Here is a 46121-nt window from a genome sequence, read left to right as displayed (position 1 = left end):
ACGCCTGGGACGTAGTGGCAAAGCCGCCTGGTACGGAAACGCCGGCACCGGCGAGGTTACTGATCATCTCGCCCAGGGATGCGTTCTTGCCCCCTACGTGCTCCACATCATGGACGCCGAGCTTATCGAGGGAAACTACGTACTCTACCAAGGTGATCTCTCCACTAACTGTATTGGAAAAGCTCAGGACGCCGGCGAATCCCCTGTGGGACTGGCCGGGCGCTTGTGGCCTGGACCTGGAAAATAAGTGAGAATGCCGACGATGTCGTTCCGATGGCGTTCGGCAAACCGAACCTATCATATCCAAGAATCGTCACCAGCTTAAGGCCCATGGCGCAAATGAAACGATCTGCCTTCTTCATTTCCGACGGCACCGGCATCACCGCGGAGACCCTCGGACAAAGTCTCCTGGCTCAATTCGAGAACATTCCGTTCAACAAGTTCACCAGGCCGTACATCGACAGCGTCGAAAAGGCCCGGGTCATGGTCCAGCAGATCAACGCGGCGGCCGAGCGTGACGGCGTGCGCCCGATCATCTTCGACACCATCGTCAACCAGGACATCCGCGAGATCCTCGCCACCTCGAACGGCTTCATGATCGACATCTTCTCCACCTTCCTCGCCCCGCTGGAGCAGGAGCTGACCGCCCACTCGTCGTATTCCGTAGGGAAATCGCACTCGATCGGCGGCAACTCCAACTACATGGAGCGGATCGAGGCGGTGAACTTTGCGCTGGATAACGATGACGGGGCGCGGACGCACTACTACGACAAGGCGGACCTGATTCTGGTGGGGGTGTCGCGGTGTGGGAAGACGCCGACTTGTCTGTACATGGCTATGCAGTTTGGGATTCGGGCGGCGAATTACCCTCTGACCGAAGACGATATGGAGCGGCTGCAGCTGCCGGCGGCGTTGAAGAAGCATCAGAACAAGTTGTTTGGGTTGACGATTGATCCGGATCGGTTGACTGCTATTCGGCATGAGCGGAAGCCCAACAGTCGCTACGCGAGCTTTGCGCAGTGCGAGTTCGAGGTGCGGGAGGTGGAGAATCTGTTCCGGCGGGAGAATATTCCGCATATCAACTCCACGCATTTTTCGGTGGAGGAGATTTCGGCGAAGATTTTGGTGGAGAGGGGGGTGGAGCGGCGGTTTAAGTGATTGGCCGTGCGAGCGCAGCCTCTTGCCCTGCCCGCCTGGGCTGCGCTTTTCCAATCCAGATGCCGCTGCCGTCTTCTGTGTGAAATGCCATCGTGACCAGCAACAGATTTCTACTGTTGCTCATGGCCTCATCGCCGGCAACGCCGGCTCCCACAGAGTTCTGAGTAGGCCTCAGAATTTTGCCCGATCTGACCAAGTGCGGCCTGTGTTGCGATGAGCATGGATATCCACGCATCTTGAGCTCAAGCGAAGTTCCCGGACCGACGCCCCCTCCCCCGTAGGAGCGAGGCTTGCCCGCGAAGGACCGCGCTAGCGGTCCCAAAGCCATCCAGCACGAGCCACAGGCAGACGGCGAATCTAATTCTTCCGAGTGCTCCCACGCTGGCAGGTTCTATGACGGCCTACACGATCCACTGCAGACAACCCATTCCCCGACCTAAACGTGCCAACCGGACTTCTGCGCACCGCGAGATATGCAGCCACCTACGCAGCGTTCAACCCACTAAAGCCATCGCCCCCTCGCAGCCCTAAGTCAGCCGAAGAATCTGCATCCGACACAAGACCCTGTGGGAGCTGGCTTGCCAGCGATTGCAAAGGTTAATTCACCACCCCACTCACGGGCAAAACACCAATCCAGAAACCTCCTCAGCCCCCAGCAGAAGAGCCGAAGCTATCGCAACCCAGCAGCCCTACACCAGCCACAGAAACTGCATCCAACACAGCCCCTGTGGGAGCCTGGCTTGCCAGCGATTGCAATAGTGCCTTCACCACCACCCTCACAGACAGACCATCGCCTCAGCAACCAACGCAACCCAATGTGGGAGCGGGTTCACCCGCGAGTACGCCAGTACCTCCACCATCACCACCACGCCGAACCGCTGATCCGCGACAACGCAGTCCTCAATCCAAACCGCCAAAGAACTGAATGGCACATCACGGAGCTCAGCTATAAGCCAGACAGCGATCCAAGAGACAGTCCTGGAGCGCCCTCCTCCACCTCAAATCCCACCCAACTCTGCCAATTCAATAGCACCAAGCCATCGGCCACATTGAAACGTTTACCAATTTTCGCCACGATAGGAAATTTCCTACACAACTCAGCGAAAAAGGTCTGCGCTCGTGGCAATCAAAGCGGTATCCAAGGAAGAAAATGTACAGGCCAATAGCGATCAGCCTAAATCTCAATCCAATCCTGCCTGGACGACAGACGAGCTAATTCTTGCGCTTGATCTCTACCTGAAACATCGCAATTCGCTCCCCAACAAAGATCGCCCCGAAGTCCAGGCTCTCTCCCAACTGTTAGGGAAAATTGGTAAGACGCTTGGCCTTAACAAAGGAGGCAGCTTCCGCAACGAAAACGGCGTCTATATGAAGCTCGGTAACTTCCGACGATGGGACCCGGAATACGTCAAGGATGGGAAAAAAGGCCTCGCTAAAGGTAATAAAGGCGAGAAATTGGTATGGGATGAGTTCGCCGATTCACCTTCCAAACTCGCCGCCGCGGTAGCCGCAATTCGTGGCGCCGTTGAAAGCCCATCCCACGAAATCGACGCACTGGCTGGTTACGACGAACCGGAAATTGTCGAAGCGGAGGAAGGCAAGGTTCTGACCCGCCTCCACCGTTATAGAGAGCGCAGCCGCGCCTTGGTCGAAGCCAAAAAGAAAGACGTGCTGCAGAAGCAAGGGTGCCTACGGTGCGAAGCTTGCGGTTTCAACTTCGCCGAGGCGTACGGTCCAGATGGCGAAGGCATCATCGACGTTCATCACACTAAGCCCATTCACACGTTGAAACCCGATGCAAAGACAAAACTCGCTGAGCTTGCTGTCCTTTGTTCGAACTGCCATAGGGTCGTCCATTCCAAGCGCCCATGGCTGAGCGTGGAGCAGGTTCGGGAGTTAAGAAATAAGGCGCGAGATCAGTGCAACTAAATGCACGATTGATTTCAGCTCCGAAGTTTTTAATCAGAGCGCCGCTATATTCCAGCAGCTCAAAAATGGAGCCCCTTAATTCATGCCGTACACTTCAAAAGTAAAAACCCGCACATCTGCGGGTATCAAAACCCTTATTCACTCATCATCATATAACAACCCCAGAGTTGGAGTTCCTACAATGCTCGCTGAAACTAGAGACTCATTTTTGAATGACCCCACCATGAAGAGCTTTACAGGAATTTCCTGGCGGAACGCAGCCTGGATCTCATCAAGGACCTTTCCTGCTTCATCGCCCTTGTACAAATCAACTTTTATTTGACCATAAGTTGAGTGCTCTAGAATCAGCTTCCACTTATGATCGGTTGTATGCAATTTAATTACATGAAATGAATCGTCGATTCGGCGCTTGTCCGACATAGATCGAGTACGGCGATTGTAGAACTCGATATCCGTCCTCGTCAGAGTTGATTTGCCAAGCCTCAACAGCTCCGCATCATGTGCACCTTTAATTACAGACAGTGCCGACTGCGTAACTTCTTTGTTAATTTGCGCCAACTTTACATTACTCTCAACAACATCTTTGGCAAAATCTAAACGCTGTTTTTCAGCTGCAGTTTCGCCTGCAGTACGAATCTTGGAAACACCCAAGTAGGTTAGGCTCGCAATTACTGCAAGCCCCAGTATCGTGACAACTATTTCTGTTCCACTCATATGATTCATCGCCTGCTGCGCAATAACACTAAGCTGCTTCGCAAGATCACCCGATATATCAGAACTACCCTCTTTTACTTCGAAGGTCACGTCAAGCGCTTTCCGATTATCCTCGGTTAGGGATTTCGAAGTATCACTATTGGACACCAGAGCAAACGCTTTGTTCAGCGCACCCTGATACTCAACCAACCCCCTCATTACTCCAGCCGGGATGGTACTATGATATCTATCACCCTTAACATTTATATCAAGAGTCGGCCACCCCGAAAAAGAAATTAAAACTTTCTTACCCTTGAACTCATCAGCCCGTGCACGCTGCAGATAATCAATTGCCTGGGCTTCGGATGTAATTAATATTTTAAGCGGTGCCGGCTCGTCCATAAATATCACTACCGTGTCAATAACGGAGCAACCTTACCCTACTAGATGGCAAATCGCCATAAAAACCGGCTTGAGAGCCTGGGTTTCAGCATTCCTAGGTGACGTCGTTCCTCTTCAAACCATACCGATACGCAGAATGCTCACGAACCGTTGATCGTGCGATCGCGAATATCGTGCTCTGGAGGACTTTGCTCCGTAACCGCTCCATGACATCACTTCACAATCCCTTTCTGAACCCGGATGTTGTGCTCCCGACTTCCTTTTGTCGCCCGCAGCCATGATGTGATCCGACGTAAAAGTCGGAACATCTACCTCTACCTCAAGCCCGTCGACTTTGGAAACCCCATCGACGGATTGGCTGCTCTGCTCGAACTCGATATCAAGGTAGCGGCGTCGACCCAGTGCCTCTCATTCTCTTTGTGAGAGGGGTCTGTTTGGTTGGCCACGGATGGTGCCCCCCCTAAAAGTGGATGGGCACCATACCCCTCGATGGCAGGATCGAATGTATCTGTGGCCGACCGAATGCCTTACACCGGCACTGTTACCGGCGAAGCAGCGACCGCAAGCGCCAACAGCGCTTTGGTAATCCTCATGTTCAGCCGTGCGCTGTCGAGCATTTCCTTATGGCGGGCACCGGGCGGGTCGGGAAGGTAAGCAGAGTCAAGAATTGCTCTGTTGAGGTGTTCCGCAGCGCGCTTGATCGCTTCCTCATGGGAGAGACCAGGGCCGACGCAGAGAACAGGTGGTGGATCGGGGACGAGCTTTTTCATGGCGATTCTTCCTTTGTAATCGAATTTATCGCCACACATCGCTGCTATACGAAGGGTGGCGACTGTACGTGGGTAGCAGACCGAGACAAAGGAAAAACCCGGCGCGCGCAAAGGCGCCCACACGCACAGCCGCCATAGGAGGTTGCCAGTGGTTACCTTTGTTCGGACTGCTAATCCGGTCGTCGATTTTGCAACGACCAGCGAAGGCTAGCAGCGTTTCCAAGGAAGACAACCACCAAGCGGGGTCGGGAAGTATGCTTGGGAAATTGCCTACAAGAAAGTCAGACCCTAAGGAAGTTTTGAGGCGAAATGCAAAATTTTATGTTGATAAATACCTGCATTTACGGGTTGCGAGCACCTGCGTTGAGATTTACCTGACATCGCCGTTCCGCTTGCCAAAATCAACAACGATGATTTTCTGTTTGTGATTGCGGTAGAGGCTGCTGAAGGGCTAGGTTCTGTCTGAAAACAGGTGTCGCAGACACCGCATGACACAAGCCAGCGAGACCATCGCGCCATAACTTTTGCGAGCTTGTCGAAGCGAGTCACGATTCGGCGGTTCTCTTTCAGCCAGCCGAACATACGCGCGATCACATTACGTTGGCGGTATTTGGGGCGATCAAACAGGGGGGACAACCCTTTGCGCTTCATCGCGCGCAAAGGAATAACTGGTTGTATGCGATACCGGTTACTGTAGCGTCGTAGTGCATCAGCATCGTAACCCTTGTCGGCTAGAAACCAGCGGCAGCACTTGCTCGTCGGATACAGACATCGTCCAGCAATGGCTCTGCGTAGCTGATATCGCTGGCTTGACCACCAGAAAGCAGGAAGCGCAAAGGCACGCCGTTGGCGACGCAGAGCAAATGAATCTTGGTGGTGAGACCGCCTCGACTGCGGCCTAAAGCGTGATCTGCGGGTTCATCAAGCCCCCTTTTTTAACTGCACCTGATGAGGCGCGGGTGGCACGAACAGCTGTTGAATCGATCATCCAGGCCTACAGGTCGATGAGCCTTTGATCATTGAGCTTCAGATGCCAACGCTTGAGCATCTGCTCGAAGGTTCCCCGGTTTCGCCAAAGCCGGAAGCGGTGATAAACCGTTCGCCAAAGCCCAGAGCACTCGGGCATGTCGCGCCAGGGAGCACCGGAGCGTAGCAGCCACAGCACGCTATCGAGCATCAGGCGACCACTTGATCGCGGCCTGCCTCAGGTGTGGGTTGACGTGAACAGATCTGCGACCAGAATCCATGCTTCATCCGAAAGTTCGTAGCGCTTAGCCATCACAGGATTTCTTTCCATAGATGGCTGAAAACCATACAAAAATCTCAGCGTCCGCGGCACTGAAGTTCGGTTTCTCTCAATTTCATACAGAACCTAGAGGGCGCCAATTCTCAATTAGACCTACCCTCTTTTTTTAAAACCCTAAACTTCAGGCCTAAATCGCCAGACTTGACTTGAAGCTGAACATGAAAATTTTACGACAAAGAACCAATCTAAACGTCGCAATCACCGCCCAGACCACAATTAAGATAAAAACAAGAGCCAGGAGACTACATAACCCTCTCCTCAACCAACAACATTTTTTTCATTCTTCCTGGGATATTTAAGGCAAACCAAGTGACATCGCTAACATCAGCGCTTTTTCTATCCCTTGCAGTGACACCCAAATTAAACCTTCTTAGTTGCAGCGTGACTCGCTCACCTGAGCAATAATCTCTATCGTTGAACGATCCTTCACTTTGACTAAAATACTGGTTAATAGGCGCATCACCATGTGAAGCGGGTAAGCCACGTCCAGGATAGCGCGTACGATAACCCACATTGAGTTTGTTCATTAGATAAACATCTGCCATCAATCCTTCATTTCTGCTAAGCAGTATAGATAGACACAAGATCATAGCACTGTGCTCCTCAGCATCTCTCGGATCTCGTACAATAATCTTAAGCAAAAACTCATCAAGCACAACACGCAAAGGAACCCCATCAAACACATCGTGTGGTGAGCGTCCATTGAGAGTCGAAAACTTTGATAGCTCACTAGCATTTTTTACAGGACCAAAGCGAAGCCTCCAGCTTTCAACAACCTCCAACAACAATTCTCTGTTTGATTGCCGTGCCGCCTCATCCCTCTGGAGAACATTGGGTACCAACCATCCATTCGCAGGAACTCTTCGACTGCCTAGACCTACGATGTTCGGTCTAGTCGGCCTCAGCAAATCCGTCAATACAAAATCTCGACGCCATTCAGTTAATGGCTTTCCACGGTGCTTTACCAAAGCTGACCGAACAAACTCTTCGTGCTCAACATATTCAGTAAAAGCCAATTGAACACTTGGCTGCACAAATACTCGACACAAGCCAAGATATCTTTTTTTATAACCAAAAAAACGGGCGCGCTGCTGCAATGTGTCCGCGGCAGGAAGCCCGCCCAAAGGACGTGGCATGTATGTTACACAAAGCCCCTCAACTGTGTAGCCGCGGTCGAGTTTGGCCCCACCGACTAAGATCCAATACTTAGTCTCCTTCCAACTAATATTCTTCTCTGCATCCGGAGTGCCATTCACCTCAACAACCAAAAGCTCGTCAAATACGTCATCGATTAATGCCGCAATAAGGTCGGGCAATGACTTAAGATCAGGCTCAGAAGAGAGCAAGGATTCGTACTCGTCCGCAAAGAACTTTATAACAGCAGCGGGATTCTTCGGATATTGGCCCTCAACAAAACTTGTAATGCCTGCTTTCGCTTTGTCAACCCAAGCTTTATATTCTTTATGCGAAGAAGTTTTGAGCGCAGGATGCACCATCATTGAGCGGTTGCGGTCCTTTCCTGACATACCTTTTTCGCGAGTCAAGGAATGGTGCGCAGCTGCCAACAAGAAAAACCGAAGAGATTTTAGTAAACTTTTTGGCGGACCATTCAGAATATTATCTTTCCCCGGAACTTCCTCGGGTGGAATCTGAAATATTAAATTTCGATTATCCAAGAAAAATGACTTCCCACCAACATAAGCATCTCCGGGGGTAATAACCTCGGCAAACGAAGCATTCAAAAGATCAGCCTGAGCAATTAGCAAGTTAGCCTGAGGAGTTGCCGTATATTGCAAATAAGAATGATGTGGAAGCACAGCCCGTAAATTTAGAATTTTTTCATAAGTTGCACTTCTTTCGTCATCAAAAACGTGTAACTTACGATTTTTTGCTGCTTTTGTATTCAAACTCGCCTGATCACTCTCATCATCAATGATCAGAGCCGGTACGTCAGAAAGCTTCACTTTGCTTAATACATCTGCCAGTCGCTCTAAATGTCCGCCATGCTTTAATACTGTAATTAGCAATGACTTCTTTCCCGACTTCTTTACCCAAGCACCAATCCGAGTTTCAATTTTATTCAACGATGCTTTGGTAGGATTGGAAATATGAGACCAATCATCCCCCCCATCCTCGATACCTAAGTCTTTTCGAAGTCTATGTTCCGACTGATTTCTAAGGTTATTTTTCGTACCTGCTAAGACTATAACCAGGCCATACCCGTTATCGCGAGCAAGCGCGATAACAGTTTCAAAAGACATTGTCTTGCCACTTTGAACATATCCAACAACCAATCCTGTTTCCCGCCCTTCAGATTCCGACGGAGGGAGACAGCGACCAAGTATTCTTTGCGCCTCATGCAAAACCGAATCAACTCCTTGAGTTAAATCCTCATAACTTGGACCATTCGGATCCTGTGATTTGGCTCTAAGAAAATCCCTAGTAAACCCTTTCAACTCGGGAAGCCATCTTAGCGACGGAGTGATAGTTGAGAGAATTTCAACCGAAGTATTCATAGAACTCCTGTTCGCGCCATAGCGCCACGCATCAATTTATTAAAGTTAAAAAGAAACGTTTCGGGCGCCTCACCCGTTATATCCTGAGTTAGAACTAATGACACACAAACTGCAGTAGCTATCCTGAGATAAAGCTCAACATTCTCATTCCGCCCCCCTAAAAACTGGACCGAAAACGGATGAGCTAATGACAATTCTATGGTCAGCCCTCTGATACGGTCACTCTTATCGTCACCACTCTCATTCTTGGCAACCGACAGCCAATCTTCAGAGGAAGGATCTACTGTAAGTTTAAGTTGAATTATCCATTGGTTTTTGCCGTCATGGACCTCAACTTTTCTCTCAGAAGCACTTAACGGGTTAGCCGGGAGATTAGAAGGCAAGGGGTCGGGTTCGACTGGATTTAAACGCGCCTCAGTGATGTAAGGAGCCACATGATCTTCAATGTAGCTTACTACAGAACTAGTAGCAGCAGCGGCCTGCACCTCAATAGTTCTTCTATTAGGCGTACTACGATAAGATTCGGCTTGCAGCAAAAGATTCAAAGGTAGTGTTTCTAATTCTTGCTTGAGAAATTCAAGAAAAATGTCTTCATGCTCCTCCCAACGAAAACCATCCTTAGTGTGACTAACATCAAATCCCTCGAGGTGCAACTCCCCAAATAGCCGCTGATATGGATAACTGTTTGTTTGCTTAAATATCTGACTAGGACGATAAGACTCATCGTGGCTGCCCTCTATAAGCCTGTTCCTTCGAAATAGCGCGAAACCTGCTAACGGCGTAGAACCTACTTCTCTCAGTGCCGCAAATCCGGTTACACGCTGGCCCTCTCCAAAATCAAAAGAAATTTTCTTTTGCCAGGAAACTGCCTGTACACTTTCACCCTGAGAAGGCAATCCAGCGGAATTGTACGGTACAGCACTCAGAACTGCCGGAGAATTATACTCTAGTTTCTCCCCGTTAAAAATTAGCTCCAAACTGCCTTGCCGGATATACACCCGATATATACTCGCAAGATGAGCTTTAATTTTCCCGACAGTACGCCCCTGGGGAACATGATGTAAGCCCCACAAAGTCACCACGGTATAATGAACCCGTGCATCCTCCTGTCGCTCTAACGGACGGAGACTCTCCAACTTTCTATCAACAATATTTTGAACATCAAAATTTATCGTTCTTTCTACTACTTCATTTACAGCCTTCGTTCTGACAGACCAATTTTTCGCGAACCAGCACGCCGCACTTTTCATACCCATACCAAACTCGGAAAGTCCCGTACGGTCAGAAGGGGCTTGAGCAGTTCGGAAAGCTCTGGGAAAGTCGTCCCCAGCGATCCCAGCCGCATTGTCTTTTATCACGATGCGTCCAGGAGGAGCCACATCGATATCGATGTTTATCTTTAACTGAAAATCACACCCATGAATCGCCTCAAGGCTTTCCCTATTAGCCTCAAAGCTTTGTATTGCATTATCGATAAACTCCGCCATGGCAAACCATGCCTTATAGTTCAAGTGCTGGAGCACTGACAGCATTGTAACTTCTGGACGGATTCCTACCTCAACACTTCCCTGCGCATCCAAATTTACATGCCCCATTTTATTCAGCTCACTTCCTCAGCGCCCACTTCATGACAGAGAAAATCCCCGACTAAAGGCTTAGTTTCAATTAAAGCCCTTGCCACAGACTCGACGACAAATGAGTTGACTGCATTACCGAGAGCTTTAAAAGCTTGCGTCTGGCTTTCAGGGAGCTTCTTGAGCGCATCAAGACTTTGCAACCTAGCACATTCCCTTGGCGTCATATATCTCTGCTGCCAGCCGATTATAGGGACTTGAGTATCTGTCATTGCGATCAGGCTCGGAGCTGTAGTTCGCCGCTTAACACGGACACCAGACGCCCTGAATTGCAACACATAATCCCATATATTACGAGCCCCACCTTTAACGTTCCACTCAAACTTCTGCAAGCTTGAGGGAAACTTTAAAATACTGGGCAACCACGGATCAATCCACTCTTTATTCTCGAAATAAAACTGCCTATTAAGCCTAATAAAATCTTTCTTCCACTTCGGGAAGGTCAAATTTTCTGTCCTAGCATGACTTGGCAGAGCAGCCCATCTTTCATCTAGAGTTCGGAAGTTTCCAAGTTTACACCCATGGCTGCCCTTAAATCCTTTAAGGCCATCGAGACCATTCAGCTGCTTTAAAGCATAGGGAGTTGTTTCTTCAAATGGATATGAGGCCCCCCATTCCATTGACCACAATGGGAACCATGGCGGCTCCACCTCAACTGGACACCGCTTGAGGAAGTCATCCCAGACCTCAAGACAGTCGACTACCTGTGGTGAAAGTTTTTTTGCATCTGCAGGGTATTCGTCAAGAACAGTATCGATAGAAGTCGGCGAAGCGCTCTTTTCCGGCCATGAAAATTTCTCAAGCGAGTCTAGCGAGCCGACTATATATACTCGCTCACGGATTTGCGGTATTCCGAAATTATGCGGAGAAAGCTTATCAGCAGATATATGATAACCCAACCCGCTATCACCAAGGCCTAAAATCTCTTTAATTTTCTCCCACGTTCGGCCTTCGTCATGCTTTAAAAGGTTGGGGACGTTTTCAAGAATAAAAAATTGCGGCCGTTTTTCAGCAAGTATAGCTGCCACATTAAAAAACAGATCCCCCTGCTCCGTGCACTCAAAGCCTAACTGCTCCCCCGCCTTTGAAAAAGGCTGGCATGGAAAGCCTGCAGTTAAAACTTCGTGATCAGGAACAGTCTTTGGAGAGACCTTTGTAATATCCCCAGAAGGATACAAATTGAAATTTATCTTATATATATCGCGCAGGTGCTCTTTCCACTCAGCAGCGAACACGCACCTGCCGCCTAACCTGCCTAAGGCTAGATGAAACCCACCGAGGCCGGCAAAAAGATCTACGAAACGGAATGACTGCACTTGGTTCAAAGGCTCTGGCTCTCTGGTTTCCTTCAACAAAGGATTGCCATCGTCATTCGAACCGGTTAGACCGCATGCGTCTACCCGGATTGATCGTGGCATCCCAGCCGGACGTATGGTAACGCTTTAACGCTCAAAAATCCTTTGTGTCACCACTTGGCCATTCACTCCAGCGACACACCTGGCAGGACGTCGCTGAAGTTAGGCTCATACCGAGACCCGACGAGGGCTTTTCAGGCTACTCGCAAGGGGCTACAAGAACACGATCATCATCGCCAATGCAGGTTGCCCCAGCGGGTCAGTCAAGACGGCAAAACCGCCGACTGCCCACTAAGCGCCAAATCCACCAGCTCCCGGTTAGCAACCGCATACATAGCGTAGTCAGTCCCAGTAGCAGCCCGAAGGTCATCCAACATAGCCCGCCACCGCTCCACCATCACCCGATGCTGCTCCATCCACAGCGCCACCCTTGCATCCATATCCTCCGGCGCATCCGCCATCTGCAATACAGAAATCGTGATGGCCCGCTGCTGCAGATCAATATCATCCCGGAACGCTTCCCGGGCCAGCGCCTGCCAGTTGTTCTCCACCGGCAAATTGCTGATCTCCTGCAGATACCAGGTCAGATCCAGCGCACTGCCCACCGCGAAGAACGCCTTGGCCACCTGAGCCGGGTTCTGCCCGGTCACGTCAGACGCTTCGATAATCGGCAGCAAGGTGTACAGGTGCGTAGTCCCCGCGACCATCCGCGCCAGCAACTCCGGCACGCCAGCCTCTACAAAGCTCTGGTACCGGGTCTGCCACCGCTCACGGGTCGGGCCTTCCAGCAGTTCATCGAGCTTCAGGCCCAGGGCAGCAATCTGCGGCCCAAAGTGCGCGACATCGCGCCCGGCATCCTGCTCGTTGCGACGGCTGCGCAGGAACCAGCGGGTCGCCCGACGGCCCAGGCGCATCAGCTCGTCCATCAGGGTGAGCTGCACTTCCGCCGGCACCTGGTAGTCCAGCGCTTCGATCTGCCGGAACCAGTGCGGGAGGTGGAAGATGTCGCGCACGATGACGTAGGCGCCCGCCACGTTCGCCGGGCTCATGCCCGTGGACTCCTTGAGCCGCTGGACGAAGGTGATGCCCATGTTGTTGACCAGGTCGTTGGCGATCTGGGTGCTGACGATTTCGCGCTTCAGGCGGTGACGACGCATGGCGTCGGCGAACTTGTGCACCAGCGACGGCGGGAACGCTGTCTCCATGTCGCGGGTGAGGTAGTCGTCATCCGGGACCTGGGATTTGAGCAGCGCTTCCTTGAGGTCGATCTTGCTGTAGGAGATGAGGACCGAGAGCTCCGCGCGGCTGAGGCCCTGGTTGGCGGCGATGCGCTCGGCGAGTTGCTCTTCCGACGGGAGGAATTCGATCGCGCGATCAAGCTTGCCGCGGCTTTCGAGGTCGGCCATGAGGCGCTTGTATTCGGCAATGCGCTCCTTGGCACGACGCGCCGCGAGGGACAGGGCCTGGGTTTGCTTGTAGTTGTTGCCGAGGACGAGGCTGGAGACCTCTTCGGTCATGCTGCCGAGCAGCTGGTTGCGCTGCTTCTCGGTCATGTCGCCGGCCTGCACGACTTCGTTGAGCAGGATCTTGATGTTGACCTCGTGGTCGGAGCAGTCCACACCACCGGCGTTGTCGATGAAGTCGGTGTTGGTGGCGCCGCCATTGAGGCCGAATTCGACACGGCCGAGCTGGGTCATGCCGAGGTTGCCGCCCTCGCCCACTACCTTGCAGCGCAGTTCGTCACCGTTGACGCGCAGGGCGTCGTTGGCCTTGTCGCCGACGTCGGCGTGGCTTTCCTCGCTGGATTTGACGTAGGTGCCGATACCGCCGTTCCAGAGCAGGTCGACCGGGGCCTTGAGCAGCGCATTGAGCAGCTCGGTCGGGGTGAGTTTGTCGGCTTCGATGGCGAAGCGTTCTTTCATCTGAGGAGTGATGGCGATGCTTTTTGCGCTGCGCGGGAAGATGCCGCCGCCCTCGGACATGATGCTGCTGTCGTAGTCGCTCCAGGCCGAACGCGGGAGGTCGAACAGGCGCTTGCGCTCGGCGAAGCTGGTGGCCGGGTCCGGGTTGGGGTCGATGAAGATGTGCAGGTGGTTGAAGGCCGCGACCAGTTGCAGGGTCTCGGACATGAGCAGACCGTTGCCGAAGACATCGCCGGCCATGTCGCCGATGCCGACCACGGTGATGACGTCCTTCTGCACGTTGATGCCACGCTCGCGGAAGTGCCGCTGCACGCCGACCCAGGCGCCACGGGCAGTGATGCCCATTTTCTTGTGGTCGTAGCCGGCCGAGCCGCCCGAGGCGAAGGCGTCGCCGAGCCAGAAGCCGTAGTCGATGGCGATGCCGTTGGCGATGTCGGAGAAGGTGGCGGTGCCTTTGTCCGCGGCAACGACCAGGTACGGGTCGTCGTCGTCATGCCGGACGACGTTGGCCGGTGGCACGACGCCGCCGTCCTTGAGGTTGTCGGTGATGTCCAGCAGGCCGGAGATGAAGATGCGGTAGCAGGCGATGCCCTCGGCGGCGATGTCGTCGCGGCTGCCGCCCAGTGGCAGGCGTCGCGGCAGGAAGCCGCCCTTGGCGCCGACCGGGACGATGACCGAGTTCTTCACCTGCTGGGCTTTGACCAGGCCGAGGACTTCGGTGCGGAAGTCTTCCTCGCGGTCCGACCAGCGCAGGCCACCACGGGCAACGTTGCCGAAGCGCAGGTGCACGCCTTCGACACGCGGCGAGTAGACGAAGATTTCGAACTTCGGTACCGGCTTGGGCAGTTCCGGGATCAGCTTGGGGTTGAACTTGAAGCTGAAGTAGGACTTGTTCTGGCCGTTGGCGTCCGGCTGGTAGAAGTTGGTGCGCAGGGTGGCCTTGATCAGGTCCAGGTAGCGCCGCAGGATGCGGTCTTCGTTGAGCACCTGGACGTCGTCGAGGGCACTGAGGATGGCCTGTTCCAGACGCTGTTGCTTGTCTTCGAGGTCTTCGCTGGTGAGCTTGCGCGCCAGATAGAAGCGGGTCTTGAACAGCCGGGTCAGCTCGCGGGCGATGTCGGTGTGGTTGTTCAGGGTGCTGGCGATGTAGCCGAGGTCGAAGCCCAGGCGGATCTGCTTGAGGTAGCGGGCGTAGGCACGCAGCAGGGCGACGTCGCGCCATGGCAGGCCGGCGGTCAGCACCAGGCGGTTGAAGGCGTCGTTTTCCGCATCGCCGTTGACGATGTGGACGAAGGCGTCCTGCAGGGTGTCGTTGAGCTGCTGGATGTCGAGGTTGAGGCCTTCGCTGTAGGTGAAGGCGAAGTCATGGATCCAGAACTCGCGGCCATTGGTGTGGCGCAGGCGGTACGGGAACTCGCCGAGCACGCGCAGGCCGAGGTTTTCCAGGATCGGCAGGACGTCGGACAGGGCCAGCGGGGTGTCGGCGTGGTACAGCTTGCAGTGCAGGATGTGCTTACCGGACTGGGTCAGCGGCTGGTAGAAGCTCATCACCAGCGGCTTTTTCTCCGACAGGTTGAGCAGGTGCTGCATGTCGACCACCGCCGAGTGCGCGGCGAAACGCTCGCGGTAACCGGCCGGGAAGCCTTTCGGGAAGTCGGCGAGGACGTTGGTGCCCTGGGCTTCGCCGAAGGCTTCGACGGTGAGTGCGGCGTAGTCGTCCTGCCACGAGCGGCAGGCCTGGATCACTTCGTTTTCCAGCTGTTTCGGGTCGATATCGATGCGGTTCTTCGGATCGACGCGCAGGATCAGCTGCACGCGGGCCAGGACCGATTCGGAGAAGAAGGTCCAGAATTCGCAGTCGCTGGCCTTGAGGCGCTCCATCAGCACCTGCTGGATCTTCTGCCGGACTTCGGTGGAGTAGATGTCACGCGGGACATAGGCCAGGCAGTAGCAGAAGCGGCCGTACGGGTCCTTGCGCAGGAACACGCGGATCTTGTTGCGTTCCTGGATCTGGACGATGGACATCACGGTGTTGAACAGCTCGTCCACCGGGGTCTGGAACAGGTCGTCGCGGGGCAGCACTTCGAGGACCTGGGCCAGCTCCTTGCCCAGGTGCGCCTTGGCGTCGAAACCGGAACGGCGCTCGACTTCGGCAACCTTGTCGCGAATGTACGGGATCTGGTGGACACTTTCGCCATATACCGAGGAGGTGTAGAGGCCCATGAAGCGGCATTCCTTGATCACCTTGCCGTCGGCGTCGAGCTGGCGGATCGACACGTAGTCCGGGTAGGCCGGGCGGTGCACACGGCTCGGATGGGCGGCCTTGGCGAAGGACAGCAGCAGCGGCTCGTGCAGGTAGGCTACGGCGTAGTCTTCGATGCGCAGGTCTTCGGCGGTGAGGCCGGCGCGCAGCAGGCGGGTCAGGCCGAGGAAGGACTGCTCGTCATACACCAGCTGGCCGCCCTGGGCGTCGGCCTTGACCACGAATTCTTCATAACCGAGGAAGGTGAAGTGGTTGCCCACCAGCCATTCGAGGAAGCTCTTGACCTCGGACTTCTCGCCAGCGACCGCCGGGTACGGGGTCTGCTCGACCAGTTCCAGCAGCTCCTGGACCTTGGCCTTCATCGGCTCGAAGTCGGCCACGGCGACGCGCACTTCGGCCAGGACTTGGGTCAGTTCGTGGGTCAGTACGGAGAGTTCTGCGTTGTTGGCGCAGCGGTCGATCTCCAGGTACATCAGGGATTCTTGCAGCACGTCCTCGCCGTGGGTGCCCTTGGGCAGGATTTCCAGCAGTTCGCCGTCCTTGCCACGACGGGTGCTGAGCACGGTGGTCTGCAGGGTGTGGATGCTGTAGCCGCGGCGGTTCAGTTCGGTGCGGACGGAGTCGACGAGGAATGGCAGGTCATGGTGCAGGACTTCCACGGCGGTGTGGGTCGACTGCCAGCCATGACGCTCGTAATCGGGGTTGTAGACGTTGACCTTGGGCTGGGCGTGGTCAAAGCGCTCGATGATGCGCCAGGCAGAGAGGGTGCAGCCGACCAGGTCGGAGAGACGACGCTGGGTCAGCTCGTCCAGAGAGATGATGCCGAAGAATTGCTCGGCGAACAGCGCCACTTGTGGCAGTGCCTGTTCGCTGATGTGCTGCGCCAGGGCGGCTTTCAGTTGATGCTGGAAGTCGGCTTTGCTGGCTGCGGTGAAAAACGCCATCTGTGGTACTCCGCTTGGGCTTTGTTTTTGATTGAAACGTCGCGCGTGTCCGCTTTATCCCGCATCAACCATAGTCAATGTCGGGCGCGGCGGAGGGGAAATGCGAAAGAGCGAGTACAGGTTTGACCGGTCGGTCACACCAGGATGGGCATCTGCAAAAACCACTGTCTGTTGGAGCCGACTGCGTCTTTACGGGTGTCCATCGACAACGCAGCTTAACGACAGCCCACCCGCCCCTGCTTGCGGCGCTGCGACATATTCGGACATTGAGGTGCAGGCGGAGATTCATCCCATGGGCAAACGCTGGCACACTTGGGTTTCATTTCCTTGACCGAGCTGCACCATGCAACTGACCTCCGAGCTGATTTTCGGCAACGCCTGCGATGACGAAGAAGACAACCTTGCCACCCTCGGCAGCAACAATACCGATGGCCGTTTGTTCATCCTTTGCCGGTATCCGGAAGACGATGAAGTCGACCTGATGATCGAGAAAGAAGGCGACACGCTGCGGGATATCAAGGTGACCTTGAGCGCCAGCCGGCTGCTGATCGAGACGGCGCCGGGGGCGACGGATCTGTTTGGTGGGGATGATGTGCTGGAGATCGATATCGCTAATGCGCTGGGTGATGACCTGGATGAGATCGAGGCGGTGTTGAAGGTGATTCTGGATGGGGTCGGGACGCTGGTCTGCGAGCGCTGAACTGGGGGCATTGCTGGGAATTGGGGTGAGGCTGACGGCCCTATCGCTGGCAAGCCAGCTCCCACAGGGGCCGGGTACACCGCCGGATTTGGGGTGGGGCTGATGGCCTCATCGCCGGCAATGCCGGCTCCCACAGGGTTCTGGGTCAGCCGCAGAACTTGTGCCCGGCGCGGACCCTGTGGGAGCTGGCGTTGCCAGCGATGAGGCCCTCCCAGGCTCCGCATAACGTCTTGAATACCGTATTTGACACCAGAAACCCGCCCTCCCCCCGTAAAAGATTTCCCCCGTACCGTTAGTCGCCACCCCCCTGGATGGATTAAAGTATCAGCCCCTGTCCGGGCGCTTCACGCCGCCCCGGGCTTCACTCCAGGAACCGTCACGATGGAACACCGTGAAGCGCTGATCGCGCTGCGCACCTTTCTTTCCACCCAGATCCTCGGCCAGGAGAAACTGGTAGAGCGTCTGCTCATCGTGCTCCTGGCCGACGGCCATATGCTGGTCGAAGGCGCCCCCGGCCTGGCCAAGACCAAGGCCATCAAGGAACTGGCCGAAGGGATCGAGGCCCAGTTCCATCGCATCCAGTTCACCCCCGACCTGCTCCCGGCCGATATCACCGGCACCGAGATCTATCGCCCGGAAACCGGCAGCTTCGTGTTCCAGCAAGGCCCGATCTTCCATAACCTGGTGCTGGCCGACGAAATCAACCGCGCCCCGGCCAAGGTCCAGTCGGCATTGCTCGAAGCCATGGCCGAGCGCCAGGTCAGCGTCGGCCGCAGCACCTACGAGCTGTCGCCGCTGTTCCTGGTGATGGCGACCCAAAACCCGATCGAGCAGGAAGGCACCTACCCGCTGCCGGAAGCCCAGCTCGACCGCTTCCTGATGCATGTGAAGATCGGCTTCCCGGATGCCACCGTGGAGCGCCGCATCCTTTCCCAGGCCCGTGGCGAGGCGCTGAACGGCGAGACCAAGCCCGAGCGCCGGGTCAGCCAACAGGCGATCTTCGCCGCACGCAAGGAGATCCTCGGCCTGTACATGGCCGATGCGGTGGAGGAATACCTGGTGCAACTGGTCATGGCCACGCGCAACGGCGCCAAGTACGACGCCGAGCTGGGCGACTGGATCGCCTACGGCGCCAGCCCGCGCGGGTCCATTGCCCTGGACCGCTGCGCCCGCGCCCATGCCTGGCTGGCCGGGCGCGATTTCGTCAGCCCCGAGGATATCCAGGCGGTGCTGTTCGACGTGCTGCGCCACCGCATTATCCTGTCGTTCGAGGCCGAAGCGGCCGGGATCGACCAGGACCGGGTGATCCAGCGCATTCTCGACGTCGTCGCCGTCGCCTGAGCCCATGCCCAGTCAACTGTTGGCCGCCCCCGGCATCCGCATCAGCCTCACCGAGCTGATCGAGATGCGCCACCGGGTGCGCGAAGTCCGTCTGTTTTCCGCCCCCGGCCAGCGCAGCCCGCTGGTCGGCCTGCACCATTCGCGCCTGCGCGGGCGCGGCGTGGATTTCGACCAGGTGCGCGTGTACCAGGCCGGCGACGATGTGCGCAATATCGACTGGCGGGTGACCGCCCGCACCCAGGAGCCGCACACCAAGCTGTTCCATGAGGAACGCGAGCGGCCGATTTTTATCATGGTCGAGCAGAGCCGCCGGCTGTTCTTCGGCTCCGGATTGATGTTCAAGTCGGTGCTCGCCGCGCAAGCCGCCGCGCTGTTCGGCTGGGCGGCCCTGGGGCATAACGACCGCATCGGCGGGTTGGTGTTCGGCGACAACGAACACCACGAGATCAAGCCGCGCCGCAGCAAGCAAAGCCTGCTGCAACTGCTCAACCGCCTGGCCCGGGTCAACCAGTCACTGCACACCGAGGCCACGCCCCAGGGCGATAACCTCGGCACTGCGCTGCGCCGAGCCCGCGAGGTGCTGCGCCCGGGCAGCCTGGCGATCATCCTGTGCGACGAGCGCGCCCTGAATCCCGGCGTGGAACAGCAACTCAGCCTGCTGTCACGGCATTGCGACCTGCTCCTGCTGCCGTTGTCCGACCCGCTCGACCACGCCCTGCCCGCCGCCGGCCTGCTGCGTTTCGCCCAGCGTGGCGCGCAACTGGAGCTGGATACGCTGGACAGCAACCTGCGCCAGAGCTATCGCCAGCAGAGCGAGGCGCGTATCGAGCGCTGGGAAATGCTCGCGCAGAAACTGCGGGTGGTGCTGATGCCCCTGAGCACCCAGAGCGAAATGATCGAGCAACTGCGCGAATACCTCGACCCACAACGGGCAGGCAAGCCGCGATGAACCCTCTGGCGCAATTGCAACCGCTGATCGCCCCGCCGCCCGTCAGCGCCTGGCCACCGGCGCCGGGCTGGTGGGCACTCCTGCTGCTTGTACCGCTGCTCGGCTGGGGCCTCTGGCGCCTGCGTCACTGGCGTCCACGCAAACCCCCGGTGCCTCGCGCCGAACAGCCGCTGGACCCGATCCGCATCGCCGCCCTGGCCGAACTGGCGCAATTGCCCAAGCCCTACGACGGCGCTCCGGCCGGCGCCTGGCTGCAGCAGATCAACGCCCTGCTCAAGCGCCTGTGCCGCAACCATTACCCGGACAGCCACAGCCATACCCTCAATGGCCGCAAATGGCTGGCCTTTCTCGACAACCGCTGCCCCGCCGCCGGCCTGACCCGCTGGATGGTGCTGGTGGAAGGCACCTACAAGCCCGAATGCCGCCTCGACGACAAGGCCATCGCCGGCCTCAACCAGGCGGTCGAAACCTGGATCCGCAAGCATGTTTGAACTGGCCTGGCCGTGGGTCTTCGCCCTCTTGCCGCTGCCCTGGCTGGCGCGCCTGCTGCTGCCGGCGGCGGACAGCGGCGAGCCGGTGCTCAAGGTCAGTTTCCTCGATGAACTGGAAGGCCTGGCCGGCCGCCGCGCGCGCCTGAACCTGCCGACCCTGCGCCAACAGGCGCCGTTCATCCTGGTCTGGCTGCTTCTGCTGTGTGCCGCCGCCCGCCCGCAATGGCTCGGCGAGCCGCTACCGGTGGCCGCCAGCGGCCGCGACCTGCTGGTGGCCGTGGACGTGTCCGGCTCGATGGATTACCCGGACATGAGCTGGGACGGCGAGGACGTCAGCCGCCTGTCGCTGGTCAAGGACCTGCTCGGCGACTTCCTGCAGCAGCGCGAAGGCGACCGCGTCGGCCTGATCCTGTTCGGCAGCCAGGCCTATCTGCAGGCGCCGCTGACCTTCGACCGGCGCACCGTGCGCAACTTCCTCGATGACGCGCAGATCGGCATCGCCGGCAAGAACACCGCCATCGGCGACGCCATCGGCCTGGCGGTCAAGCGCCTGCGTTCGCGCCCGACCGACAGCCGTGTGCTGATCCTGGTCACCGACGGCGCCAACAACGGCGGGCAGATCCACCCGCTGACCGCTGCGCGCCTGGCCGCCCAGGAGAACATCCGCATCTACACCATCGGCATCGGCGCCAGCGCCGAGGAAAGCGGCACCGCCGGGCAGATCGGCCTCAATCCGAGCCTCGACCTCGACGAAGCCTCGCTGCGGGAGATCGCCCAGATCACCCATGGCGAGTATTTCCGTGCCCGCGATGGCGCCGAGCTCAAGGCTATCGGCGACACCCTCGACCTGCTCGAACCGGTGGAACAGCAACCGACCCAGGCGCGCACCGCCGAAGCCTTGTATGCCTGGCCCCTGGCCGCGGCGATGCTGTTGAGCATGGCCCTGGTGATCCGCGAGCGCTGGCCCGACCACCTGCTGCAACGCCTGCTTCAGCGCCTGTTGCGCCGCCCGGACTTCCTCCAGCCGCACCCGGAATGGCGTGAACGGCTGAAGCGCCTGCGTCTGCGGAGGCGTCGATGAGCGAGCTCTGGCCTCATTTCATGCGTCCGCTGTGGCTGCTGGTGCTGCCGGTGCTCGGCTGGCTGCTGTGGAAACTCTGGCACCGGCAGAAGCGCGCCGGACGCTGGCAGATGATCCTGCCGCCGGCCTTCCATGGCGTGTTGCTGGGTGGTGGCAGTGGTCACGACAGCAAGCTGCCGTGGGTCGCCCTCGGGCTGGCCTGGGTGCTTGGCGTGCTGGCACTGGTCGGGCCAAGCTGGGAACGCCTGGAGGAAACCCGCCAGCGCCCGGCTGATCCGCTGGTGATCCTGCTCGAACTGACCCCGGAAATGCTCGCCGAGGACACCCCGCCGACCCGTCTGGAACAGGCCCGGCGCAAGATCCTCGACCTGCTCGAACACCGCCGTGACAGCCAGACCGCCATCGTCGTCTACGCCGGCAGCGCCCACACCCTGGTACCGCTGTCGGACGACCTCGGTACCAGCCGCAACCTGCTGGAGGCGCTGGAGCCGGGGATCATGCCCCAGGCCGGACAACGTGCCGACCTGGCCGTGGGCAAGGCGCTCTCACTGCTCTCCCAAGGCGCTCTGGGCCAGGGCCGGCTACTGCTGATCGCCTCGTCGCTCACCGACGAAGAACGCCAGGGCATCGCCCAGGCCCTAGGCCGCAACGGGCCGCCATTGCTGATGCTCGGCGTCGGCAGCGCCGAGGGCGCACCGGTCAAGCAGGCCAATGGCGAACTGCTCAAGGACGCCGACGGCGCGATCTTCGTTCCGCGCCTCGACAGCAGCAGCCTCAAGCCCTTTATCAGCGACCTCGGCGGCCGCTACCGCCACGCGCGCATCGACGACCTCGACCTGCGCGGCCTGGGTCTGTTCGACAACCCCAAGGCGATGAGCAACGACGGCCAGACCGTGCAACTGGATACCTGGGCCGACCAGGGCTACTGGCTGCTCCTGCCGCTGCTGCTCCTGGCGGCCTGCGCCGGGCGGCGTGGCTGGTTGTTCTGCCTGCCGCTATTGTTCTGTCTGCCGCAGCCGTCCTATGCCTTCGAATTCAGCGAGCTGTGGCGGCGCCCCGACCAGCAGGGCCAGTACCTGCTGGAAAGAAAGCGTCCGGCGGAAGCGGCCAAGCACTTCCAGGACCCGCAATGGAAAGGCTGGGCCCTCTATGAGGCCGGCGACTATGCGGGCGCGGCCCGCCTGTTCGCCCTCGACGACAGCGCCACCGGCCACTACAACCGCGGCAACGCCCTGGCCCGCAGCGGCGAACTGGAAGCGGCGGTGGATGCCTATGAAGAGGCCCTGGAACGCCAGCCCGACCTGCAACCGGCGCTGACCAACAAGGCCCTGGTCGAGCAACTGCTGCAACAGCGCCAGCAGGAACAGACCCCGCCGGCGAAAGAGCCGGAGGAGGAACCGGAACAGCAGAACGGCCAGCAGATGCCGGGCGAAACCAGCGACAATCCGCAACAGAGCAACAACGAGAAGGAAACCGGTCAGCCCGGCGACGAGCCCCAGGAACAGCAGGAACAAGGCGAGGCTCAAGCGCCGCAGAATGCCGCCGGCGATGACGACGAAAGTACCACCCGGCCGCCCCAGCGCCCCACCGGCAGCAACCTCGACGCCGAACAGCGCCAGGCCCTGGAGCAATGGCTGCGGCAGATCCCGGACAACCCCGCGCAACTGCTGCGGCGCAAATTCTGGTACGAACAGCAACAACTTCAGGAAACCCATCGATGAGCCGCGTCTGCGCCTTCGTCTTCTGTCTTATCTTCGCCCTGCAGGCCCAGGCCCGGGAGCTGCACGCCAGTGTCGACCGCAGCCAGCTGAATACCGCGGAAACCCTGGAACTGACCCTTGAGGTCGGCGATGTCACGCAGTTCGGCAAGCCGGACCTGACGCCCCTGCAGGCGGATTTCGAGGTGCGTGGCACGCGCCAGCTCAACAGCCTCAATACCCTCGACGGACAGAACGAAGCCACCACGCGCTGGGTCGTAACCCTCATGCCACGCCGCGCCGGGACCCTGGAAATCCCGTCGCTGAGCCTTGGCGAGCTGCATAGCGAGCCGATCCAGTTGCAGGTCCAGGCCGCCGAGGACACCCCGGTGACCCTGCTCGCCCCGGTATTCATCGAGGCCAGCCTCGACCAGAGCAGCGTCTACGTGCAGGCCCAGGCCGTGCTGACCCTGCGCATCTACCACTCGGTGTCGCTGTACGACGACAGCAGCCTCAGCCCGCTGCAACTGGACGGGGTGAAGATCGAGCCGCTGGGCGAATCGCGCACCTACGAGAAGCTGATCAACGGCATCCGCCATGGCGTGATCGAGATGCGCTATGCCCTGTATCCGCAGCAGAGCGGCGAGGTGAAGGTGCCGTCGCTGACCTTCAGCGCCACCAGCGCGGGCGGCGACAGCGACAGCCCGAATGCCGCCGGCAACAGCCAGGTGCGGGTGATTTCCCGGGAACTGCCGTTGCAGGTCAAGCCGATCCCGGCCAGCTACCCGGCCGGTGCGCCCTGGCTGCCGGCGCGCAACCTGACGCTTGAGGAACACTGGAGCCCGGACCCGGCGCAGACCCCGGTGCAGATCGGCGACTCGCTGACCCGCAGCGTCACGCTCAAGGCCGAGGGGCTGTCCAGCACCCAGTTGACGCCGTTGCCGAGCAGTGAAATCGCCGGCTTGCGGCGTTATCCGGACCAGCCGCAACTGCGCAACCAGATCGACGAACGCGGGCTGGTCGGCAGCCGCGAGGAACGCGAGGCGCTGGTGCCGACCCACAGCGGCAACCTCGAGTTGCCGAGCCTGGAGGTGGTCTGGTGGAACACCCGCGAAGACCATCTGGAACACAGCAGCCTGCCGGCGCGCAGCCTCCAGGTGCAGGACAACCCGGCGCTGACCGCAGAAACGCCAGGTGCGACCTCAGGCCAGGGCAGCCAGCTGTTGTGGCCGTGGCAACTGAGTACGTTGGTTCTGGCGTTGACCACCCTGGCCGGTTTCGCCCTGTGGTGGCGGGCCCGTTCGCAGCCGGCGGTGGCCCGGGTGATTCCGGCGGGGCCGAGTCCGCGGACGCTGCTCGATGATCTGAAGCGGGCGTGCCTGGCCAATGATCCCCAGGCTACGCGCCAGGCCTTGGACGCCTGGGCACGCCAGCAGCCGCAGACCCTGGCGGAGATGGCGGCGCGCTTCGTGCCGCTGTCGGATGCGCTGGATGGGCTGAACAGCGCGCTGTACAGCGAGGCCGGGCAGTATTGGCAAGGTGAGGATCTGTGGAAGGCGATCAGTACCATTCCCGCTGCGGAACTCGCCCAGCCGACCCAAGGCGAGAACGGCAGCCTTCCGCCGCTTTATCCCAAGTAGTTTTCTGTTGTTCTTGAGGGCCCTATCGCTGGCAAGCCAGCTCCCACAGGGTCCGCGGCGCCAGCAATCCCTGTGGAGAGAATGGGAGCCTGCCGATGCTTGTCCCAAATAGTTTTCTGTTGTTCTTGAGGGCCCTATCGCTGGCAAGCCAGCTCCCACAGGGTCCGCGGCGCATGGGATCCCTGTGGGAGCTGGCTTGCCAGCGATAGGGCCCTCAAGAACACCACACATTCAGGTACCATTACCGGTTTTCCATCCTGCCCCCGTCACAGGACTATCCATGCGTCTGTTTCACACCTCCGACTGGCATCTGGGGCAAACCCTGCACGGCCAGGAGCGCGATTTCGAACATGCCTGCTTCCTCGACTGGCTGCTCGGCCAGCTCAAGCTGCGCACCCCCGATGCCCTGCTGATCGCCGGCGATATCTTCGACACCGTGAACCCGCCGGTGAAGGCCCAGGAACAGCTCTACAACTTTATCGTCAAGGCCCACGAGCAACAGCCGGCCCTGACCATCGTGATGATCGCCGGCAACCACGATTCCGGCTCGCGCATCGAACTCCCCGGCCCGCTGATGCGCAGCCTGCGCACCCACGCCCTCGGTCGCGTGCAGTGGCTCGACGAAGGCCAGCTGGACAGCGACCGCCTGCTCGTACCCCTGACCAACGCCAAGGGCAAGGTCGAGGCCTGGTGCCTGGCCCTGCCCTTCCTGCGCCCGGCGGAAGTCACCGGGCCGCACCTGGGCGAGGACTACCTGCGCGGCATCGGCCAGGTTCACGAGAAACTCATCGCCGCCGCCCTCGAGCGCCGCCAGCCGAAACAGGCGCTGGTCGCCATCAGCCACGCCCATATGGCCGGTGGCTCGGTCTCCGAGGACTCCGAGCGCAGCCTGATCATCGGCACCGCCGAAGCCCTGCCCGCCAGCCTGTTCGGCGAAGAAATCGCCTATGTCGCCCTCGGCCACCTGCACAAGCCGCAGAAGGTCAATGGCGAGGAACGCATCCGCTATTGCGGCTCGCCGCTGCCGCTGTCGTTCTCGGAGATCAAGTACCCGCACCAGATCCTCGAAGTGGAGCTCAAGGGCAACAAGCTGGTCAGCGTGGAAAGCCGCAGCGTGCCACGGGCCGTGGCCCTGCAACGGGTCGGCCCGGCGCCCTTGGCCGAGATTCTCGAAAGCCTCACCGAACTGCCGGTGGTCGACCTGCTCGACGACCCGCAGCGCCAGCCGTGGCTGGAAGTCCGCGTGCAACTGGACGAGCCGCAACCCGACCTGCGCCAGCAGCTTGAAGGCGCCCTGCAGGGCAAGGCCGTGCGCCTGGTGCGGATCAGCGCGGAATACGCCGGGCGTATTGGCGCCGATGGCGAGGAAGAAGAGCGCTTGGTGGAACTGGGCCAGCTCAAGCCCCAGGACCTGTTCGCCCGCGCCTGGGAACAGGCCTACGGCAGCGCCGCCGATGACGGCACCCTGGCCGATTTCGCCCTGCTGTTGCAGGAAGTCCAGCAACAGGAGGAACAGCCATGAAGATCCTCGCCATCCGCCTGAAGAACCTCGCCTCCCTGGCCGGGCCCTTCGAGATCGATTTCACCGCCGAACCCCTGGCCAGCGCCGGCCTGTTCGCCATCACCGGGCCGACCGGCGCGGGCAAGAGCACCCTGCTCGATGCCCTGTGCCTGGCCCTGTTCGGCTCGGTGCCGCGCCTGGAAAACATCGGCCGGGAGACCAAGGTCCCGGATGCCGACGGTGAAATTCTCACCAATGACCCGCGCACCCTGCTGCGCCGCGGCACCGGCAGTTGCTTTGCCGAGGTGGATTTCGTCGGTATCGACGGCCGCCGCTACCGCGCCCGCTGGGAAGCCAACCGCGCCCGCGACAAGGCCAACGGCAAGCTGCAAGGCAGCCGCCAGAGCCTGCACGACCTGGACAGCCAGCAACTGCTGAGCAACCAGAGCAAGCGCGAGTACGAGCAACTGATCGAATCGCGCCTGGGCCTCAACTTCGCCCAGTTCACCCGCGCGGTGATGCTGGCCCAGAGCGAGTTCAGCGCCTTCCTCAAGGCCGACGACAAGGAACGCAGCGAGCTGCTGGAAAAGCTCACCAACACGGCGATCTACAGCCAGCTGGGCCGGCGCGCCTTTGCCAAGGCCAAGGAAGCCGACGAAGCGTTGAAAGCCCTGCTCGGCGAAGCCAGCGGCGTGCTGCCAATGAGCGAAGAAGAACGCACGGCCCTCGATCAGCAACTGGTCGAGGCCCAGCAAGGCCTCAAGGCCGGACAGGCCCAGCAGCGCCAGCTCGAACAACAACGCACCTGGCTCAACGAACTGCTGGCCCTGCAAGACCAGCAGAAAGCCGCCGCCGAAGCCCTCGCCAGCGCCCGCCAGGACTGGGAAGGCCTCGCTGCCGAACGCCTGAACCTGACCCGCCTCGAACAACTGGCGCCACAGCGTCACCAGTTCGCCCGCCGTCAGGAAGTGCTCAACCAGCTCACTCCGCTGGCTGCCGCGCTGGAGCAGCAACGCCGCGAACAGGCGGAACTGGGCGAGCGCCAGCAGCGCCTGGAGCAGGAGCTTGGCGGCGCGAAAGAAGCGCTGACACAAGCCCTCGCCGCCCAGAGCGACAGCGCCCCGCACCTGCGCCAGGCCTTCGAGATCCAGCACAACCTGACCCGCCTGGATCAGGACCTGGCCCGCGAACGCGAGCAGAGCCAGCAGGCGCAACAGGCCTTCAACGAAGGTCAGAACCAGCTGAACGCCTTCGTTGAACACCAGCAGCGCCACGAACAGGCGCTCGCCAGCATTGCCGCGCAACTGGAGAGCAGTGCCGGCATGGCCGACCTGGGTGGCGCCTGGCAGATCTACCGCGGCCAGTTGCAGCAGGTGATGCTCACCGCCAACCGCCTCGGCAAGGGCCGCGAAGAACTCCCGGCCCTGCGCCAGACCGCCGAAGCCCGGGCCCAGGAATGCGCGCAGCTGCGCCAGTCCCTCGACCTGCTGTTCCAGGAAAGCGCGGCCGAGCCGCAAGCCCTGGCCGAACAGATCGGCCTGCTCGGCACCCTGCTGCAGGACAACCGCAAGCAGCAACGCGGCTTCGAGGACCTGGCCCGGCTGTGGAGCCGCCAGCAGGAAATCGAACAGCGCCTGAATGCCCTGCGTGAGCGCCAGACCACGGCCCAGCAGGAACGCCAGCAACTGATCGCCGCCGGCATGCAGGGCAAGCAGGAGCTGGAGCAGGCGCAACAGGCCCTGACCCTGACCCGCCAGCTACTGGAACGCCAGCGCCTGGCGCGCAATGCCAGCGTCGAAGAGCTGCGCACGCAATTGCAGGACGACCAGCCCTGCCCGGTCTGCGGCAGCCTTGAACACCCGTATCACCAGCCGGAAGCCCTGCTGGAAAACCTCGCCCGGCATGACGAAAGCGAGGAAGCCGCAGCGCAGAAGGTGGTCAGCGAGCTGACCGAGAAGCTCGACGAACTGCGCTCCCGCCTCGGCGGTGTCAACGGCCAGCTCAAGGAATACCTGCACCAGCAGGAACAACTGAATACCCAGCTCCAGGCCCTGGCCCCGGAACTGGAGGCCCAGGCCTTGTGGCCGCAACTGTCCGAACACGACAACGCCGCCCGCAGCCCGTGGCTGGACCTGCAACTGCGCCGTCTCAACGACGATATCGAGCGCGACCAGCAGCGCCAGCAAACCCTGCTGACCCTGCAACAGGACGCGTCCCGTCTTCAGCAGCAGTTGCAAGACGCCAACGAAGCCCACCGCCAGGCCACCCTGCAACTGAACCAGCAGCAGGACGGCCTGAATGCCGACCAGCAGCGTCTGGACCAGGACCTGGCGCAGTTCGAAACCCTGCTGCCGGCGGACATCTTCGCCGCCCTGCGGGAAACCCCGTCCGAGACCTTCCTCAGCCTCGACCAGCAGCTCAGCGCCCGCCTGCAACTGCTCGACCAGCAGAAGGACGAGCAGCAGGAACTGGCCGAACGCCTCAAGCAGCGCGAGAGCCTCGAAGGCAAGCAGCACGACCGCCAGCAGGCGCTGGAGCAACGCAACCAGCAGTTGGCGGCACTGGAAACCCAGCAACAGCAGGCCCGCGAAGCCCTGACCGCGCTGATCGGCGAGCATGCCGACGCCGATCACTGGCAGCGCGCCCTGGAGCAGGCAGTGGAACAGGCTCGTGCCAGCGAGGCCGGCCTCGGCCAGCAGATGCACGACGCCCGCACCCAGGCCGCCGCGATCGCCAGCGAACTCAAGGCCCGGGAAGAACAGCACCAGGCCCTGGAACAGGAACGCCAGCAACTGGATGCGGCCATCGGCCAATGGCACGAAGCCCATCCGGAGCTGGACGAACAGGGCCTCGACGCCCTGCTGGGCATGGACGACGAACAGGTCGCCCAGCTACGCCAGCGCCTGCAAGCGGCCGAGAAAGCCGTCGAGCAATCCAGCGTGCGGGTCCAGGAGCGTGACGAGCGCCTGCAGCAACACCAGAAGCAGCAGCTCACCGAACAAAGCGCCGAAGACCTGGACCAGGCCCTGCTCGCCAGCCAGCAGCAGCTCGACCAGCAGGAACACCAGTGCGCCGAACTGCGTGCGCAGCAGGCCGAGGACCAGCGCCGCCAGCAGGCCAGCCAGAGCCTCGCCGAACGCATCGCCCAGGCTCGCGCGGAATGGCAGCGCTGGGCGCGGCTGAGCGACCTGATCGGCTCGTCCAGCGGCGACACCTTCCGCAAGATTGCCCAGAGCTACAACCTCGACCTGCTGGTGCATCACGCCAACACCCAACTGCGCCAACTGGTGAAGCGCTATCGTCTGAAACGCGGCGGCAGCCAGCTCGGCCTGCTGGTGCTGGACACCGAGATGGGCGACGAACTGCGCTCGGTGCATTCGCTGTCCGGGGGCGAGACGTTCCTGGTGTCCCTGGCCCTGGCATTGGGCCTGGCGTCGATGGCGTCGAGCACCCTGCGGATCGAATCGCTGTTTATCGACGAAGGCTTCGGCAGCCTCGATCCGGAATCCCTGCAACTGGCCATGGACGCCCTCGACGGCCTGCAGGCCCAGGGGCGCAAGGTCGGGGTGATTTCCCATGTGCAGGAGATGCATGAGCGGATTGGCGTGCAGATCCAGGTGAGACGCCAGGGCAATGGCCTGAGCCACCTGGAGGTGGCGGGATGATCCTCTACTCGTTCCGCCGCTGCCCCTATGCCATGCGTGCGCGGCTGGCCCTGCGCTATGCCGGGGTGCCGGTACGGATCGAGGAAGTCAGCCTGAAGGCCAAGCCGGCGGAAATGCTGGCGCTGTCGCCCAAGGGCACGGTGCCGGTGTTGAGTGTCGAGGGGCGGGTGCTGGAGGAGAGCCTGGACATCATGCGCTGGGCGCTGGCGCAGGATGATCCGCAGGACTGGCTTCTACAGGGTGATCCGCAGATCGATGCGCTGATTGCGCGCAATGACAGCGAGTTCAAGGTTCACCTGAATCACTACAAGTATGCCGAGCGCTATCCGGAGCATTCCCGGGAGCATTATCGGCAGCAGGCGGAGGTGATTCTGGCGGATCTGGAGCGGTTGCTCAGCGAGCAGCCTTACCTGCTCGCCGACCACCCGAGCCTGGCCGATGCCGCCTTGCTGCCGTTTATCCGCCAGTTCGCCGGGGTCGAACCGCAGTGGTTCGCCGAGGCGCCCTATCCAAGGCTAAGGGCCTGGTTGCAGGGCTGGCTGGAATCGGAGCTGTTCAAGGCGATCATGGCCAAGTGATCTTCAGGGCCTCATCGCTGGCAAGCCAGCTCCCACAGGGATCGCATGCACCGCGGACCCTGTGGGAGCTGGCTTGCCAGCGATGAGGCCCTCAAGAGCAACAAAAAATTCAGTGCGAAGCCTTATGATCCAGCGCCGCATAGAAATTGGCACTCTGACGCAGATACTCAGTGGTGTAGCTCGGCGTCGCCGCCTTGCGCTGGTCGAGCTCGACATGGGCATTGGCCGCCTGCACCACGGAAGCGGAAATGGCGGATGCGGCGATTACGGGAAAGAGATTGAAATTCATCGGTCTGGCCTCGAAGTCGTTGAGTTGAGAAGCCGTCTGGCTTGGTTCAAAACTACGCCCCGAGACCCGCCGGGAAAAATTCATTGCAGCACTAACGATTATCGAGCACGTCGATAGTCAGTCGAGGAACTTCAGGTCCGACGGCGCCGGCTGCACGAACTGCTGCACCACCTCACCCAGCCTCCCGCTCGCAGGATCGCGACGGATCACCACGATTTCGTCGCTTTTCTGGTTGGCTACCAGTACGAACCCCTGCTCCGGATCCAGCGCGAATTCACGCGGGTGATCGCCTTCAACGGAACGCCGCTGCACCAGGGTCAGCCCGCCGTCGAGCGGATCGATGGCGAACACCACCAGTTCATTGGCCGTGCCACGATTGCTGACATACAGGAAACGCCCATCTGCCGAGGCATGCAGGGCACCCGCCGCCTTGGCTGCGGGATCCTTGCTGTCGGTCAGCGGCACCGTGGCGCGCAGGGTCAGATGGCCGTCCTGATGATCGAACACCGCCACCTCCGCGCTCATTTCCAGGGTCAGCCAGGCATGCCGGCCATCGGCGCTGAGGAGCAGATGCCGAGGTCCGCTACCGGGCGGAAGATCCACCGCATCGAACGCCTTGAGCGGTTCGGCCTGGTCCGGTTCGTAGCGATAGGCGAAGACCTTGTCCGCGCCCAGATCACTGGCAAACACAAAACGCCCATCCGGTGACGACACCAGCGAATGCACATGTGGCGTGGCCTGACGTTCAGGATTGACCTTGCTCGCGGCATGCCGCACCTGCTGCACCGGCTCGCCAAGACGGCCATCAGCCTGCACCGGCAACACGCTCAGGCTGCCGCCCTCGGTATTGGAACCACCATAGTTGGCGACGAACAGGAAACGCCCGTCCCGGCTCAGGCTGCTATGGGTCGGCTCGGCACCGCCGCTACCGACCTGATTCACCGCCGTAAGCACATGATGGGCATCCAGGCTGAACGCCGAGACCCGCCCCGCCGCTGCCTCGTTCACGGCAAACAGCCGGCGACCATCGGCAGACAAGGTCAGCCACGACGGATTACCCGCCTCCACCACCTGCAACGGCATGGCGTCGATACGGCCCTCGCTGAAGCGGTAGCGGTAGATCCCCTGGCTGGCGCCATCGGTATAGCTGCCTACCAGCAGTTCACGGGCGTGCACGCTCATGCTCATGCCGCTAGCGATCAGCAGGCTCAGCAGCGCCTTCTTCATACTCGTCGTCTTCATCGTCCTCCGGCGCACGCACGGCGCCCATGCACACCAGGCGGTGCTCGCCGCTGTCGCCGACGATCAGCCAGTCCTCGCCTTCGGCACGGGCAGCCTCGACCTGGGCCGCAGTAAAGGTCCAGCGCTTGAGCGCACGGCCATCCATGCACTCGGCGCGCAGGCCGCTGTCGTCATGGACGAAGTCGAAGCAGTGCAGGCCGTCGATCAGCAGCATGTCGCAGGTGTGCAGGGCTTGGGAAAGGGTGGTCATCGGGAAACAGCCATGGTCAGGGGAAAGGCCCGAATGATAGCCCAAATGCAGCGGGGGCCAGACGTTGTGACGTCCGGCCCCCGCTGTGGTTCCGCCGATGGATCAGTGGGCGAAGATCGAATTGCCCTTCTGCCCGGCGAGTTTCTCCGGCTTGATCAGGAAGCGCGCCAGGGCCGGCAGCAGCCACAGCGCACCGAACATGTTCCACAGGAGCATGAAGGTCAGCATCAGGCCCATGTCGGCCTGGAACTTGATGGCCGAGAAGATCCAGGTGCACACGCCGATCGCCAGGCACAGGCCGGTGAACAGTACCGCTTTACCGGTGGAACGCAGGGTCTGGTAATAGGCTTCCTGCAACGGCAGGCCGGCACGCAGGAAGCTTTCCAGACGGCTGTAGATGTAGATCCCGTAGTCCACGCCAATCCCCACGCCGAGGGCCACCACCGGCAGGGTGGCGACCTTGACGCCGATGCCCATGAAGGCCATCAGGGCGTTGCCCAGCACCGAGGTCAGCACCAGCGGCAGGACGATGCACAGGGTCGCGGCGAAGGAGCGGAAGGTGATCATGCACATCACTGCCACGCAGATGTACACCAGGATCAGGATGGTCAGCTCGGCCGACTTGATCACGTCGTTGGTGGCCGCCTCGATCCCGGCGTTGCCGGCGGCGAGGAGGAATTCCAGGCCTTCGCGGTTGTGTTCGTCGGCGAACAGCTTGACCGCCTTGACCACACCGTCGAGGGTCTCGGCCTTGTGGTCGTTGAGGAACACCAGCACCGGGGCCAGCGAGCAGTCGCCGTTGTACAGGCCGTCGGCGCGGGACACCGAGCTGTTCAGCACCTCAGGGTTGCGCGACAGGCTTTCCCATTTCAGGTTGCCCTCGTTCATGCCCTTGATCATCTGCTTGGACACGGTCACCAGGGAGATCGCCGACTGCACGCCGGGGGTGTTCTCCATGGTCCACATCAGCTCGTCGATCGGCGCCATGGTGGCGTAGGCCGAGCAGCCTTCGGTCGGGGTCTTGACCATGACCACCAGCACATCGGAACTGGTCGAGTAGTTGTTGATGATGAAGGCGTTGTCGTTGTTGTAGCGCGAGTCCGGACGCAGCTCCGGGGCGCCCTGGTCGAGGTCGCCGATCTTCAGGTTCTGGCTGTACCAGAGGCCGCCACCAAAGGCCAGCAGGGCCAGGACGATGGACACCGGCGCCACCTTGGCGCTGGCGAAGGACGACAGCAGGCGCCAGAACGGGTGCTCGCGGGTCGCGTCCTTCTTGCTGCGCTCGATGGCCTTCTTGCTGATGCCGACATAGGAAATCGCCACCGGCAGCAGGATCAGGTTGGTGAAGACGATCACCGCGACACCGATGGAGGCGCCGATGGCCAGCTCGCGGATTACCCCGATGTCGATGATCAGCAGGGTGATGAAGCCCACGGCGTCGGCGAGGATGGCGATCATCCCCGGCAGGAACAACTGGCGGAAGGTCCGTCGTGCCGCGGTCAGGGCGTTGTCGGCGTCACTGGACTGCAGGGCGATACCGTTGATCTTCTGCACCCCGTGGGAGATGCCGATGGCGAAGATCAGGAACGGCACCAGCATCGAATAGGGGTCGATACCGAAGCCCACCACATGCATCAGGCCCAGTTGCCAGACCACCGCCACCAGGGTGGTGATCAACACCGCGATGGTGCTGCGGATGCACCAGGTGAACCAGTACAGCAGGACCCAAGTGATCATGAACGCGATGGCGAAGAAGCCCACCACCATCATCAGCCCGTCGATCAGGTCGCCGACCTTCTTGGCGAAGCCGACGATATGGATCTTCACGTTGGGGTTCTGCGCCTGGTACTTGTCGCGGATCTTCTCTTCCAGCTGGTGGGAGAACTGCTGGTAGTCGAGCTTGATCTGCTTGCCCGGGTCCTGCGGGTCCGGGTAGGACTCCAGCAGCGGCACATCGACGATGCTCGACTTGAAGTTGTTCGCCACCAGGCGGCCGATCTGCCCGGACTTGAGCACGTTGTCGCGCAGGGTGTCGAGGCTCTGCTGCGAGCCGTTGTAGGTGTTGGGGATGACTTCGCCGCCGGAGAAGCCTTCCTCGGTCACCTCGGTCCAGCGTACCGCCGGGCTCCACAGCGACTTCAGCCCCGAGCGGTCGACGCCGGGAATGTAGAAGACCTCGTCATGGATCTGCCGCAGCGTTTCCATGTAGTCCTTGTCGAAGATATCGCCGTTGACCGCTTCCACCGAGATGCGCACGGTGTTGCCGAGGTTGGCCAGGTCATTGCGGTGCTCGAGCATGTTCTGGATGAACGGGTGCTCCAGCGGGATCATTTTTTCGAAGCTGGTGGACGGGCGGATCAGGGTGGCCTGCCAGAACAGGAACACGCTGACCAGCAGGCAGATGGCGATCACTGCCGGGCGGTTGTTGAAGATCAGGCGCTCGAGGGTGGTCGGCTTGTCCTGATGGTGCTGATTCATGCTGAACGGCTCCCGAACGGTCATGGTTGCGCCCTCTCGGCACCGGTGGCGGTGGCGTAGTGTGCGCCGCCCTGCCCCACCAGGATCAGATTGCCGTCGGACAGGCCGCTGGCTCCAGCCAGGGCCAGGCGGTCGGTACGGTTGAACACGCTGAAGGTCTGGCCATCGTCGCTGCTGCGCAGGACGCTGCCGCCATTGCCCACCAATACCAGACTGCCATCATCGAGAAGCGTAGCGCTTGCCAGGCCGAATTGAAGCGGGCCGCGGCTGGTTTGCAGGCTGACCGGCTGCCAGGTGCTGCCGAAGTCGCTGGAGCGGTACAGGTTGGCGCGCAAACCGTAGGCCAGCACGGTGTTGGGTTGCGCCGTGCCGATCACGCCGAAGAACGAGCCTTCATAGGGGCTTTCGAGTTTTTCCCAGGTCTGGCCGTCGTCGCTGGAGCGGAACATCGAGCCCTGCTCACCGACGATCATCAGGCCGGCGTCCTTGACCCGGGCGATGCCGTTCAGGTGCAGGCCGTCGGGGTTGTCGAGACGCTCGCCGACATCTTGCCAGTGCTGGCCGCCGTCGGTGGTTTCGAGCATGGCGCCGTAGGCACCGATGGCCAGGCCGTGCTGTGTGTTTTCGAACCAGACGTCGAGCAGGGGTGCTTCGCGGGAGAGGTCTTCGAACTGCTTGCTCCAGGTCGCTCCGCCGTCGCTGCTGGCGAGGATCTGCGCGTCATGGCCGACGGCCCAGCCGTGCTTGTCGTCGACGAAGGTGACGGCGGTAAGCAGTTGCCGGGTCGGCACCCTGGCCTGGGTCCAGGTGGCGCCCTGGTCGTCGGAGAAGAGGATATGACCGCGTTCGCCGACCATCACCAGGCGTGCGCCGGCCTTGGTCACGTCGAGCAGCAGGCCCTGGTCGGACTTGGCGGAGACGGTGGACCAGACCTCCGGCTCCGGCGAGGTGGCGGCCTCGAGGCTGTCGGCCCAGAAACCCATGGTCAGCAGCAGGCTCATGCTGGCTGCCAGTGCCCATGGCCGTGCGCGCAGCGTGCCGTGCTGCGCTGCTATAAGAGGCTCGGTCATCGATCTGTCCCCCGGTTCTTGTTATGTGGGTGATTCCAGATGCAGGTACTGCGAAAAGCGTGTTCCAGAGCCCTGCAATAGCTGATGGCCATCCTAATGGGGATTGCGAAGGGCTGACAACGAACGGGACGTTATCTTTTGTTATCGGAAGGAGGCAGGGGGAGTTTGATGGTGTGGCTGATGGCCCTATCGCTGGCAAGCCAGCTCCCACAGGTACAGCGCTGCTCTCAAGGACAGTGGTGAACCTGTGGGAGCTGGCTTGCCAGCGATAGGGCCCGGTCTGACGACCGGGCTTTTGGATCAGGCGAGGCTCTTGCTCACCACCTCGAATACATCGCTGGACAACTGCCCCGAATCGCGAATGCGCTGCAGCTCGCCCTTCATCAGCGCCTGCCGCGCCGCGTCGTACTTGCGCCAGCGGGTCAGCGGCGCCAGTTGCCGCGAGGCGATCTGCGGGTTGAGCGCATTGAGCTCGATGACGATATCCGCCAGGAAGCGATACCCCGAACCATCCGCCGCATGGAAGTTGACCAGGTTCTGCCCGGCAAACGCGCCGACCAGCGCCCGCACCTTGTTCGGGTTCTTCATGGTGAACGCCGGGTGCTCCATCAGCTTGCGCACCCGCGCCAGCCCGCCCGGCAGGGTGCTGCCGGCCTGGACGCTGAACCATTGGTCCATGACCAGCGGGTTGTCCTTGAAGTGCTCGGCGAAGGCTTCCAGCGCCTTGGCCCGCTCGGCCTCGAACGGCGAGTTGACCAGCACGGCCAGGGCCGTCAGGCGCTCGGTCATGTTGTCGCAACCGTCGAACTGCTCCAGCGTCGCCGCCAGCACCTCCGGCTTGCCACTGAGCATCAGGTACGACAGCACGATGTTCTGCAGGCCACGACGGGCGAAGTGCTCGGCCTCGGCAACGTACTCGGTCTTGCGCGAGATCTCGCGGTTGGCCTGGTAACGCGCCAGCAGGCCGTCGAACAGCTGGTCCGCCAGTTGCTTGCGGGCGAACTCGCGAGCGGTATGGATAGCATCGACATCGGCGACTTCGCTGATCTCGGTGAGGTAGGCCTCGCTCGGCAGCGAAAGCATCTCGGCGACCATGGCCTGGTCCAGGCTGTCATTGCCCAGCACGCTGCCCAGGGCCTTGACCAGACGCTGGTCGAGCACCAGTGGCTCGCCCTTCTGCTGCTGGCCGATCAGCTCCTGCAACACCTGCACCGACAGTTGCTGGCCGGCTTCCCAGCGGTTGAAACCGTCGCTGTCATGCTGCATGAGGAACATCAGTTGGTCGCGGTCATACGGGAACGACAGCTTGACCGGCGCACTGAAGCCACGCAGCAGCGACGGCAACGGTTTGGCAGCGATACCGACGAAGGTGAAGGTCTGCTCGGCTGCGGTCACCGACAGCACGCGGCTGGTGCCCACGGCAGCGTCCTCGCCTTGCAGGCGCAGCGGCAGGTCGTTGCCCTCGGCATCCAGCAGGCCCAGCTCGACCGGGATCACGAATGGCAGTTTCTCGACCTTGTCCGGGGTCTCCGGGCAGCTCTGGCGGAAGGTCAGACTGTAGGTCTGCGCGGCGGCGTCATACGCTTCGCTGACCGCCAGGCGCGGCGTGCCGGCCTGGCTGTACCAGCGCTTGAACTGGGTCAGGTCGACGCCATTGGCATCTTCCATGGCCTTGATGAAGTCGTCGCAGGTCACCGCCTGGCCGTCGTGACGCTCGAAGTACAGGTCGCTGCCCTTGCGGAAGCCGTCGGCCCCGAGCAGGGTGCGGACCATGCGCACCACTTCCGAACCCTTCTCGTAGACGGTCAGGGTGTAGAAGTTGGAGATCTCGATAAAGCTGTCCGGGCGCACCGCGTGGGCCATCGGGCCGGCATCTTCGGCGAACTGGTGGGTACGCAGGTAGGCGACGTCCTCGATGCGCTTGACCGTGCGCGAGTTCATGTCGGCGCTGAATTCGGCGTCGCGGAACACGGTGAAGCCTTCCTTGAGCGACAGCTGGAACCAGTCGCGGCAGGTCACGCGGTTGCCCGACCAGTTGTGGAAGTATTCGTGGGCGACCACCGCCTCGACCCGCTGGTGCGCGGCGTCGGTGGCGGTTTCGGCGCGGGCCAGCACGCAACTGGAGTTGAAGATGTTCAGGCCCTTGTTTTCCATGGCGCCCATGTTGAAGTCATTGACCGCGACGATCATGAAGATGTCCAGGTCGTACTCGCGGCCATAGACCTCTTCGTCCCAGCGCATGGACTTCTTCAGGCTGGTCATGGCGTGCTGGCACTTGTCGATGTTTTCCGGCTCGACATAGATGCGCAGGGTCACGTCACGCCCGGACTGGCGGGTGAACTTGTCTTCGACGCACCAGAGGTCGCCGGCCACCAGGGCGAACAGGTAGGCCGGCTTCTTGAACGGGTCTTCCCAGGTCGCCCAGTGCCGGCCATCTTCCTGCGGGCCGCTGCCCACCGGGTTGCCGTTGGAAAGCAGGACCGGGTAGCGGTGCTGTTCGGCAATCACGGTGGTGGTGAACGAACTCATCACGTCCGGACGGTCGAGGTAGTAGGTGATCTTGCGGAAGCCTTCGGCCTCGCACTGGGTGCAGTACATGCCGCTGGACTTGTACAGCCCTTCCAGCGCGGTGTTGCTTTCCGGGTGGATGCGCACGCTGGTGTCGAGGGTGAACTGCTCGCTCTTCGGCTGCACGGTCAGGTGGCTGTCGTCGAGCTGGTAGTCGCCGGCGGCCAGGGCCTGGTCGTCGAGGGCGACACTCAGCAGCTCAAGCTGCTGGCCGTCCAGCACCAGCGGCGGCAGGCCGGCGCCACGGGCCGGGTTGCGGCGCATGACCAGTTGCGCGTGGACCAGGGTGTGGTCCTCGAACAGCTCGAAGGTCAGGTGGGTTTCGTCGATCAGGTACTCAGGCGCCTGATAGTCCTTGAGGTAGATCACTTGCGGCTGTTCGGTGCGCATGTGGCGGGTCCTTTTTGCTGATTCACGGCTTACTGATGCACGGCCAGTTGATAGGCCGTGTACTTGCGAATATTGATCACGCCGGTATCGAAGATCAGGTACTGGCCCTTGATCCCCAGCAGCGTGCCTTCGGCCACCGGGTTCTTGTCCAGGTTGAAGCTGACGATCTTGCTCGGGTAGGCCTCGACCGGATAGCGGATTTCCAGGGGCTGGCCATCGGTCAGCGGCTGGATCGCCTGCAGGCCGAAACGCTCCTGCAAACCACGAATGCCGTCGCCGCAGCTGTCGAACAGCTGGTCGCGCATGGCCACCAGGTCCACCGCCTCGGCGTCGCCCTTGAGCAGCGCGCGCCAGTTGGTGCGGTCGGCCACCTGGCTGCGCAGCAGGTCTTCGACCAGGCCGGACTGCTGGCGGGTGGCGACCCGCAGGATCGGCAGGGCCTGGCTGGCGCCCTGGTCGAGCCAGCGGGTCGGCAACTGGCTGGCGCGGGTGATGCCGACCTTGATCCCCGAGGAGTTGGCCAGGTAGACCACATGGTCGGTCATGCAGAACTGCTCGCCCCAGGACGGCTCGCGGCAGGTGCCGGCGTCGTAATGGCAGCGCTCGGGGCTCATGATGCACACGTCGCACTGGGCCAGCTTGGTCATGCACGGGTAGCAGTAGCCCTGGCTGAAGCTGGTCTTGGTCTTGCGCCCGCAGTGGCTGCAATGGATGGCGCCCAGGTATTCCAGGCGCAGGGTCTGGCCGATCAGCGGGTTGACCGGTACTTCCAGTTCATCCAGGCGGAAAGCGTATTGCACGACCGGCGTCTCGAGACGCGCGGTCATCTTGCGAATGGAACCACGGCCGAGTTCGATCAATGGATCGCATCCGACTTGAACAGGATGTTCGGCACGGTGATGGACTTCGAGGCGCATTCCTGCGGGCCCATGTAGCCGGTGCGCTGGTCTTCCGGCAGGTTCTGCATCTCCCAGGCGATCACCGCCTGCAGGGACAGCTCGCGCTGTTCGGCAGTGAGCTTGCGCCCGTCCGCCCATTTACCGATTTCCACGGCCAGTTTCAGGCTCTCGTAGATTTCCGGTGTGATGTTTTCGATCATTTGCGCAAAAGTGGACATAGCGTCTCCCAAATCAAGCCGTCAGTTTACGCCGGGCCAGCGCCCCGCCCAAGAGTCCGCTCAAGCATCCGACCAACAGGCCGCCGACATGGGCGCCGTTGGCGATGGCGCCAAAACCGAGCACGGACATCACGCCGGTCAGGCACAGCACCAGCCAGGCCAGCATCATCACCAGCACGCCACGGGGCATGCGATACAGCGGATGGGGGGCCAGGCGCTGGTAGATCCACAGGTGCCCGAGCAAGCCGTAGAGCACGCCGGACAGGCCGCCGAACAGGGTCGGACCGCTGAACAGGTATTGCACGCCGTTGGACACCAGGGCGAACACCAGGGTCAGGCCGAGCAGGCTGAACGGGCCCTGGCGCCATTCGATGCGGCGGCCCAGCTCCCAGTACCACACGGCGTTCATGGCCAGGTGCAGCACGCTGAAGTGCAGGAGCATCGGGGTGAACAGGCGCCACCACTGGTTGGCCTGCAGGCTGGTGTCCAGCGGGATGAAGTAGATGTACTCACCGGCTACGCGGAAATCGAGAAAAGTCAGCCAGCGCATGGTCGCGAAGTTTTCGCCGAGGCTGGTGAGACCGGCGACGATCAGGCAGGCCAGGAGCACCAGGGCCGTCACCTTGCTGGTGCGCAACTGCTCGCCCAGGCCCGGGCGGAGCATGGCATCGGGCTGCGCGGTAAGGGGCAGGTCCTGGGTATCGGCGTCGCCTTCCGGGTGGGCCTCGTACAGGCGGCGGATTTCCTCGGCCCGCGCCTGCTCGACCCAGAGCACCTGCTCGCCGTGCTCCTCGGTGACCCGGTGCATCACCTGCAGGCGCCGCAGCAACTGGACGAAACCGCTGAGGTCGGCATTCAGCGGCAGTTGCAGGATGGGAACCACATTCATTGACTGGCCTCCGGCCGTTCCACATCGACCCAGACGAACTTGCGCGGGTCGATGCGCGTTTCATTGTCGAGCCGGTAGGCCACCAGCTTGCCGTACAACACCGCACTGTAGTCGAGGCAGGCCAGGTTGGCGCGGATCGGCGCCGGCTTGCCGCTGCGCCAGTAGTGCCCGACGAACAGCAGGGGCTCGTCCTCGGCATAGCGCAGCAGGGCGTTCTTCTGGGTGCGGCTGAGCGGCGCGCTGGCCACTTCCTCCGGGAGTGCATCGGGCTGGAACACGATATCGCCGTAGGTCTGCGGGTCTTCTTCCCAGAACTTGGTGCGGAAGAAGGCCCGGGTCAGGCCATCGCCACCGGTCAGGGTCAGGCCGTCCGGCAGGCGCATGTCGGTGCCGCGCAGCAGGCGGTTGCAGGCCAGGTGGGCGAAGGTGTCGGACTCGGCCGAGGCCTGGACGAAGGCCGGGTCGATGCGCCCGTCCGGGTACTGCTGGCGCAGCGTGTCGATCACCCGGCCGTCCCAGCAGGCATGCACCAGGCGGAAACGCCCGGCATCGACGAACAGCGGCAGTTGGTAGAACCAGCCGAGGAAGTCGTGCCAGTCGCCGGGGTGCTGCGCGAACTGGGTCAGGGTTTCGTCGATCAGCCGGGCGTGCCGCGGCGTGTGCTCGCGGACGAAGGTCTTGCCACTGCCGGGCGGTGCCGGGGTGGTCCAGCCGAGGGCGTTGTACTCGTGGTTGCCCATGATGCAGTGGGCCTGGCCGGCCTCGACCATGTCATGGACGATATGCAGGGCCTCGCGAATACGCGGGCCGCGGTCGATGATGTCGCCGAGGAACAGGGCCTGGCGCTGCGCATGCCGCCACACGCCGCCCTGGCGCTTGTAGCCGAGGGCGTCGAGCAGCCGTTCCAAGGTGTGGGCACAGCCGTGAACATCGCCGATCAGGTCGAAACTGCGCGCTGGATCGAGCATCAGTCGCCTCCACCACCCAGGCGGCTGCCCCAGCCGAGCTTGGTCCGGCAGACCTCGTAGTAGTTATGGTCCAGCGGATGGATCAGGCGCAGCTTCTGCGGCTTCTTGTTCACCGTGATGGTGTCGCCGGGGGCGCAGGTGAAGTGGTTCTGGCCGTCGCAGGAAACCTGCGGGTAGATGGTCATGTCCTGGGACACGACGATCTTCAGCTCGCTGTTGCCGTCGACCACGATCGGCCGGCCCGACAGGGTGTGCGGGTACATCGGCACGATGACGATGGCATCCAGCTTGGGGTGCATGATCGGCCCGCCGGCGGACAGGGCGTAGGCGGTGGAGCCGGTCGGGGTGGCGACGATCAGGCCGTCGGCCTTCTGGCTGCAGACGAACTGGCCGTCGATGTAGATCTCGAATTCGATCATCCGCGTCGACTTGCCCGGGTGCAGGACCACGTCGTTGAGGGCATCACCCTGGCCGATGGCCTCGCCGTGGCGGCGCACTTCGGCCTGAAGCAGGAAGCGGTTTTCCACCAGGTAATGGCCGTCGAGCACTTCGGCGACCTTCACTTCCAGCTCGTCAGGGCGGATATCGGTGAGGAAGCCCAGGCTGCCGCGGTTGATCCCCAGCACCGGGGTGTTGTGCCGGGCCAGGGCGCGGGCGGCGCCGAGCAGGCTGCCGTCGCCACCGACCACGATGACCAGGTCGCAGACCTCGCCCAGCAGCTTGCGCGAGGAGGTTTGCAGGCCATGGCCGGGCAGGACTTCGGCGATGGTGTCCTCGAGGATCACGTGCAGGTGCCGTTCCAGCAGGAATTTTTTCAGGCGGCGGATGGTATCGAGCACTTGCGAGCTGCCGAGGCGGCCGATGATACCGATATTGCGAAATTGCTCCATGGGGTTCCTGCTTGGGCTAACGACGGTCAAAAGTACGCACGGTCAAAGGCCCGATTATGGGCCAGTGCCCCGCCCTGCGGCAAACGGCGCGGGGTAAACAGGGCTATGCTCGCTGGATGAATCCCTTCGCCGACCTCCACGCCCTGCCCCGCCATCTGCGCCAGCCCGCAGTCCGCGACCTGGCCTGGGCGCTGCTGTCGCCGCCGATGCTGGCCCAGGCGCCGTGGCCGCAGCGCCATCCGCTGGCCGGCAGTGGCTGGGTGGACGACCCGCAGGCCCTGCGCGACTGGCTGCTGGCGCTGGATCGCGATCCGGCGCCGTTGCTCGACTGGCTGTCGTACCTGGCCAGCCGGCGTCTTGGCATGTACTACGAACGACTCTGGCAGTTCGCCCTGCAGCAGGCACCGGGGGTGGAGTTGCTGGCGTCCAATCTGCAGATCCGCCAGGGCGGGCATACCTTGGGCGAGCTGGATATCGTCCTGCGCGACCGCGACGGCGTGCATCATCTGGAACTGGCGATCAAGTTCTATCTCGGGCCGGAAAGTGGCGGCGGGATCGACCCGGCGCACTGGCTCGGACCCGGCTGTCATGACCGGCTGGGCCACAAGCTGGACCATCTGGCGGCGCACCAGTTGCCGATCTCGGCCCGCCCGGAAAGCCGCGAAGCGCTGGCCGGACTGGGGCTGGACCAGGTAGAGGCACGGCTGTGGCTCGGCGGTTACCTGCTTTATCCCTGGCATGTCGATGCCGACTCGCCCCAGGGTGTACATCCCCAACATTTTCGGGGGCACTGGCTACATCAGCGCGACTGGCCGGCGTTCCACGCGGCTCATCCAGAGGGTCGCTGGCAACTGCTGCCGCGCCAGGCCTGGCTCGGGCCGGCGCGGGTGGCGGCGGAGGATGTCTGGAGCGCACGCAAGTTGCAGGACTGGCTGACCGCCCTCGATCCACAGGCCCAGGCACAGTTGATGGTGCGCCTCGAACCGGGTGAAGACGGCGACTGGCTGGAGGCCGAACGGGCCTTTCTCGTCGCCGACCAGTGGCCGCACTTGACCCCGGCGGCTTGACCCGGTCTTTTTTCCGCGAACTCTCTGCCGTAATAGCGCTCAGCTATCTACCCTGTAGGGATGGCGCCGCCAAGAGCGCCCAATTCCGTGACCTGACGAGGACGTGTTCGTATGAGCCTGACCAATACCCGGGAGCGCTACGGCAGCCTGTCCGTGGCCCTGCACTGGCTGATGCTGGTGTTGCTGGCGGCGGTGTACGCCTGCATCGAGTTTCGCGGCATCTTTCCCAAGGACAGCCCGGAACGGGAACTGATGAAGACCCTGCACTTCATGCTCGGCCTGACCGTGTTCCTGCTGGTCTGGCTGCGCCTGTTCCTCAAGGTGACCCGGCCGACGCCGCGCATCGTCCCGGCCCCGCCGGCCTGGCAGATTGGCCTGTCGCACCTGGTGCACTGGGCCCTGTATGCCCTGATGATCGGCCTGCCGCTGGCCGGCTGGACCATTCTCAGCGCCGCCGACAAGCCGATTCCCTTCTACGGTTTCGAACTGCCGGCGCTGGTGCAGCCGGACAAGGACCTGGCCCGTGCGGTCAAGGGCTGGCATGAACTGGGCGCCACCATCGGCTACTGGCTGATCGGCCTGCATGCCGTGGCCGGGCTGTATCACCACTATGTGCGCAAGGACAACACCCTGGTGCGGATGCTGCCGGGCAAGGATTAAGCGAAACCGCGGCGGCCCTGGAGGCCGCCGGTGTGGACGAAGATCAGCCGGGTGCCTCGCTGGAAGCATCCGGCTTTTTCTTTCAGGGCCATGAGGGCCTTGCCGGTGTAGAGGGGCTCCAGCGGGATGCCGGACTCTTTTTCACACGCTTCGATGAAGGCCAGCAGTTCGGGGTCGGCCTTGGCGAAGCCGCCGCGGCTGGCTTCGTGGAGGTTATGGGAAAGCATTTGCTCCACGCCGTACCCCTGGGGCACTGCCATGGCCGCGTGCACCGGACGGGCGCCGGCCTCCGCCGCAATCAATCCCGCCGCAGTGGTGCCGGTGCCCGCGGCCAGCCACCAGGCGTCGTAGTCGTTCCAGCCGATAGTGTGCAATTGCGCCCGCGCCTGTTCGACGATCAGGGCACAGCCTTTCTTGCCCAATTCACCACCGCCGCCTTCGGGGATGCAGTGCCAGCCGGGGTACAGCGCTTGCCAGCGTTCCCAGAAACCGGGTTCGTTGCGCGCGCGGTAGCCGCCGTAGCCGAGCCAGTGCAGGTGCATGCCGAAGGCTTCGAGGTCGCGGGTGGTCGGGGTGTCCTGAGGGGTGCCGCGTAGAAGGCCGGCGGTCTTGAAGCCGAAACGCTGGCCGGCAGCGGCCAGGGCGTGGAGGTGGTTGGAATGGTTGCCACCGAGACTGATCAGACCGGGGGCCTGGTTTCGGCGGGCGAGGCGCAGGTGTTCGAGGAGCTTGAACCATTTGTTGCCGCTGACCAGGGGGTCGATCTGGTCGAGGCGGAGGATGGCCAGTTCGATACCGGCTTCGCTAAGCCAGGGAAAGGAGACGCGCTGTAGAGGCGCTTGAGGGAGATTGAGCATGCCGCAAATTCTACAGGCTACCGCTAACCCTGTGGGAGCTGGCTTGCCAGCGATTGCTGCAGTGAATTCACCATAGCTATCGCTGGCAAGCCAGCTCCCACAGGTTCGGTGTAAGCCTGGCCCTCTGTATTTAGAGTTCTGCCGCCAACCGCGACCCCTGGTTGATCGCCCGCTTGGCATCCAGCTCCGCCGCCACATCCGCGCCACCGATCAGGTGCACCGACTGCCCCGCCGCCACCAGCGCGTCCTGCAACTCGCGCAGCGGATCCTGCCCCGCGCAGATCACCACGTTATCCACCGCCAGCACCTGCGGCTCGCCCTCGCCGATCCGGATATGCAACCCGGCATCGTCGATCCCGAGGTACTCGACGCTGTTGAGCATCTGCACGCGCTTGTTCTTCAGCCCGGTACGGTGAATCCAGCCGGTGGTTTTGCCCAGGCCGTCGCCGACCTTGGTCTTCTTGCGCTGCAACAGGTACACCTCGCGCGCCGGCGCATGGGGCGCGGCCTTGACCCCGGCGACACCGCCACGGGCCTCCAGCGCCGTATCGATGCCCCATTCCTTCCAGAACGCCGCACGGTCCTGGCTGGTAGCAACCCCTTCATGCACGAGGAACTCGGAGACGTCGAAGCCGATCCCGCCCGCGCCCACCACCGCCACCTTCTGGCCTACCGGCTTGCGCGCCAGCAGCACGTCCAGGTAGGTCATGACCTTGGCATGCTCGATGCCCGGAATCGCCGGCAGACGCGGGACGATACCGGTGGCGAGGATGATCTCGTCATAGCCGCCGGCCGCCAGTTGCGCGGCATCGACGCGGGTGTTCAGGCAGACCTCGACACCGGTGGTCTGC

General features: G+C 61.3%; 34 protein-coding genes and 1 pseudogene (1 of these 35 running past the window's edge). 14 read left to right on the top strand and 21 right to left on the bottom strand.

Features of this window, described 5'->3' with window-relative positions:
- Positions 1-151, bottom strand: a 151-nt coding sequence (locus PSEMO_RS32950; RefSeq protein WP_144443582.1) for a PEP/pyruvate-binding domain-containing protein, incomplete at its 3' end; no start/stop codon positions are given.
- A 188-nt stretch (positions 152-339) separates the two neighbouring features.
- On the opposite strand from PSEMO_RS32950, the gene ppsR reads away from it, so the two are divergent.
- Both ppsR and PSEMO_RS16175 read left to right on the top strand, forming a co-directional pair.
- Complete coding sequence (ppsR, locus tag PSEMO_RS16180; RefSeq protein WP_075804000.1) at positions 340-1158, top strand: posphoenolpyruvate synthetase regulatory kinase/phosphorylase PpsR; 819 nt, start codon at positions 340-342, stop codon at positions 1156-1158.
- Between the two features lie 1119 nt (positions 1159-2277).
- Positions 2278-3087 carry an HNH endonuclease gene (locus tag PSEMO_RS16175; RefSeq protein WP_256721145.1) on the top strand — a complete coding sequence of 270 codons (810 nt, stop codon included), beginning with the start codon at positions 2278-2280 and terminating at the stop codon, positions 3085-3087.
- A gap of 138 nt (positions 3088-3225) precedes the next feature.
- Here PSEMO_RS16175 and PSEMO_RS16170 read toward each other — a convergent pair whose 3' ends face one another.
- From PSEMO_RS16170 to PSEMO_RS16135, 7 genes and pseudogenes are all read right to left on the bottom strand, one after another.
- Positions 3226-4182: a hypothetical protein gene (locus PSEMO_RS16170; RefSeq protein ID WP_144443581.1), complete on the bottom strand. Its 957-nt coding sequence runs from the start codon at positions 4180-4182 to the stop codon at positions 3226-3228.
- Positions 4183-4709: 527 nt separating this feature from the next.
- Positions 4710-4952, bottom strand: coding sequence for a hypothetical protein (locus tag PSEMO_RS16165; protein WP_075803975.1), 243 nt, complete (start codon positions 4950-4952; stop codon positions 4710-4712).
- A gap of 451 nt (positions 4953-5403) precedes the next feature.
- Positions 5404-6231 (bottom strand): annotated as a pseudogene (locus tag PSEMO_RS32270) (IS5 family transposase).
- 269 nt (positions 6232-6500) lie between these two features.
- Positions 6501-8774 (bottom strand): Z1 domain-containing protein, encoded by a 2274-nt coding sequence (locus tag PSEMO_RS16150; protein ID WP_075803974.1) that lies wholly within the window; start codon positions 8772-8774, stop codon positions 6501-6503.
- On the bottom strand, positions 8771-10306 hold the full coding sequence (locus PSEMO_RS16145) for an ATP-binding protein (protein ID WP_081430266.1): 1536 nt from the start codon (positions 10304-10306) through the stop codon (positions 8771-8773). Before PSEMO_RS16145 ends, PSEMO_RS16150 begins: the two co-directional genes overlap by 4 nt.
- Before the next feature lie 68 nt (positions 10307-10374).
- Complete coding sequence (dcm, locus tag PSEMO_RS16140; RefSeq protein WP_075803998.1) at positions 10375-11724, bottom strand: DNA (cytosine-5-)-methyltransferase; 1350 nt, start codon at positions 11722-11724, stop codon at positions 10375-10377.
- Positions 11725-12026: 302 nt separating this feature from the next.
- Positions 12027-16892, bottom strand: a complete 4866-nt coding sequence (locus PSEMO_RS16135) for an NAD-glutamate dehydrogenase (RefSeq protein WP_075803972.1) — start codon at positions 16890-16892, stop codon at positions 12027-12029.
- 343 nt (positions 16893-17235) lie between these two features.
- Between PSEMO_RS16135 and PSEMO_RS16130 the strand changes: the two genes are divergently transcribed.
- From PSEMO_RS16130 to PSEMO_RS16085, 10 genes are all read left to right on the top strand, one after another.
- Entirely contained in the window at positions 17236-17592 is a 357-nt protein-coding gene (locus PSEMO_RS16130; RefSeq protein WP_075803971.1) for a hypothetical protein, read from the top strand.
- A gap of 381 nt (positions 17593-17973) precedes the next feature.
- Positions 17974-18933: an AAA family ATPase gene (locus PSEMO_RS16125; RefSeq protein WP_075803970.1), complete on the top strand. Its 960-nt coding sequence runs from the start codon at positions 17974-17976 to the stop codon at positions 18931-18933.
- 4 nt (positions 18934-18937) lie between these two features.
- Entirely contained in the window at positions 18938-19882 is a 945-nt protein-coding gene (locus tag PSEMO_RS16120; RefSeq protein ID WP_075803969.1) for a DUF58 domain-containing protein, read from the top strand.
- Positions 19879-20373 (top strand): DUF4381 domain-containing protein, encoded by a 495-nt coding sequence (locus PSEMO_RS16115; RefSeq protein WP_075803968.1) that lies wholly within the window; start codon positions 19879-19881, stop codon positions 20371-20373. Before PSEMO_RS16120 ends, PSEMO_RS16115 begins: the two co-directional genes overlap by 4 nt.
- Complete coding sequence (locus tag PSEMO_RS16110) at positions 20366-21454, top strand: vWA domain-containing protein (protein ID WP_075803967.1); 1089 nt, start codon at positions 20366-20368, stop codon at positions 21452-21454. The genes PSEMO_RS16115 and PSEMO_RS16110 overlap by 8 nt, the downstream gene beginning before the upstream one ends.
- The gene (locus PSEMO_RS16105) at positions 21451-23175 is read left to right on the top strand and encodes a tetratricopeptide repeat protein (protein ID WP_075803966.1); all 1725 of its coding nucleotides are present in this window, start codon (positions 21451-21453) and stop codon (positions 23173-23175) included. The genes PSEMO_RS16110 and PSEMO_RS16105 overlap by 4 nt, the downstream gene beginning before the upstream one ends.
- Positions 23172-24791: a BatD family protein gene (locus PSEMO_RS16100; RefSeq protein WP_075803965.1), complete on the top strand. Its 1620-nt coding sequence runs from the start codon at positions 23172-23174 to the stop codon at positions 24789-24791. Before PSEMO_RS16105 ends, PSEMO_RS16100 begins: the two co-directional genes overlap by 4 nt.
- Before the next feature lie 280 nt (positions 24792-25071).
- A complete protein-coding gene (locus PSEMO_RS16095; protein WP_075803964.1) occupies positions 25072-26313 on the top strand; it encodes an exonuclease SbcCD subunit D C-terminal domain-containing protein in 1242 nt (413 codons plus the stop codon).
- On the top strand, positions 26310-29957 hold the full coding sequence (locus PSEMO_RS16090; protein WP_075803963.1) for an SbcC/MukB-like Walker B domain-containing protein: 3648 nt from the start codon (positions 26310-26312) through the stop codon (positions 29955-29957). The genes PSEMO_RS16095 and PSEMO_RS16090 overlap by 4 nt, the downstream gene beginning before the upstream one ends.
- Entirely contained in the window at positions 29954-30535 is a 582-nt protein-coding gene (locus tag PSEMO_RS16085) for a glutathione S-transferase (protein ID WP_075803962.1), read from the top strand. Before PSEMO_RS16090 ends, PSEMO_RS16085 begins: the two co-directional genes overlap by 4 nt.
- A 109-nt stretch (positions 30536-30644) precedes the next feature.
- Here PSEMO_RS16085 and PSEMO_RS16080 read toward each other — a convergent pair whose 3' ends face one another.
- The 11 genes from PSEMO_RS16080 to PSEMO_RS16030 all read right to left on the bottom strand — a co-directional run bounded on the left by PSEMO_RS16080 (position 30645) and on the right by PSEMO_RS16030 (position 42686).
- The gene (locus tag PSEMO_RS16080; protein WP_075803961.1) at positions 30645-30824 is read right to left on the bottom strand and encodes a hypothetical protein; all 180 of its coding nucleotides are present in this window, start codon (positions 30822-30824) and stop codon (positions 30645-30647) included.
- 117 nt (positions 30825-30941) lie between these two features.
- Entirely contained in the window at positions 30942-32051 is a 1110-nt protein-coding gene (locus PSEMO_RS16075) for a lactonase family protein (protein WP_075803960.1), read from the bottom strand.
- The gene (locus tag PSEMO_RS16070) at positions 32017-32316 is read right to left on the bottom strand and encodes a DUF5629 family protein (protein WP_075803959.1); all 300 of its coding nucleotides are present in this window, start codon (positions 32314-32316) and stop codon (positions 32017-32019) included. The genes PSEMO_RS16075 and PSEMO_RS16070 overlap by 35 nt, the downstream gene beginning before the upstream one ends.
- 102 nt (positions 32317-32418) lie before the next feature.
- Positions 32419-34794: an efflux RND transporter permease subunit gene (locus tag PSEMO_RS16065; protein ID WP_075803997.1), complete on the bottom strand. Its 2376-nt coding sequence runs from the start codon at positions 34792-34794 to the stop codon at positions 32419-32421.
- A 20-nt stretch (positions 34795-34814) separates the two neighbouring features.
- Complete coding sequence (locus PSEMO_RS16060; protein WP_075803958.1) at positions 34815-35864, bottom strand: WD40/YVTN/BNR-like repeat-containing protein; 1050 nt, start codon at positions 35862-35864, stop codon at positions 34815-34817.
- A 300-nt stretch (positions 35865-36164) separates the two neighbouring features.
- Entirely contained in the window at positions 36165-38822 is a 2658-nt protein-coding gene (gene pepN / locus PSEMO_RS16055; RefSeq protein WP_075803957.1) for an aminopeptidase N, read from the bottom strand.
- Positions 38823-38851: 29 nt separating this feature from the next.
- Positions 38852-39682: a DUF2797 domain-containing protein gene (locus tag PSEMO_RS16050; RefSeq protein WP_075803956.1), complete on the bottom strand. Its 831-nt coding sequence runs from the start codon at positions 39680-39682 to the stop codon at positions 38852-38854.
- A complete protein-coding gene (locus tag PSEMO_RS16045; RefSeq protein WP_075803955.1) occupies positions 39679-39939 on the bottom strand; it encodes a YeaC family protein in 261 nt (86 codons plus the stop codon). The genes PSEMO_RS16050 and PSEMO_RS16045 overlap by 4 nt, the downstream gene beginning before the upstream one ends.
- 13 nt (positions 39940-39952) lie before the next feature.
- Positions 39953-40828: a rhomboid family intramembrane serine protease gene (locus tag PSEMO_RS16040; RefSeq protein WP_075803954.1), complete on the bottom strand. Its 876-nt coding sequence runs from the start codon at positions 40826-40828 to the stop codon at positions 39953-39955.
- On the bottom strand, positions 40825-41799 hold the full coding sequence (locus tag PSEMO_RS16035) for a metallophosphoesterase (RefSeq protein WP_178392008.1): 975 nt from the start codon (positions 41797-41799) through the stop codon (positions 40825-40827). Before PSEMO_RS16035 ends, PSEMO_RS16040 begins: the two co-directional genes overlap by 4 nt.
- Positions 41796-42686 carry an NAD(+) kinase gene (locus PSEMO_RS16030; RefSeq protein WP_042124167.1) on the bottom strand — a complete coding sequence of 297 codons (891 nt, stop codon included), beginning with the start codon at positions 42684-42686 and terminating at the stop codon, positions 41796-41798. Before PSEMO_RS16030 ends, PSEMO_RS16035 begins: the two co-directional genes overlap by 4 nt.
- A 116-nt stretch (positions 42687-42802) precedes the next feature.
- Here PSEMO_RS16030 and PSEMO_RS16025 point away from each other — a divergent pair, with 116 nt between their 5' ends.
- Entirely contained in the window at positions 42803-43753 is a 951-nt protein-coding gene (locus PSEMO_RS16025) for a DUF1853 family protein (protein WP_075803952.1), read from the top strand.
- 111 nt (positions 43754-43864) lie between these two features.
- Positions 43865-44413 (top strand): cytochrome b, encoded by a 549-nt coding sequence (locus tag PSEMO_RS16020; RefSeq protein ID WP_075803951.1) that lies wholly within the window; start codon positions 43865-43867, stop codon positions 44411-44413.
- Here the strand turns inward: PSEMO_RS16020 and PSEMO_RS16015 are convergent.
- Both PSEMO_RS16015 and PSEMO_RS16010 read right to left on the bottom strand, forming a co-directional pair.
- Positions 44410-45270 (bottom strand): 1-aminocyclopropane-1-carboxylate deaminase/D-cysteine desulfhydrase, encoded by an 861-nt coding sequence (locus PSEMO_RS16015; RefSeq protein ID WP_075803950.1) that lies wholly within the window; start codon positions 45268-45270, stop codon positions 44410-44412. The two genes, PSEMO_RS16020 and PSEMO_RS16015, sit on opposite strands and share 4 nt — an antisense overlap.
- 130 nt (positions 45271-45400) lie before the next feature.
- On the bottom strand, positions 45401-46121 hold the end of the coding sequence (locus PSEMO_RS16010; RefSeq protein ID WP_075803949.1) for an NADPH-dependent 2,4-dienoyl-CoA reductase. Its footprint extends 1316 nt past the window's final position; the window shows 721 of its 2037 coding nt (coding positions 1317-2037); the start codon falls outside the window, past its right edge; it ends in the stop codon at positions 45401-45403.

It is taken from the genome of Pseudomonas putida (genome assembly GCF_001941965.1).
GTDB classification, from domain to species: Bacteria; Pseudomonadota; Gammaproteobacteria; order Pseudomonadales; family Pseudomonadaceae; genus Aquipseudomonas; species Aquipseudomonas putida_L.
Note: the sequence above shows the minus strand (reverse complement) of the source record. Positions and strands in the feature narration are given on the sequence as shown.

Coding starts and splice junctions, on each gene's coding strand:
- PSEMO_RS16080 (WP_075803961.1), bottom strand. CDS start 30,824: ATGAATTTCAATCTCTTTCCCGTAATCGCCGCATCCGCCATTTCCGCT.
- PSEMO_RS16090 (WP_075803963.1), top strand. CDS start 26,310: ATGAAGATCCTCGCCATCCGCCTGAAGAACCTCGCCTCCCTGGCCGGG.
- PSEMO_RS16065 (WP_075803997.1), bottom strand. CDS start 34,794: ATGAATCAGCACCATCAGGACAAGCCGACCACCCTCGAGCGCCTGATC.
- PSEMO_RS16095 (WP_075803964.1), top strand. CDS start 25,072: ATGCGTCTGTTTCACACCTCCGACTGGCATCTGGGGCAAACCCTGCAC.
- PSEMO_RS16135 (WP_075803972.1), bottom strand. CDS start 16,892: ATGGCGTTTTTCACCGCAGCCAGCAAAGCCGACTTCCAGCATCAACTG.
- PSEMO_RS16150 (WP_075803974.1), bottom strand. CDS start 8,774: ATGAATACTTCGGTTGAAATTCTCTCAACTATCACTCCGTCGCTAAGA.
- PSEMO_RS16040 (WP_075803954.1), bottom strand. CDS start 40,828: ATGAATGTGGTTCCCATCCTGCAACTGCCGCTGAATGCCGACCTCAGC.
- PSEMO_RS16170 (WP_144443581.1), bottom strand. CDS start 4,182: ATGGACGAGCCGGCACCGCTTAAAATATTAATTACATCCGAAGCCCAG.
- PSEMO_RS16060 (WP_075803958.1), bottom strand. CDS start 35,864: ATGACCGAGCCTCTTATAGCAGCGCAGCACGGCACGCTGCGCGCACGG.
- PSEMO_RS16165 (WP_075803975.1), bottom strand. CDS start 4,952: ATGAAAAAGCTCGTCCCCGATCCACCACCTGTTCTCTGCGTCGGCCCT.
- PSEMO_RS16100 (WP_075803965.1), top strand. CDS start 23,172: ATGAGCCGCGTCTGCGCCTTCGTCTTCTGTCTTATCTTCGCCCTGCAG.
- ppsR (WP_075804000.1), top strand. CDS start 340: ATGAAACGATCTGCCTTCTTCATTTCCGACGGCACCGGCATCACCGCG.
- PSEMO_RS16120 (WP_075803969.1), top strand. CDS start 18,938: ATGCCCAGTCAACTGTTGGCCGCCCCCGGCATCCGCATCAGCCTCACC.
- PSEMO_RS16075 (WP_075803960.1), bottom strand. CDS start 32,051: ATGAAGAAGGCGCTGCTGAGCCTGCTGATCGCTAGCGGCATGAGCATG.
- PSEMO_RS16020 (WP_075803951.1), top strand. CDS start 43,865: ATGAGCCTGACCAATACCCGGGAGCGCTACGGCAGCCTGTCCGTGGCC.
- PSEMO_RS16130 (WP_075803971.1), top strand. CDS start 17,236: ATGCAACTGACCTCCGAGCTGATTTTCGGCAACGCCTGCGATGACGAA.
- PSEMO_RS16030 (WP_042124167.1), bottom strand. CDS start 42,686: ATGGAGCAATTTCGCAATATCGGTATCATCGGCCGCCTCGGCAGCTCG.
- PSEMO_RS16115 (WP_075803968.1), top strand. CDS start 19,879: ATGAACCCTCTGGCGCAATTGCAACCGCTGATCGCCCCGCCGCCCGTC.
- PSEMO_RS16105 (WP_075803966.1), top strand. CDS start 21,451: ATGAGCGAGCTCTGGCCTCATTTCATGCGTCCGCTGTGGCTGCTGGTG.
- PSEMO_RS16110 (WP_075803967.1), top strand. CDS start 20,366: ATGTTTGAACTGGCCTGGCCGTGGGTCTTCGCCCTCTTGCCGCTGCCC.
- PSEMO_RS16070 (WP_075803959.1), bottom strand. CDS start 32,316: ATGACCACCCTTTCCCAAGCCCTGCACACCTGCGACATGCTGCTGATC.
- PSEMO_RS16015 (WP_075803950.1), bottom strand. CDS start 45,270: ATGCTCAATCTCCCTCAAGCGCCTCTACAGCGCGTCTCCTTTCCCTGG.
- PSEMO_RS16125 (WP_075803970.1), top strand. CDS start 17,974: ATGGAACACCGTGAAGCGCTGATCGCGCTGCGCACCTTTCTTTCCACC.
- PSEMO_RS16045 (WP_075803955.1), bottom strand. CDS start 39,939: ATGTCCACTTTTGCGCAAATGATCGAAAACATCACACCGGAAATCTAC.
- PSEMO_RS16025 (WP_075803952.1), top strand. CDS start 42,803: ATGAATCCCTTCGCCGACCTCCACGCCCTGCCCCGCCATCTGCGCCAG.
- PSEMO_RS16085 (WP_075803962.1), top strand. CDS start 29,954: ATGATCCTCTACTCGTTCCGCCGCTGCCCCTATGCCATGCGTGCGCGG.
- PSEMO_RS16145 (WP_081430266.1), bottom strand. CDS start 10,306: ATGCTGTCAGTGCTCCAGCACTTGAACTATAAGGCATGGTTTGCCATG.
- pepN (WP_075803957.1), bottom strand. CDS start 38,822: ATGCGCACCGAACAGCCGCAAGTGATCTACCTCAAGGACTATCAGGCG.